The sequence below is a fragment of the Pseudomonas sp. GW822-FHT05A08 genome, from assembly GCF_058800485.1.
In genome coordinates this window covers 3,468,606-3,526,276 of record NZ_CM179511.1, presented here as the reverse complement: position 1 = coordinate 3,526,276, position 57,671 = coordinate 3,468,606, and the positions used below count along the sequence as shown (strand labels likewise).

The following is a 57,671-nucleotide window of genomic DNA, read 5'->3' as shown; positions in this document are numbered from 1 at the left end:
CCGACCATGAAGGCGGTCCAGTTGGTCTTGCCCTCCAGCACCGCTGTGGCGATGGCCCACAGGTTGCTCAGCGGCCCGTTGGCCTCGACCGAAAAACCGAAGAACTTCGGCAACTGGCTGATCAAGACCGTCAGCGCGATGCCGTTCATGTAGCCGTAGCGGATCGGCTTGGAAAGCAGCTCGGTGACAAACCCCAGGCGCGCGATGCCGGCCAGGATGCACACCGCCCCGGCCACGATCGCCATCATCCCCGCCAGGGCGACCGCGCGCTGCGGGTCGCCGCCGGACAGTGGCAGGACCACGGCGAGGATCACCGCGGCCAGCGAGGAATCCGGCCCCAGTACCAGGATCCGGCTGGGGCCGAACAGCGCATAGGCGAGCAACGGCACGATGGTCGCGTAGAGGCCATAGATGCCGGGCAGCCCCGACGCCACCGCGTAGGCGATGCCGACAGGCACCAGCACCGTGGTCAGCACCAGCCCGGCCACGAAGTCGTGACGCAACCAGGCCACGCGGTACCCGCGCAGCATGCGCAGCCCCGGCAGCCAGCGGCTCCAGCGATGCTGTTCGTCGCCAGCGTCCCGGCGGGCAATCCGGCCAGGTTCCGGGACGGGCGGAGAAGACCCCGAATGGTTCATCGGACGCTGGCCTTGGCGGGTAGATGGGCTGATGCCTGGTGCTCAGAACTTCTGCGGAACCCGTCGCAACGGATGGTCCGATTCCCGATAGCCGCCCGGCTTCTGGCGTTTGGGCAACACCACTTTCTCCCGTGGTACTTCCTTGTAGGGAATGCGGCTGAGCAGGTCGCTGATGATATTGAGACGCGCGCGGCGCTTGTCGTTGGAGTCGGCCACCAGCCAGGGCCCATGTTCGGTGTCGGTGGCCTTGAACATCGCGTCGCGGGCACGGGAATAGTCATACCAGCGGCTGTATGACTTGACGTCCATCGGCGTCAGCTTCCAGATTTTGCGCCCGTCCTTGATCCGTGCTTCGAGGCGGCGGGTCTGTTCTTCCGGGCTGACTTCCAGCCAGTACTTGAGCAGGATCACGCCCGAATCGACGATCGCCCGCTCCACCAGCGGCACCGCCTTGAGGAAGGCGACCGCCTGCTCTTCGCTACAGAACCCCATCACCCGCTCGACGCCCGCGCGGTTGTACCAGCTGCGGTCGAAGATCACCACTTCGCCCGCCGCCGGCAGGTGCGGCAGGTAGCGCTGCAGGTACATCTGGCTTTTCTCGCGATCGGTCGGCGCCGGCAGCGCCACCACCCGGAACACCCGCGGGCTCAGGCGCTCGGTCAGGGCCTTGATGGTCCCGCCCTTGCCAGCGCCGTCGCGTCCCTCGAAGACGATGCAGATCTTGATGCCTTTTTCGCGCACCCACTCCTGCAGCTTGACCAGCTCCACATGCAAGCGGCGCAACTGGTCCTCGTAGTCTTTTTTGCTCAGTTTTGCGGGTTCAGCGGGAGCACCCTTGGTGGCGCCCTTTTTGTTTTTTGCCATGACCGGAACCTCGTGCTCGCTTTCATCGATCGCGTGAGTCTAGTCGAGGATCCGGCCTCCACAGGGCGGCCCAGCTCTCGCCGCCGCTCAGCCAGACGCCTTGCTCGCCGCCAGATAGGGCGCCAGACGGCGCGCCATTTCTTCGCCGAGGGCCTGCAGGCCGCTCATGGGACGGACCATCACCTCGAACTCGACGATCTTGCCGGCTTCGTCGAAGCGGATCAGGTCGATGCCCTTGATCTGCCGCTCGCCGACCCGTGCGCTGAACTCCAGCACCACGCTCAGGCCATCGGCGGTGACCAGTTGACGGTGATAGGCGAAGTCGCTGAACACCTTGAACACGGTATTGAGGATGGTCGAGACCACCGGCGCACCCGGATAAGGTGTATGGGCCATGGGCGAACGGAATACCACTTTCGAATCCAGCAGTTCAGGCAAGGCGCCCAGGTCACCCTGGGCCAGCATGGCGTGCCAGCGTTGCAGGGAGGCGGCAGCCTGGGGATGCAGTTTCAGATCGGACATGGTGTTCTCCTGTCACTTGCAGGGGGGTCGGGGAGCTGTCGTTCGACGGCGATTGACCGAGCCACCATAAGCGCCGGGCGCCGGGCGCAACAATGATCGCAAGTGACACTTGACTGATCGCAACGAGCAATCCGCGTGCTGGCTTTCTTCAGGGCTGGCAGAGCCGCTCGAACAATTTGGCGTGCCGCGGGAAGCGTTCGCTGAGCTGGCGCTTGCAGCCCAGCTGCATGTCCGCGTAGTCGAACCCGGGGCACACCGCTTCGCTGATCAGGCCGTAGCCCGCCGCGCCGGGCAGCAGCCGCGAAGCCTTCCATACACCGCCGGGAACGTGAAGCTGCAAGCACTGACCGGCCCGCACGTCGCTGCCCATCACCCGGGTTTCCAGGCGGCCATCCGGGAACACCAGGCAGTATTCGAGGGCATCCCCGAGGTGGAAGTAATGCAGGATGTCGGACTGGTTCAGATGAAAATGACCGATGGGCGAATCCCCGGTCAGCAGGTAATAGATGGAGGTCATCAAGTACCGCTGCCCGCCCGCACTGGCGAGCATCGGCCGCTGGTCCGTCTGGAAGGTCCGGCGGTAGTAACCGCCTTCCGTGTGCGGTTCCAGGTCGAGGGCGGTCAGCAGTTGTCGGGCGCTGCAAGCAGGCGTGGACGGGAGCGGGTCAGTCATGTCGGGGTCACAGGTCAGGGAGTTGCTCCCAGCGTAGCAGCGCCTCGCCCTGGCGCTGGCCCGACCTGCCGCATGGATGGCAGGTCGGGCCCTGGTCACTTACGCTCGCCGCGAGCCAGCTACCTTGCCGAGCGGCGCAGGCTTGCGCGACAGGTCCTTGCTCCGGCGCAGGTAGCGCACGACCCAGACCAGCAGCATGCCAAGGCTCAACAGCAGCGGAACCGCGGCGATATTGAGCATCTTCAAGGTCCTTCCAAGCTCATCGATATCGGCGTTCAGCTGGTATTGCACCTCGCGCAGTTCCTTGCGAATGCGGGTTTTCTCCTGCATGAACTGGCGCACCGTCGCCTGCTGTTCGGCGCTGAGGGTCTCGCCCTTGTCCGGCGAGCCCTGCAACTGCTGCAGCTTGCCTTCGGTTTCCTCGAGGCTCTCCTCGAGGGCGAAGCGCTTGGCGCGGAAGCTGGCTTCGGCCTCGCGGCGCAATTGCTCCACCACCACGAACGGACGACTGTAGGGGCCGCGCGAGCGCAGGCTGTTCAGGGCGTCCGAACCGGCGAGGTTGTCCAGGGTATTGAGCACGAAGGAGGCGTTGTCGGCCCATGGCCGTGCTGCCGGACGCCCGTTGACGTCCTGCATTTCCAGCCACATCCGGTCGCTCAACAGGTCCGTATCGGCCACCACCACCAGGTTGACCTGCTGCGCCTCCTTGAGGCCGTCCTTGCGACCCTCGATGCCGTCGGCAAAGGCTGTGCGTACCGGGCCTTGCACCCGGGCGGCGATCACATAACGCTGGTTGGGCTGTTCCTGGTCGCGCAGCATCTGTTTGCGGTCGGCTGGCTTGTCGAAACGGTCCGCCTCGAAGGCCTTGGCCGAGTCGGAGCTGTACATCAGCGGGGTAAAGCGCGTGCTGGCGCCGGCCACCGGTTCGAGGATGCCGGCGGTGGTCAGGGCAATGAACTCCAGCCCGGCGGTACTCGGGTCCTGCTGGCTCAAGGCAGCTTGCGGCACACCCAGGGTGAACGGCCGCGGCAGCGGACGCCCGTCCTCCTCGGAAGTCTCCAGCAAGGCATAGAGGTTGTCCCCCAGTACCTTGCCCGGCTGCATATGAATGCCCCAGGCCTTGAACAATGGCTCGAGATTGGAGGACTTGTCCTTGCTCTGGATGCCGAAGTACTCCTCGCCGGAGTCCTGCTCGCTGTAGGGATCGACGAAGGCCACCAGCTTGCCGCCGCGCAACACGAACTGGTCGATGGCGTACAGGGTCGGCTGCGAGAGTTTTTTCGGGTGCAGCAACATCAGGATGTCGACGTCTTTCGGGATGTCCTGGGTATCGGGCTTGAGCTGTTGCAGATCGAACTCCCGACGCAGCTCCTGGATCAGCATCCACGGTTCGGTCTTGCTCTGCGTGCGGATATCGAAGCCACCGTTGGCCGGCAGGCTGCTCAACAGGCCCAGGGTCGGGCGCTTGGGGTTGGCTAGGGTCTGCAGCAAGCGGCTGATGTCGTACTCGAGGAACTCTTCCTGGTCCGGCGCGAAAAACTCGATCGCTTGGGCGTTGTTCTGCTCATCGATACCGGCCAGGCCGAAGTACACGGGCGCCCTGCCCTGCCCCAGCGGCACGGCCTGCAGGCCGAACTCGGCGGCCTTGTCCTCTTCCGCGGAAAACGGCAGCGGGTCGATGACGTGCAGGCGAATCTTACCGTCGGCCTCGCGCTCATAAACCTTGAGCAGCTCCTGGACCCGCTGGGCATAGCCGCGCATTGGCACCAGTTCCTTCGAGCCGCTGTCGGAAAAGTAGAAATACAGGTCGAGCGGTTGTTTCAGCTCCGCGAGAATCTGCCGGGTGCCGGCGCTGATGGAATAGAGCTTGTTCTGGGTCAGGTCGAGCCGGACACCGGTGAGCAGTAGCCCTGTCACCAGATTGAAGGCCAGGAACAGCAAGGCAATCAGCAACAGGCCGGAAGTGGAATACAGCATGCGTTTCATCGAATCGTCCTCACTCGGCTTTCTTCAGGTTGACCGTCACCACCGTGGCCATCAGCCAGGCGACGATCACGCTGAGGAAATACAGCGGATCGCGCAGGTCGATCAGCCCTTTGCTGATCGCGCCGAAATGCGTCAGCAGGCTCAGCGAGGCCAGCAAGTCCAACAGCCATTGCGGCGCCCACGGGTTGAGTGCATCCAGCACCAGGGAGAAACCGCAGGCAACGAACAGGAAACACACCATGAAGGCGAGGATCAGGGCGATCACCTGGCTCTTGGCCATGGCCGACATGCAGGAGCCGATCGCCAGGTAGGTGCCGGCGAGCAGCCAACTGCCCAGATAGCCGGTCAGGATCACGCCGTTGTCCGGGTTCCCCAGGTAGTTCACGGTGAGCACCATGGGCAGGGTCAACAGCAGGGTGATGCCGGCGACCACCCAGGCGGCGAGGAACTTGCCGACCACCGCTTCGAAACAGCTCACCGGCAGGGTCATCAGCAATTCGATGCTGCCGGACTTGCGCTCCTCCGACCACAGGCGCATGGCCAGGGCTGGCAACAGGAACAGATAGAGCCAGGGATGGACGTCGAAGAACGGCGCCAGGTCCGCCTGGTTGCGCTCGTAGAAATTGCCCAGGTAGAAGGTGAAGACACCCGAGAGCACCAGGAAGATCTCGATGAACACGAAAGCCAGCGGAGTGGCGAAGTAGCTGCCCAGCTCGCGCTTGAAAATCACCGGTAACTGTCTCATGCCGACTCTCCCCGGGTCAGGGTCTGGAAGACCTCGTCAAGACGACCCTGTTCCAGTTCCAGGCGCTTCATCTTCCAGCCACGCGCGGTCACCAGCGCGTTGACCTGAGGGAAAATCACCTCGCCAGGCCGCGCCAGCAGCGTCAGGCTGCCCTCGGCCGGGTTCTCCTCGACGCCCGCCACTCCCGGCAAGACCACCAGGGCCAGCAGGTCCAGCGGTTCGTCGGCCTGCAAGGTCACCGCCTGGCGATAGCGCGAACTGCGCTCCAGCTCGTACGGCGTGCTGTCGGCCAGCAAGCGGCCATTGCTGATGATCAGGGCACGGTTGCAGACGGCCGACACCTCTTCGAGGATGTGGGTCGAGATGATCACGATCTTGTCCTGGCCCAAGTCCTGGATCAGTTGGCGAACCAGTTGCTTCTGGTTAGGGTCGAGGCCGTCGGTGGGTTCGTCGAGAATCAGCACCCGCGGATCGTGGAGGATCGCCTGGCCCAGGCCGACCCGGCGGGTGAAACCTTTGGACAGGGTCTCGATGGTCTGCCGGCGGACGTCGCCGAGTTCCAGCAGGTCGATCACCCGGTCCACCCGTTCGCGCTTCTGCGCGCCGCGATAGCCGCGAACACTGGCAATGAACTCAAGAAAGCCCTGTACCGCCATGTCGCTGTAACTGGGCGCGCCTTCCGGCAGGTAGCCCATCTGCTGCTGGGCATGACGGGTCTGGGTGCGGATGTCGAACCCCAGGATGCTCGCGGTGCCGGAGGTCGGCGCCAGAAAGCCGGTGAGCATTTTCATCGTGGTGGATTTGCCTGCACCGTTTGGCCCAAGAATCCCCAGAACTTCTCCCGGGCCGATATGACAGGACAAATCGTCGACCGCGACCTGCCCGGAAAAAGACTTGGTTAGTTTGGATATTTCGATCATGGCTTCCAGGTTCAACAAGAGAAGTCTGAGGTGAACAGCTAAAAGCCATTCATATTCAGCAGGGGGTTGAGATTGAATAGTTGTAACAGGATCAACAGCTGTGTTGTGTCGGAATGGGCGCAATACAATACACGCTGATATTTTTAATGAGGGTGTAAATCCATATGAATAAGACTATTCAATAGAATTATAAGATTTATCCTACAAACCTGGAGTATTGCTCTTAACGCCAACCGACATTATTTCCTAGTATCCTAGCGCTCATATTTTTACTTGAGCTTACTGGGTGACATATGCTCTTACGCACTATCTCCATCGAAAACAAAGAGCAGCAAATGCTGACAGCAGCTTTGCTCTGCAGTTTTTCTGTTCCAGAAGCAGGTCGAAACTTTCTCGCCTATAGCCTGAACGAAAGCCTTGATGACGATAATCTGCGCGTCTATATCGCCTTGTTATTCAACGAAGGGGGCAATTACTGCCTGGGCGCCCTGGACTCGGACGAGGACGGGCAGCTGGCGATTCGCGTGTTCAGCCAGATCCTGCGCGAGGCAGCCACCGGCGAACACCGTGAAAGCGATGTGCCCTACCATCTGCTGGACCTGAACAAACAACAGTTACCCCCTGCCGCCGCCGCGGACCATCGCCTGTTGAGCACCAAGAAAGAGTGGATCGCCAAGCTGCTGAGCTTTCAGAATTCGGCTCAATTCGGCCCGGCGGCCGAGCATTTGCCCACAGCCATCGATGACCAGCAACTCGACGCTGCCCTGGCGCAGCTCGACGAACAGGCAAACGACAGCGCCGAGCAAGAACACCACGAATCCACCGCGGCTGCGGGCAGCTGCGCAACGCAAAGCCCCCAGCCAGATGCGCCCGAAGCCGAAATTCGCTACTCCGATGCCGGCCCCCTGCCAATACCGGACGAACAGCAGTCCCCGGTCGAACCCCAGGATGAAGCCTGGCCTTTCCCGGGCACCGACCCCGAGCACTTCCTGCAGGATGTCGAGGCGAGCCTGATGGAGTTTTCCAGCATCGCCAATCGGCTCAAGCAACAGAAACTGCAAAGCCAGGCGCAACAGCAGACCCTGGACTCCAGAGAGTCCCAACTGCAGGAGAAAGAGCGCGCGTTCGAACAGAAGGAAGAGCAGTTACAGCAACTGCAACGGCAACTTGATGAAGATCGGCAATCCGACAGCACGGTACGGGCGCAACAAGAAGCGCGTCAGTGCGAACTGGATAAACGCGAAGAAGCATTGCAGCAAAAAACCAGGGAGCTGGCGGAGCAATTCAAGAAGCTCAACCATGCCAAGGACAACTTCAACAACACCCTTAGAAGCCTCAACGAGGTCATTCGGCTCAACGAGGATGCGCTGTCCGAATAAGCTTTTCTTGCTCACCGGACAGACTCTAATTACTACCAGGGTCGGTAAACCTGAAGCGGCTAATTATAAATTTCCAGACTTTGCCAAAGGGGCGTTATTCAGATAGCGGTCTTTGACTTTCTCGATATAACCATCACGGCGCATGGCCTCTATGGCCTTCGCAACATGGGTCACGACCTCGGCGTCGCACACTTTGGAACAAGCGAGGTACAGCTCATGACTCACCATGGGTGGGCTCATCAACAGCGGCCGGCTGGAGACGCGTTTCCAGATATACCGGCTTTCCTGAACCCCGTTGAACCAGGCGTCCACCCTGCCCTTCAACAACAATTGCGCGGGGTTCTCGCCGATCTTGATCGCATAGATCTGCTCCGGGGCGAAGCCTTTGCTGCGCAGGATTTCTTCCTGGGCACTGCCCAACCCCACGGCGATGGCCTTGAAACGCTGCCGGGCTTCTTCGAAGCTCGTCACTTTATGCTCGAGGCTGAAAAACGCCCGATCCATCGGCATGATCGGGGCAATCCAGGTGTAGCGATCTTCCCGCTCGGGCGTGCGGCTAAGCGGCGCAATCAGGATGTTGTCATTTTCGATGGCGTATTTCTGCGCCCGCGCCCACGGCAGGGTTCTGGGTTCGCTGGCATATCCACTGTTGTTCAGTGCCCGCAGAACAATGTCGCCGACTATGCCGTGACGATCGCCCTGATTGACCATGGTCAGGGGCGGCGCGTCCGGGATCAGAAACTCGAGGGCTTCGTGCGCCTCGAGCACAGGAATCGTTCCCGGGAATAGCGGCAGTAACAACAGACTGAAAAGAGCAACGCCTTTGGCGGGTGTTATGTCAATCACACAACGAGCCTCTTGTTGGCTTCTATTCGTTATTGAATGGCCGGTGGTTATTCAGCGGTGAATGAGAGCAGTGTTATTGCCAGCGTCTTCCCTCTCCCGGATTCCGCCGACAATAGCGCCGGTTTTTTCCACATGGTTTGACTTCAGGCAAACGATCGAGCACCGCTACAAGCCCGACGGAGTATACGACGGGAACGCCATGGCCCTATCAAAGGTCGTATCGGTCGCCATGGTCGAGCGCCCGAAGGTGTCAAGGCAGGAAGATGGAGCGTCCACGGACCGGTGGTGTGCAAACGGATGCTCCTTGGTTCAGGTGGTGCTTGAAAAACAGCGGCATCTGCAAAGGCAGAAAACTCTCTTGGCCAAACGACTTTCATCCATGTTATCCGCGAAAAAGAACCCCTTGGGGATGCTGTAACAGGGGTTTTCCCGATCAACTAGTGGCGAAGTCTGAACACTGGCTGTCTAGGTGAAAGATAAACGCTCCGTTGGCCTTTTTTTCATGTTCGTTTCACATTTTTCCGCTTAACCTGAATCCATTCATAGACACAGGAAATCAGCCCGGTCATCTAATCGAAACAAAAGCTAACACACTGATATGGCTTTACTTTTACCCCGCATGGTCTTTACTGCAATCAGGCATGGACGACCACACCGACCTCACTTATGGACGTACTTCAATGACCGAACCAAAAACGCCTTTTTTGAATAGTCCCAGCTGTGGCACAGGCGCTTTTTCTTCTTTCGATTGCTGAAATCCTTTTTCCCGAGGTCTCAATGAACCAGGCTTTCCTTCCTTTCTCGCGTCCGAGTATTGGCGATGAAGAGATCGCTGCGGTCGAGCAGGTTCTACGCTCTGGCTGGATCACCACCGGACCGAAAAACCAGGAGCTCGAGCAGCAATTCGCCGCGCGGGTCGGCTGCCAGCACGCGGTGGCATTGTCATCGGCCACCGGCGGCATGCACATTACCCTGCTGGCGCTGGGCATCGGCCCGGGCGACGAGGTGATCACCCCCTCGCAGACCTGGGTTTCCACGGCCAACATGATCTGCCTGCTGGGGGCGACGCCGGTCTTCGTCGATGTCGATCCGCACACCCTGATGACCGATGCCGCCACGATTGAAGCGGCGATCACACCACGGACCAAAGCGATCATCCCGGTGCATTACGCCGGTGCCGCCTTCGACCTCGACCCGCTCTACGCCCTGGCCGACAAACACGGCATCGCAGTGATCGAGGATGCCGCCCACGCCGCCGGCACCGCCTATCGCGGTCGGCCCGTCGGCGCCCGGGGCACGGCGATCTTTTCCTTCCATGCGATCAAGAACATGACCTGCGCCGAAGGCGCGATGTTCGTCAGCGACGACGAGGCCCTGACCAACCGGGTGCGCATGCTCAAGTTCCACGGCCTGGGCGTCGACGCCTATGACCGCCTGACCCACGGGCGCAAGCCCCAGGCCGAGGTGATCGAGCCCGGCTTCAAATACAACCTGGCGGATATCAATGCCGCCATCGCCCTGGTGCAGTTGCAGCGCCTTGACGCGATCAATCGCCAGCGTGAAATCCTGGCCAAGGCCTACCTGGAGCAACTGCGCGATCTGCCGATGCAACCGCTGCACCTGCCGCAGTATCCGCAACAACATGCCTGGCACCTGTTCATCCTGCGCATCGACGCCGAGCGTTGCGGCATCGATCGCGACGGATTCATGAAGGCCCTGCAGGAGCAAAATATCGGCAGCGGCATCCACTTCGTCGCCACTCACCTGCACAGCTATTACCGCCAGCGCTTCCCGGATGTGCATTTGCCCAACACCGAATGGAACTCGACACGCCTGTGCTCGATTCCGCTGTTCCCCGACATGACCCTCGACGATGTCGAGCGGGTCGTCGGCGCCATCAAAACCTGTCTGGACTGAAACCTTGAAACCTTATCCAATCCAGTTCGTGTCGATCGTCATTCCGGTCTACAACGAAGAAGAAAGCCTGCCCGAACTGCTGCGGCGCACTGAAGCGGCCTGTCGCCAGCTCAAGCACGATTTCGAGATCGTCCTGGTGGACGATGGCAGCCGCGACGAATCGGCACAGATCCTCGAGGAAGCAGCCGGACGCGAAGGCAGCCCGGTGGTGGCGGTGATCCTCAACCGCAACTACGGCCAGCACGCGGCGATCATGGCCGGTTTCGAGCAGTGCCGTGGCGACGTGGTCATCACCCTGGACGCCGACCTGCAGAACCCGCCGGAAGAAATCCCGCGCCTGGTGGCCCAGGCCGAGCTGGGCTACGACGTGGTCGGCACGGTGCGCAACAATCGCCAGGACTCCGCCTGGCGCCGCTGGCCGTCGAAGCTGATCAACCTCGCCGTGCAACGCTCCACTGGCGTGGCCATGAACGACTACGGCTGCATGCTGCGCGCCTACCGCCGCAGCGTGGTCGACGCCATGCTCGCCTGCCGCGAACGCAGCACCTTCATCCCGATCCTGGCCAACAGCTTCGCCCGCCACACCACCGAGGTGCTGGTGAACCACGCCGAGCGTGAACACGGCGACTCCAAGTACAGCCCGATGCGCCTGATCAACCTGATGTTCGACCTGATCACCTGCATGACCACCACGCCGCTGCGCCTGTTGAGCATCATCGGTTTCAGCATGGCCGGCCTCGGCGTGCTGTTCGCCCTGCTGCTGATCTTCCTGCGCCTGGTGTTCGGTTCCGAATGGGCCGGCGACGGTATGTTCGTGCTGTTCGCCATCCTGTTCGTGTTCACCGGTGGCCAGTTCATCGGCATGGGCCTGTTGGGCGAATACCTGGGCCGCATGTACAGCGATGTACGCGCCCGCCCACGCTTCTTCATTGAAAAAGTCTTGCGCAGCCAGCCTGCCGCTCCTGCTCCCGCTGTCACCGTCGACGGTCTAACTTCCACTCTCTCCGATCAGGTCTCGCCATGAGTCATAAAGCTGTTGTCTTCGCCTACCACGATATCGGCTGCGCGGGCATCGAAGCCCTGCTCAACGCGGGTTATGAAATCGGCGCGGTCTTCACCCATGCCGACGATCCGAAGGAAAACACCTTCTACGGCTCCGTGGCCCAACTGTGCTCGCTAAAAGGCATCCCGGTGCATGCCCCGGAAGACGCCAACCACCCGCTGTGGGTCGAGCGCATCGCCAAACTCAACCCCGACTACATCTTCTCCTTCTACTATCGCAACCTGCTGAGCGAAGCGCTGCTGGCCACCGCCAGCAAGGGCGCCTTCAACCTGCACGGTTCGCTGCTGCCGAGCTACCGGGGCCGCGCGCCGGCCAACTGGGTGCTGGTCAACGGCGAAAGCGAAACCGGCGTGACCCTGCACCGCATGGTCAAGCGCCCAGATGCCGGGGCGATCGTTGCCCAGCAGCGGGTGGCCATCGAGCGCAGCGATACCGCGCTGAGCCTGCACGGCAAGCTGCGCGATGCCGCCGCCAGCCTGCTGCGCGACACCCTGCCCGCCCTGGCGCAAGGCAAGGTCAGCGAAACCGCCCAGGACGAATCCCGGGCCAGCTACTTCGGTCGCCGTACCGCGGCTGATGGCAAGCTGCTGTGGAGCCAGCCGGCCGAGCAACTGTTCAACCTGGTGCGTGCCGTGACCAAGCCTTACCCGGGCGCGTTCTGCGCCGTGGGCGAGCACAAGCTGATCGTCTGGAGCGCCGAGGTCATCAAGGGCAACGAAGGCCAGGCCCCGGGCCGGGTGATCAGCGTCGACCCGCTGCGCATCGCCTGCGGCCAGGACTCGCTACTGATCAACGCCGGCCAGCGCAACGACAACGGCCTGTACCTCAGCGGCCCGCAACTGGCCAACGAGCTGGGCCTGGTGGATGGCTCGCTGCTGCGCGGCGCCGAATCCGGTCGTGCCCCGCGGCGCACCCGGGTGCTGATCCTCGGCGTCAACGGTTTCATCGGCAATCACCTGTCCGAGCGCCTGCTGCGTGACGACAAGTACGAGGTCTACGGCCTGGATATCGGCTGCGACGCCATCGAGCGCCTGCGCAACCATCCGCATTTCCACTTCGTCGAAGGCGACATCAGCATTCACTCCGAGTGGATCGAGTACCACATCAAGAAGTGCGACGTGGTCCTGCCGCTGGTGGCCATCGCCACCCCGATCGAATACACCCGCAACCCGCTGCGTGTGTTCGAGCTGGACTTCGAAGAGAACCTCAAGCTGGTCCGCTACTGCGTCAAATACAACAAGCGCGTGATCTTCCCGTCGACCTCCGAGGTCTACGGCATGTGCCAGGACCGGAACTTCGACGAAGACAGCTCCAACCTGATTGTCGGCCCGATCAACAAGCAACGCTGGATCTACTCGGTGTCCAAGCAACTGCTGGACCGGGTGATCTGGGCCTACGGCAGCAAAGGCCTGAACTTCACCCTGTTCCGTCCGTTCAACTGGATGGGGCCGCGCCTGGATCGCCTGGATTCGGCGCGCATCGGCAGCTCCCGGGCCATCACCCAGCTGATCCTCAACCTGGTGGAAGGCACGCCGATCCGCCTGTTCGACGGTGGCGAGCAGAAGCGCTGCTTCACCGACATCGCCGACGGCATCGAGGCCCTGGCGCGTATCGTCGACAACGAAAACGATGTGTGCAACGGCCAGATCATCAACATCGGCAACCCGGACAACGAAGCCAGCATCCGCCAGTTGGGCGAAGAGCTGTTGCGTCAGTTCGAGGCCCATCCGCTGCGTGGCAACTTCCCGCCGTTCGCCGGTTTCCGCGAGGTCGAGAGCAAGTCCTTCTACGGTGCCGGTTACCAGGACGTGGAACACCGCAAGCCGAGCATCGCCAACGCCAAGCGCCTGCTGAACTGGGAGCCGACCGTCGAGATGAAGGAAACCATCGGCAACACGCTGGACTTCTTCCTGCGCGAAGCCATGCTCGAAATCGCGGAGCACTCTAAAGAAGAAGCATGTTGATGCAGGCAGGTCTGCGAATCGATGTCGACACCTATCGCGGTACCCGTGAGGGGGTGCCGCGGTTGCTGGAACTGCTCGACGAGGCCGGGATCAAGGCCACCTTCTTCTTCAGCGTCGGCCCGGACAACATGGGGCGCCACCTGTGGCGCCTGATCCGCCCGCAGTTTTTGTGGAAGATGCTGCGCTCCAACGCCGCCGGTCTTTATGGCTGGGACATCCTGCTGGCCGGCACCGCCTGGCCGGGCAAGCCCATTGGCCGCGACCTCGGGCACCTGATGCGCCAGGCCCGGGACGCCGGCCATGAGGTCGGCCTGCACGCCTGGGATCACCACGGCTGGCAGGCCAATGCCGGGCGCTGGAACCAGGCGCAGCTGATCGAGCAGATCCGCCAGGGCGTCGACACCCTCAATGACATTCTCGGCCAGCGCGTCGACTGCTCGGCCGCCGCCGGCTGGCGCGCCGACGAGCGTGTGATCGAGGCCAAGCAGGGCTTCGGCTTTCGCTACAACAGCGATTGCCGCGGCACGTCGATCTTCCAGCCCCGGCTGGCGGATGGCGGCCTGGGTGCCCCGCAGATTCCGGTCGACCTGCCGACCTTCGACGAAGTGGTCGGGCCAGCCGTCGCGGCCCACGACTTCAACACATTCATCCTGGACCGGTTCAGCCCTGACAGGCTCAACGTCTACACCATTCACGCCGAGGTCGAAGGGATTCTGATGGCCAACGATTTTCGTCAACTGCTGGCGCAAGCCCGCCAGCGCGACATTCATTTCACTACCCTGGGCAACCTGTTGCCCGCCTCCTTGCAGAGCCTGCCCCAGGGGCAGGTCATTCGTGGCGCCCTCGAGGGCCGCGAAGGCTGGCTGGGGGTGCAAGGCGCATGACCAGACGCTGGGCCCTGCCTCTTTTACTGCTTGCCTTCGGCCTGTTCTACCTGCTGCCGATGGCCACCCACGGTTTGTGGATTCCCGATGAAACCCGCTATGCGCAGATCAGCCAGGAAATGCTCCTGACCGGCCATTGGGCATCGCCGCATTTCATGGGCATCCGTTATTTCGAGAAGCCGGCCGCCGGCTACTGGATGATCGCCCTCAGCCAGGCGCTGTTCGGCCAGAACCTGTTCGGCGTGCGGGTCGCTTCGGCCCTGAGCATGGGCCTGAGCGTACTGCTGGCCTATTTGATGGCCAGGCGGCTGTGGAACGACCCGCGCAAGAGCCTGGTCTGCGCCCTGCTGTACATGAGTTTCTGCGTGGTGGTCGGCGCCGGTGGTTATGCCAACCTCGACCCGCAGTTCACCTTCTGGGTCAACCTGAGCCTGGTGGCCCTGTGGTTCGCCCTGGACAACCAGACACTGCGCGGCCGTCTGCTGGCCTGGGCCGGCCTGGGCTTCGCCTGCGGCATGGGCTTCATGACCAAGGGTTTCCTCGCCTGGCTGCTGCCGGTGCTGATCGCCCTGCCCTACATGTTCTGGCAGAAACACCTGCGCGAACTGTTCATCTACGGCGGCGTCGCGGTGCTGGTGGCGATTGTCGTGAGCCTGCCGTGGGCCCTGGCGGTACATGCCCAGGAAGCGGATTACTGGCGGTTCTTCTTCTGGCATGAACACATCCGCCGCTTTGCCGGTGACGATGCCCAGCACGCCTCGCCATGGTGGTACTACCTGCCGTTGCTGGTGGCGTTCAGCATGCCCTGGGTCCTGGTGCTGCCGGGCGCCTTGAAGCAGGCCTGGCAGACCCGGCGCCAGGCGAGCATCGGTTTCCTGCTGCTGTGGCTGATCCTGCCGCTGGCGTTCTTCAGCCTGAGCAAGGGCAAGCTGCCGGCCTATATCCTGCCGTGCCTGCTGCCCCTGGCGCTGTTGATGGGCAATAGCCTGAGCGACCGGCTGCACGCCGGGCAAACCCGGATCATCCGCCTCAACGCTGTGCTCAACCTGGTGCTGGGCCTGTTGCTGCTGTTGGCGCTGGTGTACTTCCAACTGAAGAAGCCGCTGTACAGCAACGAGCCCGGGCATCTGGTGCTGGTGTTCCTGGCCCTGCTTGGCTGGAACATGAGCAACCTGCTGCCAGCCTTCCGCCCGTTGCAACTGTGGGCCGCGCCGGCGCTCGGCAGCTGGCTGTTCATCGCCCTGCTGCCCGCCGGCCTGCCGAACTCGGTGGTCTACAACAAGATGCCGGATCAATTCATCATCGATCACGCCGAGGAACTCGCGAAGAGCCACACCCTGGTGAGCAACGACCTGGGCGCCGCCTCGGCCCTGGCCTGGCGCCTCAAGCGCCAGGATATCGCCTTGTACAACACGACAGGCGAAGTGAAATATGGCCTGGCCTATCCTGATACCCAGCATCGCTATATCGACCTGCGCAAGGTCGGCGAATGGATGCCCGAGGCCCGCAAGCAAGGCCAGGTGGGCGTGGTGATGCGGGTCAATGGCGACGAGCACTACGAAATCGATCTGTTGCCGCAGGATTTCAAACGTTATGACCAGGGCAATCTCGTGATCCTGATCTTCCCTCAGAGCCAGCCATGAGCCTGTTGCTGCTGCTCGCCGCCTGCCTGCTGACCTGCCTGGGCCAGATCGCGCAGAAGTTCGCCGTGGAAAGCTGGCGTGGCCAGCCCTCCGGCGCGCTCGCCAAACTGCGCTCGCCCTGGCTGTGGCTGGCCCTGGCCAGCCTCGGCCTGGGCTTGCTGGTGTGGTTGCTGGTGCTGCAGCGGGTCGAGGTTGGCATCGCCTACCCGATGCTGAGCCTGAACTTCGTGCTGATCACCCTGATCGCCCGCTTCGTCTTCCATGAAGCCATCGACCGCCGCCACTGGCTGGGCGTCGCGCTGGTACTGGCAGGCGTGCTGCTGTTGAGTCGCCACGCATGAGCCGGGCTCTGGGCTTCACCTTCGCCATGGGCAGCGTGCTGCTGGTCAGCGCCGCGCAACTGGGCATGCGCTGGAGCATGACCCGCCTGCCGGTACCCGCGGACTGGCTGGCGGCGCTGTCCGGCGGCCAGGTCGACCTGCTGGCGCTGGGCGTGGTGCTGGCGGCGATCCTCGCCTATGTCCTGTCGATGCTCTGCTGGCTGCTGGCCCTGCGCGACCTGCCGCTGGGCCGGGCCTATTCCCTGCTCAGCGTCAGCTACGCCCTGGTCTACCTGCTGGCCGCCAGCCTGCCACTGTTCAACGAACCGTTCAGTCTCTCGAAAACCCTGGGGGTGGCGCTGGTCATCCTCGGCGTCATTACCATCAACTCACGACCTGCTCCCGCGACAAGTCCCAGGAATACCCCATGAAAATCAGCGTATTTGGAAGTGGTTACGTCGGCCTCGTACAGGCCGCCGTGCTGGCCGAAGTCGGCCACGATGTCATCTGCATGGACATTGACGAACACAAGGTCCAGCAGCTGCAACAGGGGCACGTCAGTATCTTCGAGCCCGGGCTGTCGAGCCTGGTGCGCGACAATCTGGAAAGCCGGCGCCTGAGTTTCACCAGCGACGAAAAGCTCGCGGTGCAACATGGCCAGGTGCTGTTTATCGCGGTCGGCACGCCGTCCAGCGAGGACGGCTCGGCCGACCTGCGCTACGTGCTGTCGGTGGGCGACGCCGTGGCCCGGCACCGCGAGCAGCCGGTGATCCTGGTGGAGAAATCCACGGTGCCGGTAGGCACTGGCGACACCTTGAAAGCCCATATCGAAAAGGCCCTGGACGGGCGCGCCCTGCAGTTCGATATCGTCTCCAACCCGGAATTCCTCAAGGAAGGCTCGGCGGTGTCCGACTGCCGCCGACCGGACCGGATCATCGTCGGCTGCGAGCGCGAAGAAGTCCGCGACGTGATGCGCGACCTGTACGCACCGTTCAACCGCAACCATGACCGCATCATGTTCATGGACCTGCGCAGCGCCGAGCTGACCAAGTACGCCGCCAACTGCATGCTGGCGACCAAGATCAGCTTCATCAACCAGATCGCCGAGCTGGCCGAACACCTGGGGGCCGACATCGAGTCGGTGCGCCTGGGGATCGGCGCCGACTCGCGCATCGGCTATCACTTCATCTACCCGGGCTGCGGTTATGGCGGCTCGTGCTTCCCCAAGGACATGCGCGCGCTGATCCACAGCGCCGAGCAGGCCCATTGCTCCAGCGACCTTTTGCAAGCGGTGGAAGCCATTAACGAACGCCAGAAACACAAGCTGTTCGAGCGCATCAACGCCTTCTACAAGGGCGACCTGAAAGGCAAGACCTTCGCCCTCTGGGGCCTGGCCTTCAAGCCCAACACCGACGACATGCGCGATGCCCCCAGCCGGGTGCTGCTCGAATCCCTGTGGGCCGCCGGCGCCAATGTGCGCGCCTTCGACCCGGAAGCCATGCAGGAAACCCAGCGCCTGTACCCCGACGAACCGAAGCTGATGCTGATGGGCACCCCGGAATCGGTGCTCAACGACGCCGACGCGCTGATCATCTGCACCGAGTGGCAGCAGTTCAAGGCGCCGGACTTCCAACTGCTGCAACAGCGCCTCAAGGCCCCGGTGATCTTCGACGGGCGCAACCTGTACGACGCCGAGCGCCTGGCCCGCAACGGCTTCACCTACTTCCCGATCGGCCGCGGCGAGTCGCGCCAGCTGCCGATTCCTCATCGACAATGGGCCGACGCCAGGGCCAAGGCCTGAATGCCCAGGGCCGGCAGCACGCCTTCCAGCACCCTGCATTGGCAAGCCTGGGGGCTGGGGCTGCTGGCCCTGCTGCTGTTTTGTGCCAACACCGGCCAAGTGGCGGTGATCGGCTTCGATTCGCGCTTCGTGCTGTTCGCCAAGGAAATGCTGCGCCATGGGCCGGGCTTTTTTCCCACCACCTATGGCCAACCCTATGCTGACTACTCCAGCGCCTCGACCCTGCTGATCGACCTGTTCGCCCTGGCCTCGGGCCGGGTCACGACCCTCGCGGCCTGGCTGCCCACGGCCATCGCCGGGGCGCTGATCGTCAACCTCATGTACCGTCTGCTGGCGCCCAGTTCGAAAACCTGGGCCTTGACCAGCATCGCCCTGCTGTTGCTCAGCAGCACCTTCATCAGCGAAACCCGCGCCATCTCCCTCGACCTGATGCTCACCGCCATCGCCCTGGCGGTGTTTTACCTGGGGTATGCCCACGATCACTTCGCCGCGCCGCGCCGCCTGTGGCTGATCCTCGCGTTGCTGGTCGCGGGGTTCGCCATTCGCGGGCCGATCGGCCTGGTGATTCCCTGCGGCATGCTGTGCAGCTATTACCTGCTCGAAGGCCAGTGGCGACGCATGCTGGTCTTCGGTGGCAGCGCCCTGCTGTTGTTGCTGGCATGCGTGGCGCTGTTGCTGTGGCTGGCCCGGCTGAGTGGCGGCCCAACCTTTATGCAGGAGGTGATCCGCATGCAGTTCACCGGGCGCATGGATGGCAGCGAAGGCAGCAGCGGCCCGTTCTATTACTTCAGCAGCTCCCTGGGCAACTATGCCCTGGCCTACCCGCTGGCAATCCTGACCTGGCTGGCGGTGTGGCTTGGCCCCCGCGAGCAGCAGGATCGCGCGCGCAGGCTGCTGGTGCTGTGCAGCGCCGCGGCCCTGCTAGTGTTGATCGGCCTGTCGATTCCCCAGGCGAAAAAAGCCCGCTACCTGCTGCCGATGTTGCCCATGCTGGCGATCGTCGCGGCCTATCCCTTCCACGACGTCCAGGGCCGCAGCCTGGCCTGGTTGCGCCGGGGTATCCAGGGCCTGTGGCTGCTGATACCCGGATTACTGATAGCCGCGTTGCTGGTGGCGCAGCGGCGCTTTGCCGAACCCTTGGCCGGCTTGAGTCCTCTGCTGGTGTTGCTCGGCGGTTTGCAGCTGGCGGCGCTGGGCCTGTTGCGCATGCCGCGCTGGCGGATTGGCGGCCAGGCCCTGGGCGCCGTGCTGGCCGTCTGGAGTGCCTATATCCTTGGGTTCGAGCCGCTGGCCCGGCAGCTCTACGACACCCACACCTTCACCCTGGCCGCCTGGAAGCTGATCGAGCAAGACCCGGCCCCTGTGGTACTGCACCATATGGGCAAGGACGCCAAGGCGATCAAGTTCATGGTCCACCTCGACCAGGACCTGCAGCCGCTGTTCACCGAGCGCCCCGAAGCTCTTGCAGCCATACCAGGCCCAGCCTGGGTGATCATGGATCGAAGCGACCTGGCGACGCTCAAGGCCACGCCGTTGGCGCGACTGACCCCGGTGCTCGGCGGGCGTTTCGACAAGAACGACTACGTCATGCTGCACCTGCCCGCCACCACGCCCCCCTGAACGGTTGATCGGTCGCGCCCTGGCTCCTTACACTCGCGCCCCATGACTCTGCAAATCCGCCTGGCCACAGAGGCCGATGCCCCCCTGCTCCCTGCCATCGAACGCAGCGCCGCCGCGCTGTTTCGCCGCGACCCCGAACTGGCCTGGCTGGCCGACGCCGAGGTGTCCGACGCCGCGCAGCACCGCGCACATATCCGCCAGCAGCGGGTGTGGGTGGCGGTGCTCGACCAAGAGGTGTGCGCCTTCCTCGACGCCGAAGCCTGCGCCGACGCGCTGCATATCTGGGAGATCTCGGTCGCCAGCGCCGCCCAAGGGCGCGGCATTGGCCGCCGCCTGCTGCAGACGGTGGGCGAACAGGCGCGCCAGCAGGGGTTTACCGCCCTGACCCTGAGCACCTTTCGCCAGTTGCCGTGGAATGAACCCTTCTACCAGCGCTGCGGTTTCGTCACTCTGGACGCCGAGCAATTGGGGCCGCGCCTGCGGCAGGTGCTGGCCGAGGAAGCTCTCCATGGCCTGCCGGCGGCCCGGCGCTGCGCCATGCGCCTGATACTGCCTGCCCACCCCATGCAACTGTAGGAGCGAAGCTTGCTCGCGATGACGGCCTGACAGGCCACATCGCCGCCGTTGAATGTGCCGGCCTTATCGCGAGCAAGCTTCGCTCCTACGGAAGATGGGTGCGGTATTTGAGATGGGGTGCGGGCCTGTCTTGAAGTGCTCGCGCAACTGTCAGAGGATGGCAAGCCTGGGGCTCCAGGATCGCTAGGGATTGTCGCCCACTCAGACAACAAGGACTCGTGCACCACCGTGGCCACTTACTCGCTGGTTATCCGCCGCCTGATGATCTGCTCGCTGACCATTGTCGTCAGTCGCGCCATCACCAGTCCCCTGCTCACCCTGTTCCTCAGCGAAAAACTCGGCCTCGACCAGCAGGACGTCGGCCTGCTGCTGGGGGTCGCGGTGTTCATCGCCACGCTGCTCGCGCTGTATGGCGGCTACATCCTCGATCGTCTGGACAAGCGCCGGCTGCTGATCCTGAGCATGCTCTCCAGCGGCATCGGCTTTGTACTGCTGACCTTCGCCCACAACCTCTACCTGACCACCGCGATCCTGGTGATCACCGAAACCGCCTCGGCGCTGTTCCTGATCGGCTCCAAGGCGATCATCAGTGAAAACCTGCCGGTGAGTCAGCGGGCCAGAGTGTTCTCCCTGCGCTACACCCTGACCAATATCGGCTACGCCACCGGCCCCATGCTCGGCGTGGTGATCGCCGGGCACCTGCCGCTGGCGCCGTTCCTGATCGCCGGCGCCATCGCCTTTCTCAGCACCCTGCTGATGCGCGGCATTCCAGCCACACCGGGCCTGCCCTCGCTGAGCAAGCCGCAGAGTTTCCTCGACACCCTGGTGACCCTGAAAAACGACCGCACGCTGATCATGTTCACCTGCGGCTGCCTGCTCAGCACTATCGTCCACGGGCGTTTCACCCTGTACCTGTCGCAGTACCTGCTGGTCACCGAAGACGCGAAAAGCGCCCTCGACACCATGGCCGCCCTGCTGGCCTGCAACGCCATCAGCGTGATCCTGCTGCAGTACCAGATCGGCCGTTTCCTCAAGCGCGAACAGCTGCGCTACTGGATCGCCGTCGGCACCAGCCTGTTCATCCTCGGCCTGATCGGCTTCAGCCTGGCCGACAGCCTGCTGGGCTGGTGCCTGGCGATGTTCGTCTTCACCCTTGGCGAGATGATCATCTACCCGGCGGAATTCCTGTTCATCGACACCCTGGCGCCCGAGGCCCTGCGCGGCAGCTATTACGGCGCACAGAACCTCGCGGCCCTGGGCGGCGCCTTGAGCCCGGTGATCTGCGGCTACCTGCTGGTGCATACCCCGGCGCCGACCATGTTCTATGCCCTGAGCAGCTTGACCGCCTTGGGCGGCCTGCTGTGTTTCATGAGCGGACGGCGGGTGGCCCAGGCCGCCACAGTACAAAAATAATGCACTTAAACAGCATTATTATGAATTTGTAGGCGCTTGGTTTGATCGGCACACTGTGCCGGTTCCTCCCCCCAACTGTTGGAACGTTTCAGGGCTTTCTGGTGCTCCAGACAAGCCCTTCTTTTTGCCCGCAAAACCGGAATTGGATCGCTTCGTCATGCTCGCTCGCTGGAAACCCGCCGCCATCAATACCCGCCCCTCGGAATGGAGCCGCGCCGCGATCGGCATGGCCTTGGGCACGCTGTTCAGTGTCTGGTTGTGCGGCCGGGTGTTCGGCATGGAGGTGGCGCTGCACCTGATCGGTCCGCTGGGGGCCTCGGCGGTGCTGCTGTTCGCGGTGTCGTCGGGGGCGCTGGCGCAACCCTGGTCGATCCTCGGCGGCTACCTGTGCGCCGCGGTCCTGGCGTTGCTGGTGGCCCATGTGCTCGGGCGCACCCTGGGCAGCGCCTGCCTGGCCGCCGGCATGTCCCTGGTGCTGATGTGCTGGCTGCGCTGCCTGCATCCGCCGGCCGGCGCCGTGGCCCTGACGATGGTGCTGGCCGACCCGGCCACCATCGCCCTCGACTGGCAGGCCCTGGGCCCGGTGATGCTGGCGGCCCTGTGCCTGTTGCTCAGCGCCCTGGCCTACAACAACCTGACCCGCATCCGCTACCCCAAGGGCCAGAGCGAACCCGCGACCCAACTGCCCGCCGATCAGCCGCCGAGCGATACCCAGGCCATCACCGCCGCCGACCTCAAGCTGGCGCTGGATGAAATGCAGGAGTTCTTCGACGTCACCCCGCAAGATCTGGAACAACTGATCCACGCCAGTGAGGCCCATGCGCGCCGGCGCAGTATTGGCGAGGTGTTGGCGCCGCGGGTGTGATCGGGTTATCCGGACAGATCGCGGAGTCAGGCTTTACGGCAACTGCGTTGCCGATCGCAGCCTCGCGGGCTCGGCAGCGGCTACACAGGCTCCGCAATCCCTGTAGCCGCTGCCGCAGGCTGCGCTCGACCGCGAAGCGGTCGTAAATCCAGGCGCCGCGTTTTACGACTCAGATCATCGGGTCCCAACGCTGCGACCAGTCGGTGTCGCTGGCGATGACTTCGCGCAGCACCTCGAAGGCCTGCTGCAGCTGCGCCGAATCCCGTTCGCGGGCGTACAGCAGGTAGGTCGGGAAGTTGAACTCCGGAGCCTTTTCCACCCGTTCCAGCACACCGCTGTCCAGGTAGCTTTGCACCACCCGGGTGCGGAAGTAGCCGCTGCCGCCGCCTTCGAGAATGAACTGCAAGGCCAGCGGCCCGAGGTTGAAACCCACCGCGGCCTTGGCCTGGTCCGGCAGCGCCGCGTCGTGCTGGCGACGGAAATCCTCGCCCCAATCGATGTACACATAAGGCTCGGGTTTGCCGGCCAGGCGCACCAGGATCAGCTTTTCCTCCAGCAACTGCTCGACCTGCAACCCCGGCCCGTACACCGGCTGGAACACCAGCGCGGCATCCAGCACGCCGAGTTCCAGCTGGCGTTGCAGGCTCGCGCCCTCGGCGATCTGGCTGCGCACCGCGTGGCTGGGAATCGCCTGGCGCAAGCGCCTTACCCAGTTGAGCATCAGCGGGTTGCAAAGGCTGACTTCACCGCCGATGTGCAGCACGTTGCGATAACCGGCCAGCAGCGGCAGGTCGCGCTGGGCGGCTTCCCAGGTCTGCACCAGCTGGTTGGCGTAGACGATGAACGCCTCGCCGTCGGCCGTCAGCCGGGCCCCGGCGCGGTTGCGCACGAACAGCTTGCAGTTGAGCTGGCCTTCGAGGTTCTGCACCCGGGCGCTGATCGCGGTCTGGGTCAGGTGCAGGCGTTCGGCCGCGGCGATCAGGCTGCCGCTGCGGACGATTTGCAAAAAGGTGCGGGCCAGGTCGATGTCCATGTTGCCTCTGGGTCACGAAAGTCGAGCGCCATTGTAGCGAGCCTCGGCCATCGAACCAGGTTTTCAACTCTTGCCCGGGACTGACCATGACAAGCTGACAGCTGGATAACAGCCACGACATGTTGCAGTAAGCTTAGTTGCTTCCAACTCCGGCAACACCGCGACTTTACTGACGCCGTACAAATAATGTCTTATTTGTCAGGTTACTTCGTGAAATATCTTCCCCGACCCGACAAACAATATTTTCACAAAAACCCCACTTAACCTCGACACAACTCCTCGAAGAATTAACGGGCTCGCCATTCTGGGAATTGTCGATGTCGCAATCATTAAAAACCTCCTTCAGTCATTATCTGCAGCAACTTTCCCGATATGCCCTGGTCGGCGTTCTCGCCACCTTGAGTCACTACGCGTTGTTCCTGGCCCTGCTCGCGTGCATGCCGGCGCTGCTGGCGAGCCTGCTGGGGGCCGGCCTGGGCACCTGGGTCAGCTACCAGGGCAACCGGCGCTGGACCTTCTCCCGGGCGGACCGCGAGGCCAGGGCGGATCAGGCCCTGCGGTTCTGCCTGACGGCCGCTGGCTACAACCTCGGCAATGCCTTGCTGATGCTGTTTTTGCTGCGCTTCGAACCTGACTCGCCACTGCTGATGCAAGTGCTCAGCACCCTCTGCCTGACCCTGGTCAGTTACTGGATAAACCGAACCTGGACTTTTAAAAATGAAGTTGCCTAGTTGCGTTCAACCAGACACGCACGACATGCTCAGCGTTATTATCTGCTGTTATAACGAAGCTCATGTCCTGCCCGAGTTTCATCGCCGCCTGATGTTGGTGATGCAGACACTTCCGGTAACTTACGAAGTATTGTATGTGAATGACGGGAGCCAGGATGGCAGTTGCGACTTATTGGAAGCGTTCTGCCACATGCCCGCTGTACGTTGCCTCAACTTGAGTCGCAACTTCGGCAAGGAGTCGGCGATGTCCGCCGGGCTCGATCATGCCACCGGCGATGCACTGCTGTTTATCGATGCCGACTTGCAGGACCCGCCGGAACTGATTCCGCTGATGGTCCGCCAATGGCTGGCCGGCAACGACATCGTCAACATGCAGCGCAGCGACCGGCGCAGCGACACCGCGGGCAAGCGCCTGAGCGCCCGGCTCTACTACAAGCTGATGAACCTGCTGGTGGACAAGTACCCGGTGCCACCGGACGTCAGCGACTTTCGCCTGATCGGCGCCGCGCCCCTGCACGCGCTGCGCGCCATGCCCGAGCGCGCCACCCTGATGAAAGGCCTGGTCAACTGGCTGGGCTTCAAGAGCGTGGAAATCCCCTACGAACGGGCGCGCCGCGGCGCCGGTGAGTCCAAATGGAGCCCCATGGCACTGGTGGACCTGGCCATGGAAGGCGTGCTGGCGTTCTCCCGCAAACCCCTGCGCTGGTTCAGCGTGCTCAGCCTGGCGGCCCTGCTGCTGACCAGCGGCTACCTGCTGCGCCAGTGGCTGATCGAGGCCTTCGACGTGCATCACCTGATCCTCGGCGCATTGGCCCTGGCCCTGGTGGGAATCGCCATGGTCGGCGAGTACATCGGCGCCACGCTGGTCGAGGTCAAGCGCCGCCCCCTGTATTTCCTGCGCAGCACCTTTGGCGGTTTTCCCCGGCGGCTGGAAGCACCGCCCAGCCTGCAGTCCAACGAACAAGACGAGATCCGATGAACAACCTTTCAACCCGCCACCTGTGGTGGCTGCTGCTCGGCATCCTGGGCCTGCGCCTGATGACCCTCGGCCTTTACCCCCTGATGGACACCTCGGAAGCGCGCTACGCCGAAATGGCGCGCAAGATGCTCGAACTCGACGACTGGGTAACCCCAATGTTCGACTACGGCGTGCCTTTCTGGGGCAAACCGCCGCTGGCCTTCTGGACCCAGGCCCTGGGCATGCAGTTACTGGGCATCAACGAGTTCGCCGCGCGCTTGCCCGCCTGGCTGCTGCATGTCGGCAGTTGCCTGATCGTCATCCGCTTCGCCCGCGAGGAATACGACGAACGCACAGGGCTGGTGGCGGCCATCCTGTTTTCCAGCTCCAGCCTGGGCCTGGTCTCGGCGGGTGTGGTGCTGACCGATCCGGCCCTGGGCTTCGCCGTGCTGCTGGCCGGTTATGGCTTCTGGCGCGGCACCGTGCATGGCGACCGGGCCTGGGCCCTGGCCGGCTACTTCGGCCTCGGCCTGGGGCTGCTGGCCAAGGGACCGCTGGCGCTGGTGCTGATGGGCGTCCAGGCGGGGCTCTGGACCTTGCTGAACAAACAATGGCGCGCCCTCCGGGCCCTGCCCTGGTTCAGCGGCCTGACGCTGATGCTGCTGGTGGCGCTGCCCTGGTATGTATGGACCGAACTGCGCAGCCCCGGGTTTCTCGATTACTTCCTGGTGGGCGAACACTGGAAACGCTATGTGATCAGCGAATGGGCCGGCGACCTGTATGGCAGCGCCCATGCCCGCCCGACCGGCAGCATCTGGCTGGACCTGCTGCTGGCGCTGTTCCCCTGGAGCCTGTTCCTGCCCCTGCTGTACGGGGTCTATCGGCAGCAGGCGGGTATGCGTCCCAGCCTGAGCTTCATCAGCCTGTGGGCGCTCACCACCCCGCTGTTCTTCACCTTCTCCGGCAACATCCTCTGGACCTATGTGCTGCCCGCCCTGCCCGCCTGGTGCCTGCTGCTGGCGCTGGCCCTGCGCGCGCGCTTGAACGCCCCCGGCAAACTGGTGGCCGGCCTGGCGCTGGCCCTGCCCCTGGGGATGACGGTCGCGGTGGTCGAGGGCGGAACCTTCCAGCGCCCACAGAACCAGCAAGCCCTGGCCCGGGCCTGGAGCGACCTGCAAGCGACCGAGGCCGCGCCGCTGTACTACTGGGGGCGGCGCTCCTATTCAGGGGAGTTCTACAGCGCGGGGCAGGCGCGGCGGGTCAAGGACCTCGCGGAGTTGCCCGCCAGCGGCGCCTTCTACCTGGCGCGCCGGGCCAAGGACTTGGACCGGGACCGCGCGCAGCTGCAACCCCTGGGCTGCGAGGAGCGGCTGCGGGCCAGCCAGAGCGTGCTGTTCAAGTGTTCCGGGCGTTGAAGGCAGGCCATGGGCGGCGCTGTCGCGAGCCCCGCGCGCCCATGCAAAAATGCACAGCCAACCTGCAGTTATCCCGGTTGTACATGGCAAATTTGCACTGTTACGATCCCTCATCGTTCGCGCGCGAACACACCTATAAAGAACAATAAAAGCAGGGAGTTAGTGATGACTGCTCAGGTTCCATCCCAGGCCACGCGAGACGCCGGCGCCACGTCGGTCGAGGCCTCGCCACAGGACGTGCTGGCCGAAGTCCGCAACCATATCGGTCACCTGACCCTCAACCGCCCCGCCGGCCTCAATGCCATCACCCTCGGCATGGTGCGCACCCTGCAGCGCCAGCTCGATGCCTGGGCCCAGGACCCGCAGGTGCACGCGGTGGTCCTGCGCGGCGCCGGCGAAAAGGCCTTCTGCGCCGGCGGCGATATCCGCACCCTGTACGACAGCTACCAGAACGGCCAGACCCTGCACGAGGAATTCTTCGTCGAGGAATACGCGCTGGACCTGGCGATCCACCGTTACCGCAAGCCGGTGCTGGCGCTGATGGACGGTTTTGTCCTCGGCGGCGGCATGGGCCTGGTCCAGGGCGCCGACCTGCGGCTGGTCACCGAGCGCAGCCGCCTGGCGATGCCGGAAGTCGGCATCGGTTATTTCCCGGATGTCGGCGGCAGTTATTTCCTGTCGCGCATCCCCGGCGAGCTGGGCATCTACCTGGGGGTCAGCGGCGTGCAGATCCGCGCCGCCGACGCCCTGTACTGCGGGCTGGCGGACTGGTACCTGGAGAGCGACCAACTGAACCTGCTGGACCAGCGCCTCGACAACCTGCAATGGCACGACACCCCGCTCAAGGACCTGCAGGGCCTGCTGGCCAAGCTCGGTGTGCAGCAACTGCCGGACGCGCCACTGGCGGCGCTGCGCCCGGCCATCGATCACTTCTTTGCCCAGGCCGATGTACCGAGCATCGTGCAGCAACTGCGCGAAGTGACCCTGGGCGATACTCATCAATGGGCCACCAGCACCGCCGACCTGCTGTCGACCCGCTCGCCCCTGGCCATGGCCGTGACCTTGGAAATGCTCCGGCGCGGCCGCCAGTTGAGCCTGGAACAGTGTTTCGCCCTGGAGCTGCACCTGGACCGCCAGTGGTTCGAGCGCGGCGACCTGATCGAGGGCGTGCGCGCCCTGCTGATCGACAAAGACAAGAACCCACGCTGGAACCCACCGACCCTGCAGGCGCTGGACGCCGCGCATGTGGCGAGTTTCTTCAGCGCTTTCGACCCCAGCCGGAGCTGAGCCATGCACGACATTGAATTGAGCGAAGAGCAGGTGATGATCCGCGACATGGCCCGGGACTTCGCCCGCGGTGAAATCGCCCCCCATGCCCAGGCCTGGGAAAAGGCCGGCTGGATCGACGACACCCTGGTGGCGAAGATGGGCGAACTGGGCCTGCTGGGCATGGTGGTGCCCGAGGAATGGGGCGGCACCTACGTCGACTACGTGGCCTACGCCCTGGCGGTGGAAGAAATCTCCGCCGGCGACGGCGCCACCGGTGCGCTGATGAGTATCCACAACTCGGTGGGCTGCGGGCCGATCCTCAACTACGGCAGCGCGGAACAGAAACAGACCTGGCTGGCGGACCTGGCCAGCGGCCAGGCAATCGGCTGCTTCTGCCTGACCGAACCCCAGGCCGGCTCCGAAGCCCACAACCTGCGCACCCGCGCCGAACTCAAGGACGGCCAGTGGGTGATCAACGGCGCCAAGCAGTTCGTCAGCAACGGCCGGCGCGCCAAGCTGGCCATCGTCTTCGCGGTGACCGATCCGGAGCTGGGCAAGAAAGGCCTGTCGGCGTTCCTGGTGCCCACCGACACCCCGGGATTCGTGGTTGACCGCAGCGAACACAAGATGGGCATCCGCGCCTCGGACACCTGCGCGGTGACCTTCAACCAGTGCACCGTCCCCGAAGCCAACCTGCTGGGCGAGCGCGGCAAGGGCCTGGCCATCGCCTTGTCCAACCTCGAAGGCGGCCGCATCGGCATCGCCGCCCAGGCCCTGGGTATCGCCCGTGCCGCGTTCGAAGCGGCGCTGGCCTACGCCCGTGAACGGGTGCAGTTCGACAAGCCGATCATCGAGCACCAGAGCATCGCCAACCTGCTGGCCGACATGCACACCCGCCTCAACGCCGCGCGTCTGCTGATCCTGCATGCCGCGCGCCTGCGCAGCGCCGGTCAGCCATGCCTGTCGGAAGCCTCCCAGGCCAAGCTGTTCGCCTCGGAAATGGCCGAGAAGGTCTGCTCCTCGGCGATCCAGATCCACGGTGGCTACGGCTACCTCGAGGACTACCCGGTGGAGCGCTACTACCGGGACGCGCGGATCACCCAGATCTACGAAGGCTCCAGCGAGATCCAGCGCATGCTGATCGCCCGGGAGTTGAAGCACTATCTGTTGTGACCCCAAAAGCTTCGCGGGCACGCCTCGCTCCTACAGGCGCGCGTGTTGATCGCTATGACGCAAACAACACAACCCCGTAGGAGCGAGGCTTGCCCGCGAAAGCATTTCAACCCCCGCCAACCGATGTAGCCGCTGGCGCAGCCTGCGATCGACCGGGACGGTCGCAAGGCGGGCAACGCGGTTCGGTAGATGAACCGCGTCAAGGCCGACAGCGAGTCCTTCGGCCTCGATCGCAGGCTGCGCCAGCGGCTACAGGCACACGCGCTACCCGCGATAGCTTCCGTCACCACACAAAAAAATCGCAGCCAAGGCTGCGATTTTTCATGGCGAGCGACAACCCGGACTATTTGTCCTTGAACTGCGCCTCGCGCTTGGCGATGAACGCCGCCATGCCTTCCTTCTGGTCCTCGGTGGCGAAGGCCGCATGGAACACCCGGCGCTCGAAACGCACGCCTTCCGAGAGGCTGACTTCGAAGGCGCGGTTCACGCTTTCCTTGATCATCATGCTCACCGGCAGCGATTTTCCGGCGATCAGCGCCGCGACTTTCAACGCCTCGTCCAACAGCTCATCGGCCGGCACGATGCGCGCGACGATGCCGCAACGCTCGGCTTCCACCGCATCGATGAAACGCCCGGTCAGGCACATTTCCATGGCCTTGGCCTTGCCCACGGCGCGGGTCAGGCGCTGGGTGCCGCCCATGCCCGGCAGCACGCCGAGGTTGATTTCCGGCTGGCCGAATTTGGCGTTGTCGCCGGCCAGGATAAAGTCGCACATCAACGCCAGTTCACAGCCACCGCCCAGGGCAAAACCGTTGACCGCGGCGATGATCGGCTTGCGCCGGTTGGCCACCCGGTCGCTGTCGCTGAACAGGTCGTCCATGTAGATCTGCGGGTAGGTCAGCTCGGCCATTTCCTTGATGTCGGCGCCGGCGGCGAAGGCCTTCTTCGAGCCGGTGAGGACGATGCAGCCGATCTGAGGATTGGCTTCCAGGCTGTCCAGGGCCTGGTTCACTTCGCTGACGATCTGCGCGTTGAGGGCGTTCAGCGCCTGCGGGCGATTGAGGGTGATCAGGCCGACGCGGTCCTTGATCTCCAACAGAATGGTTTCGTAACTCATGGATCAGCTCCTGCTAAAAGTCAGAGGTTGCGCGAAATGACCATGCGCTGAATGTCGCTGGTGCCTTCGTAGATCTGGCAGACCCGCACATCGCGGTAGATGCGCTCCAGCGGAAAGTCGTTCAAGTAGCCATAGCCGCCCAGGGTTTGCAAGGCGGCGGAACAGACCTTCTCGGCCATTTCCGAGGCGAACAGCTTGGCCATCGACGCCTCCACCAGCGCCGGCTTGCCGCTGTCGCGCAAGGCCGCGGCGTAGTGCACCATCTGCCGCGCCACGGCGATCTGGGTGGCCATGTCCGCCAGGCGGAAAGCCACCGCCTGATGCTCGATGATCGGCTTGCCGAAGCTCTGCCGCTCGCGGGCGTAGTCACGGGCGGCCTCGAAAGCCGCGCGGGCCATGCCCACCGATTGCGAGGCGATGCCCACGCGACCGCCTTCGAGGTTGGCCAGGGCGATCTTGTAGCCCTCGCCCTCCTCGCCCAGGCGGTTGGCCAGCGGCACCTTCACGTCCTCGAAGAGAATCTGGCAGGTGTCGGAGGCGTGCTGGCCGAGCTTGTCTTCCACCCGCGCGACGCTGTAGCCCGGCGAGTCGGTGGGCACGATAAAGGCGCTGATGCCGCGCTTGCCTGCCGCCGGGTCGGTCACCGCGAACACGATCACCACCCCGGCGTTCTGCCCGGAGGTGATGAACTGCTTGCAGCCGTTGAGCACGTAATGCTCGCCCTCCCGCCGCGCGCGGGTTTTCAGGCTGCTGGCGTCGGAGCCGGCCTGGGGTTCGGTCAGGGCGAAGGCGCCAAGCATGGCGCCGCTGGCCAGGGGCTTGAGGAAACGCTCCTTCTGCTCGTCGTTGCCGAACTTGAGGATCGGCACGCAGCCCACCGAGTTGTGCACGCTCATGATGGTCGAGCAGGCGCCGTCGCCGGCGGCGATCTCTTCCAGGGCCATGGCATAGGCCAGGTAACCGGTGTCGCAACCGCCCCACTGCTCCGGCACCAGCATGCCGAAGAAGCCCAGCCCGGCCATCTCGCCGATGGCCTCGCGGGGGAAGCGATGCTCGCGGTCCCATTCGGCAGCGAACGGCTTCAGGCGTTCCTGGGCGAACTGCCGGGCCGCGTCGCTGATCTGCTGTTGTTCGTCATTAGGCAGCATGCTGATTCCTTAATACAGGCATTCGACGGCCATGGCCGTGGCTTCGCCGCCGCCGATGCAGATGGCCGCGACGCCGCGCTTCAGGCCTTGCTGGCGCAGGGCCGAGAGCAGGGTCACCAGGATCCGCGCGCCGGACGCGCCGATCGGGTGGCCCAGGGCACAAGCGCCGCCGTGGACGTTGACCTTGTCGTGGGGAATTTCCAGCTTCTGCATGGTGACCAGGCTGACCACGGCAAAGGCTTCGTTGATTTCGAACAGCTCGACCTGATCCAACGACCAGCCGGTTTTCTTCATCAGCTTCTTGATCGCCCCGACCGGGGCCACCGGGAACAGCCCCGGGGTGTCGGCGAACGCCGCGTGAGCGTGGATCACCGCCAGCGGCTTGAGGCCACGTTTTTCCGCCTCGGAACGGCGCATCAGCACCAGGGCCGCGGCGCCGTCGGAGATCGAGCTGGAGTTGGCCGCGGTGACGGTGCCGCCGTCGCGGAACGCCGGTTTCAGCGTGGCGATCTTGTCCAGCCTGGCCTTGGGCGGCTGTTCGTCGTCGCTGATGGTCTGCTGTTCCTTGCCGACGGTGACCTGCAGCGGCACGATTTCCGCCTTGAAGCTGCCGTCCTTGATCGCCTGCTGGGCGCGGGTCAGCGAGGCCACGGCGAAGGCGTCCTGGTCTTCGCGGCTGAAGCCGTTATCCTGGGCGCAGTCTTCGGCGAAGGTGCCCATCAGCCGGCCCTTGTCGTAGGCGTCTTCGAGGCCGTCGAGGAACATATGGTCGAGCACCCGCCCGTGGCCCATGCGGTAGCCGCTGCGGGCACGGTCCAGCAGGTAAGGCGCGTTGGACATGCTTTCCATGCCGCCGGCGATCACCACCTCGGCGCTGCCGGCCAACAGCATGTCGTGGGCGGCGATGGTCGCGGCCATGCCGGAGCCGCACATCTTGTTCAGGGTGGTGCAGCGGGTGGCCTTGTCCAGCCCGGCGCCCAGCGCCGCCTGACGGGCCGGCGCCTGGCCGAGACCGGCCGGCAGCACACAGCCGAACAGCACTTCATCGACGCTGTCGCTGGCCACCCCGGCACGCTCGACGGCGGCACGGATAGCGGCGGCGCCGAGCTGCGGCGCGGTCAGGCTTTTCAGTTCGCCCTGGAAGCCGCCCATGGGGGTGCGGACGGCGCTGACGATAACGATCGGATCCTGGTTCATGATCAATCCTCTTTACTTGGCTGCCATGCGCAAGGCGCCGTCGAGACGGATCACCTCGCCATTGAGCATGCTGTTGCTAATGATATGCCCGACCAGCGCGGCGTACTCGTCCGGCTTGCCCAGGCGTGGCGGGAACGGCACGCCGGCGGCCAGGGACGCGCGGACTTCGTCGCTCATGCCGGCCATCATCGGGGTTTCGAAAATGCCCGGGGCGATGGTCATCACCCGGATGCCGAAGCGCGCCAGCTCGCGGGCGGCCGGCAGGGTCAGGCTGGCGATGGCGCCCTTGGAGGCGGCATAGGCGGCCTGGCCGATCTGTCCGTCGAAGGCCGCCGCCGAGGCGGTGTTGATGATCACCCCGCGCTCGCCGTCGGCGTTCGGTTCGCCTTCGGCAATGGCCGCCGCGGCCAGGCGCATCAGGTTGAAGCTGCCGATCAGGTTGACGTTGATCACCTGGCTGAAGCTGGCCAGGGCATGGGGGCCGTGCTTGCCGAGGATCTTCTCGCCGCGCACGACGCCGGCGCAGTTGACCAGCCCGTGCAAGCCGCCGAACGCCTTGAGCGTGGCCTGCACCGCCGCTTCGGCGGCCGCTTCGTCGGTGATATCGGCGACCGTGCTCTGGCAACCGAGCTGGCGCGCCTGGGCCGCGACAGCCTCGGCGTTGAGATCCACCAGCATCACCTGGGCGCCGGCCTTGACCAGCATCTGCGCGGTGGCCGCGCCGAGACCGGAAGCGCCGCCGCTGACGAGAAAAACCTTGTTTTCGATGTGCATCATGAGTTCCTGGGTAATTCAGGCCGAAGCCTTGTGCGCCGCGGCCTCTTGAGCCTTGGCGATTTCCTGGTTGCGCAGGATGAAGCGCTGCAACTTGCCGCTTGGGGTTTTCGGCAATTCGCTGACAAATTCGATTTCACGGGGGTACGCGTGCGCGGCCAGGCGCTTGCGCACATGCTGGCGCAGTTCTTCGGCCAGCTCCGGCGCGGCGCGGTACTGCGGGCTGAGCACGACGAAGGCCTTGACCAGCTCGGTGCGCTCCGGATCGGGCTTGCCGATCACCGCCGCCTCGACCACCGCCGGGTGCTCGATCAGCGCGCTCTCGACATCGAACGGACCGACCCGGTAACCGGAGGTGGTGATCACGTCGTCGCTGCGCCCGACGAAGCTGATGCTGCCGTCCGGGTTCAACTCCACGGTGTCGCCGCTGAGGTAGTAGTTGCCGACGAAGGCCTTGGTCACCACGCCGTGGTAGCCGTTGAACCAGCACATCGGCGACTGGCTGCGGTCGATGGCGAGGATCCCCGGCTGGCCGACCGACAGTTCCTGGTGCTGCTCGTCGAGCACCACGATGCGGTGGCCGGGCGAGGCGAAACCGGCCGCGCCGACATGCACCGGGTGCTCCAGGCCATGGTGGTTGCACAGGACCATGCCCAGCTCGGTCTGGCCGTAATGGTCGTGGATCACCACGCCAAGGTTGTCGGCGAACCAGCGGATCACCTCCGGGTTCAACGGCTCGCCGGCGCTGCTGACGATGCGCAGCTTGCCCTTGATCGAGCGGGCGAACTCGTCGCCGCCGGCGATCAGCAGGCGATACGCGGTCGGTGAACCGGTGAGGTTGCTGATCCCGTACTTGTTGATCACCCGGCAAGTGCTTTCCAGGGTGAAGGGCCCATCGTAGAAGGTGATCGGGTGGCCCAGGCCCAGCGGGCCGGTGACGCCGAAATAGATGCCGTAGGCCCAGCCCGGGTCGGCGACGTTCCAGAATGCGTCTTCGGGGCGCAGGTCGACGGCGTCGCGGGTGTAGCTCTGGAACGCGACGATGGCCTTGAGCGGTACGTACAGGGCTTTGGAGGGGCCGGTGGTGCCGGAGGTGAACATCAGCAGGAACGGGTCTTCGCCGGTCAGCAGCACGGGTTCGCACTGCGCCGGGTAATGGGCCAGTTCGGCCCAGAAACTGAAGTCGCCGCGGACGATGCCCTGGCCCTTGGCGCCCGCGACCGTGACGATGGTCGGGCAGTCGGCCACCTCATTGAGCTTTGGCCGGTTGACCGCGTCGGTCACCACCACTTTGGCCCCGGAGCTGTTCAGGCGGTGTTCGATGGCCTTGGGGCCGAAGGCGGTGAACAGCGGCTGGTAGACCGCGCCGATGCGCCAGGTGGCGAGTACCGCGATCAACAGTTCGACGTTGCGCGGCAGCAGGCCGGCGACCTTGTCGCCCTGGCCCACGCCCTGGGCCAGCAGGAAGTTGGCGAAACGCGCGGCCTGGTCCTGCAACTCGCTGAAGGTGTAGGTCGCGCTGCTGCCGTCGCGGCCCTCCCAGAACAGCGCGATGCGCCCCGGCAAGGCGTGCCGGTCACAGCATTCGACGCAGGCATTGAGGGCCGACAAGGAGCCCTGCAGGGCCGCGTCGACGGTGTGCTGATAATTGAAGTGTGCCGTGGCAGACAGGTAATCGCGCATTGCCAGAATCCCTCGCTGTTCTTATTAGGATGGGAACCAATGGGAACCACAAAGACATCGGGCAAATACTGGCGCCACGGCCCGGGCGGGACAATGGTCAAAGCTTTCAAGTTGCGTGACTGGTTTGGCCAAGAACCCCATGGCGATCAAGCCCCTGTAGCCGCTGCCGAGCCTGCGAGGCTGCGACCGACCGCGCAGCGGTCGCAAGCCGGGCGGCGCGTTCGGCCTGACGCACGGCAAGCTCAGGTTTTGCGGCAACTGCGTTGCCGATCGCAGCCTCGCGCTGCTCGACAGCGGCTACCCAGGTTCCCCGTAGCCGCTGCCGCAGGCTGCGATCGAGGCCGCAGGACTCGCTATCAGCCTTGACGCGGTGCATCAGAGACACCGCGCTGCACGCCTTTGCGACCGTTCCGGTTGATCGCAGGCTGCGCCAGCGGCTGCAGGGAGGCGCTCAGGTCGGCTCGTTGAGGATCAGGCTACGGTAATGCCCGGGGTTGGAGCCGGACCATTTGCGAAAGGCCTTGTAGAACGAGCTGGCGTCGGCGAAGCCCAGGCGGCTGGCGATTTCCGTGAAGCTGATCTGCGGCTCGGCCAGCCAGGCGATCGCCAGTTCCTTGCGCACCCCGTCCTTGAGGCCCTGGTAGGTCTGCCCTTCTTCCGCCAAACGGCGGCGCAGGGTCGAGGCCGACATGCACAGGCTGTGGGCCAGGCTCTCGGTTTCGGGCCACTGGGCCGCGGGCAGCTGGCGCAGGTCGTGCTTGATGCGGCTGGCCAGGCTCTCTGGGTCGCGGTATTTGACCAGGATGTTGGCCGGCGCCTGGGCCAGGAAGCGCTTGAGCTCTTCGTCACTGCGCTTGATCGGCAAATCCAGGCAGTCGGCGGCAATGATCATCCGCGTGCGCGGCCGGTCGAACCGCAGGTTCTGCGAGAACATCACCTGGTAGTCGTCGCAGAAATCCGGTTCCGCGCAGCGCAGCTCGATGGCCAGGATCGGGATGCGTCGCCCGGCCAGCCAGCAAGCCACGCCGTGGACGATCATCCAGTAGGTGAAATAGGTGAAGGCGCGGCGCGGCGCCTGCTCATCCTCCAGCAGGACGATCTCCGCCAGGCTCTGCTGGCGCACCAGTTGGGCCGGCAGCCGTTCGAGCATCAGCGACAGGAACGCCAGCCCGGATTCCAGGCCCGCGGCCAGATTCTGCCGGGCCATGGCGGTGCGACAGAGAAACTCCAGGCTGCCGGATTTGAGCTTGCGCGGGTCCATGCCGAAAAACTCGTCGTCCGTGCGCCGGGCCAGCAGGCGCCACAGCCGGGCATAGGCCAGCGCGGGCACGCGGGCGGCGCTGACGTCCAGCCGGGCCGGATCGATACCCGCCTTGAGCAGCACTTCATCGCTGGCGGCACCCGGGGCGCAGCTTTGCAGCAGCGCTTCGCGCACCAGTTGCATGGAGATGGTGTCTTTTTCCGACATCGCGCTGAACGGCTTCCTGCATAAAGAAATGGCCGGTCATCTTAGGCAGTGACCACTAAAAAGCCAGCGGGCTTTTATCTTAAGTGCAGCATACGTCCGATACCCAGTGGTGACTTTTACTGGGTTCCACCGAGAAATGTCCTAAATTTCGCGGGATAGCCGCAAGTAGCCCCCTCGCAGCCGTTCTTAGCAATAAATCTCAAATAGGATTCACTCTCACCAAAAAAGAGAGCGTTTCTTATGCAAACGAAAGCCCCATCTGCCTTGCCACAACATCGCCTGCTGGCCTCTACCCTGGGCCTTGCCCTGGCCTCCTGCGCCGGCGCGGCCGAAGCCGGCGAACGGCAGAAATCCCTGCAACTGGACAACATCAAGGTCGAGGCCGAGCAACCCGGTTCCCGCACCGAACGCTCGGCCTCCGCCAAGTACGTGGCGCCGCTGCTGGACACCCCGCAGACCATCACCGTGGTGCCACCCAAGCTGATCCAGGAACAGCAGGCGCTGAGCCTGCGCCAGGTGCTGTCGAACGTGTCCGGCATCACCTTCAATGCCGGCGAAGGCGGTGGCGGCTCGGGGGACAGCATCAACATCCGCGGCTTCTCGGCCAACAGCAACATGCAGATCGACGGCCTGCGCGACAGCGCGCAGACCAACCGTTCCGACACCTTCAACGTCGAGCAGGTGGAGGTCATCAAGGGCCCCAACTCGGTGTTCGGCGGCGCCGGCACCACCGGCGGCAGCATCAACGTGGTCAGCAAACAGCCCAAGAACCAGGCCTTCACCCGCCTCGGCGGCAGCCTCGGCAGCGACAATTACTACCGCCTGACGCTGGACAGCAACCAGCCGCTGGAAGGTGTCGGCCAGGACAGCGCGGTGCGGATCAACCTGATGGGCCATCAGAACGATGTGCCCGGCCGCGAGAAAATCGACCGCGAGCGCTGGGGCATCGCGCCCTCGTTGCGCCTGGGCTTCAGCGACGCCACTCGGCTGACCCTCAGCGCCTTCCACCAGAGCGACGACAACCTGCCGGACTATGGCGTGCCGGCGCTGGACGGCAAGAAGCTGGCCGGGGTCAAGCGCGATGCCTATTTCGGCTGGAAGAACCTCGACAAGGAAGAGATCGAACAGAACGCCTTCACCGCCGACTTCGAGCATGACTTCAACGACCACCTGCGCCTGCAGAACCTCACGCGCTACAGCCGCACCGCGCGCGACACCGTCGTCTCGGCGTCCCATGTCAACACCAGTGGCCTGCCGGCGGGCCGCTACCGCCCGGCCGGGCCCCAGGCCTACGGGCGCGACGCCACCACCGAGATGTGGATCAACCAGAGCAACCTGATCGGCGACTTCGAATTCGCCGGCATGCGCCACGACCTGGTGGCGGGCCTGGAACTGTCGCGGGAAACCCTCGACCTGAAGACCTACAACCATGGCCTGAGCACGGCCCTGTATCCGCGCAACGGCTACGCCCTTGGCAGCCCGCCCGGGCGCTGGAACGGCCCGGTCAACAAGGCTACCAGCGGCTATACCGAAACCACCCTCAAGGGCCAGGCGTACTACCTGTTCGATAACATCGCCCTGAGCGAGCGCTGGGACCTCAACCTCGGCCTGCGCTACGACAAGATCAAGGGCGATGTCGACAAATACTCGGCCAGCCATGTGAAGAGCGACAGCCTGGCCTCGGACACGAACAAGGCCAGCGCGCGCACCGGGCTGGTGTTCAAGCCGACCGAGAACGGGCGCATCTATGCCGCCTGGGGCAATTCCTTCAACCCTTCCGCCGAGAACCTGGCCTCCACCGGCGGCGGCTTGAGCAAGGGCAACCAGGACCTGGCGCCGGAGAAGAACGAGACCTGGGAACTGGGCACCAAGTGGGAGCTGCTGGACAAGCGCCTGGAGCTGGACGCCGCACTGTTTCGCGTAGAGAAGAGCAACGCCCGGGAAACCATGGCCGACGGTTCGACCCAACTGGCCGGCAAGCAGCGGGTGCAAGGTGTGGAAGTCGGCGTCACCGGGCATGTCAGCGAGCAGTGGGATGTGTTCGCCAACTACACCTTCCTCGACAGTGAGATCCTCAACGCGGCGAACACCGCCTCGGGCATCGCGCGCAAGGGCCAGGCCCTGGGCAACACGCCGCCGCGCTCGCTCAACCTGTGGACCACCTATGAACTGCCGGCCGGCTGGACCCTGGGTTACGGCACTCGTTATGTCAGCGAGCGCAACGTCAGCTCCAGCACCCGCGCCAAGCTGGATGCCTACTGGGTGCACAACGCCATGCTCGGCTACAAGGTCAACCACAACCTCGACCTGCAGCTGAACGTCAACAACCTGTTCGACAAGGACTATGTGGAGCGGGTGCGCCAGCAGAGCGGCTCGACGACACGCTCCTCGGCCATCGAATACGGCGACGCGCGCGCGGCGATCATGTCGGCCACCTATAGCTTCTGACCCCTCCCCTCAGTGCGAAGCCCCGGTCGACCGGGGCTTCGCCACTGTCATCGGCACCTTCTCGCCGTTCTCCGGTCCAGGCCGCCACGGTAAAAAAACCAATACGCAATCTCCCCTGCTTTACCCGGCCCGAACGGGCGAATCCTTGGCCCATGGCGGCTTGCGCCGAGCGGAGGATTTCATCGCAGTGCAAAAAAGTATCGATTCGAGTGTCAGGGATGATTTGTCAGCGCGGTCGTTGAGGGCTGTAATCAGCCCACATTCTTCCCAGCATCCGGAAGACACAACAACAATAACCGTCCTTCTGCCGCCCACCGGGCCCGGAAGAGGAGTGCACGATGAAACCCTGCATCAAAGCCCTGCTCGTCACCACTTGCATGACCTTAAGCGGCGTCAGCCTCGGCGCCCAGACCGTGACCATCGCCACCGTCAACAACAGCGACATGATCCGCATGCAGAAACTCTCGAAAGCCTTCGAGAGCGAGCACCCGGACATCAAGCTGAACTGGGTGGTGCTCGAAGAGAACGTGCTGCGCCAGCGCCTGACCACCGACATCGCCACCCAGGGCGGGCAATTCGACGTGCTGACCATCGGCATGTACGAAGCCGCACTCTGGGGCGCCAAGGGCTGGCTGCAACCGATGCAGGACCTGCCCGCCGCCTATGACCTGCTGGACATCTTCCCCTCGGTCCGCGAAGGCCTGTCGGCCAAGGGCACGCTGTACGCCCTGCCGTTCTACGCCGAAAGCTCGATGACCTACTACCGCACCGACCTGTTCAAGGACGCCGGCCTGGTCATGCCCGAACACCCGACCTGGGAACAGATCGGCGAGTTCGCCGGAAAACTCAACAAACCCGAGCAGGAACAGTACGGCATCTGCCTGCGCGGCAAGGCCGGCTGGGGCGAGAACATGGCCCTGATCACCACCCTGGCCAACGGTTTCGGCGCGCGCTGGTTCAATGAGCAGTGGCAGCCGGAATTCACCGGGCCGGAATGGAAAAACGCCCTGGCCTTCTACGTCGACACCATGAAAAAGGCCGGCCCGCCCGGCGCCTCCAGCAACGGTTTCAACGAGAACCTGGCGCTGTTCAACAGCGGCAAGTGCGCGATCTGGGTCGACGCCAGCGTCGCCGGCTCCTTCGTCACCGACAAGGCGCAGAGCAAGGTCAGCGAACACGTCGGCTTTACCTACGCGCCGCAGCAGGTGACTGACAAGGGCAGCGCCTGGATGTACTCCTGGGCGCTGGCGATCCCCACCAGTTCCAAGGCCAAGGACGCCGCGCAAACCTTCGCCACCTGGGCCACGTCCAAGGAATACGGGGCCCTGGTCGCCGAGAAAGACGGCATCGCCAACGTACCGCCGGGTACCCGTGCCTCCACCTACAGCGAGGCCTATATGCAAGCCGCGCCGTTCGCCAGGGTGACCCTGGAATCGCTGAAAGTCGCCGACCCGACCAGGCCGACCCTCAAGCCGGTGCCCTACATCGGTATCCAGCTGGTGACCATCCCCGAGTTCCAGGCCATCGGCACCCAGGTCGGCAAGCTGTTCTCCGCCGCGCTGATCGGCCAGACCACGGTCGACCAGGCCCTGGCCGCCGCGCAGCAGACCACCGAGCGCGAAATGAAACGCGCCGGCTACCCCAAGTAATCCCCGTCCTCTGTAGGAGCGAGGCTTGCCCGCGATAGCCGCACCGCGGTCTGTCCGATAAGCGCGTCATCGTTCGTCGCGGGCAAGCCTCGCTCCTGCACAGAAAACACACCTGAACGGTTGTGATCGCCATGAATACCTCGACTGCCAACGCTCATCTGCAAATACCCCGGGCCGCGCGCAAGCGCCGCCTGCTCAACCCCGGCTGGTTCCTGGTCAGCCCCTCGGTGGCGCTGTTGCTGCTGTGGATGATCGTGCCGCTGGGCATGACCCTGTACTTCTCGCTGATCCGCTACAACCTGCTGTACCCCGGCGAGAACCAGTTCGTCGGCCTGGAGAACTTCAGCTACTTCCTCACCGACTCGGGCTTCCTGCCCGGGGCCGCCAACACCCTGTTGCTGGTCGGCAGCGTACTGCTGATCAGCGTGGTGTTCGGGGTACTGATCAGCGCCCTGCTGGAGGCCAGCGAGTTCCTCGGCCGCGGCATTGTCCGGGTGCTGCTGATCTCGCCGTTCTTCATCATGCCCACGGTGGGCGCGCTGATCTGGAAGAACCTGATCTTCCACCCGGTGTCGGGGATTCTCGCCGCCGTGTGGAAGCTGTTCGGCGCCCAGCCGGTGGACTGGCTGGCCCACTACCCGCTGCTGTCGATCATCATCATTGTCTCGTGGCAGTGGCTGCCGTTCGCGATCCTGATCCTGATGACCGCCATGCAGTCGCTGGACCAGGAACAGAAGGAAGCCGCGCGCCTGGATGGCGCCGGGGCCATCGCGATCTTCTGGCACCTGACCCTGCCGCACCTGGCGCGGCCGATCGCGGTGGTGGTGATGATCGAGACCATCTTCCTGCTCTCGGTGTTCGCCGAAATCTTCACCACCACCAACGGTGGCCCGGGCTACGCCTCGACCAACCTCGCCTACCTGATCTACAACCAGGCGCTGGTGCAGTTCGACGTGGGCATGGCCTCGGCCGGCGGCCTGATCGCCGTGGTCATCGCCAATATCGCCGCGATCATCCTGGTACGGATGCTCGGCAAAAACCTGACTGACAAGCCCTGAGGTGCGCGCCATGACCCTGCAACAATCCCGCCGCCTGCAAAGCCTGCTGCTCGGCACCCTGGCCTGGGCCATCGCGATCCTGATCTTCTTCCCGATCTTCTGGATGCTGCTGACCAGCTTCAAGAGCGAAATCGACGCCTTTGCCACGCCGCCGCAGTTCATCTTCACGCCGACGCTGGAGAACTACCTGCACATCAACGAGCGCAGCAACTACTTCGCCTTCGCCTGGAACTCGGTGGTGATCTCCTTCAGCGCCACCGCCCTGTGCCTGCTGATCGCGGTACCGGCGGCCTACTCCATGGCCTTCTACGAAACCCGCAACACCAAGCGCACCCTGCTGTGGATGCTGTCGACCAAGATGCTGCCGCCGGTGGGCGTGCTGATGCCGATCTACCTGCTGGCCAAGAGCTTTGGCCTGCTGGACACGCGCATCGCGCTGATCGCGATCTACACCCTGATCAACCTGCCGATCGTGGTCTGGATGATTTACACCTACTTCAAGGACATCCCCCGGGACATCCTCGAGGCCGCGCGGCTGGACGGCGCGACCCTGGGCCAGGAAATGCTCCGGGTGCTGCTGCCGATCGCCAAGGGCGGGCTGGCCTCCACCGTGTTGCTGTCGCTGATCCTGTGCTGGAACGAGGCGTTCTGGTCGCTGAACCTGACCTCGTCCAACGCCGCGCCGCTGACCGCGCTGATCGCCTCCTATTCCAGCCCCGAAGGGCTGTTCTGGGCCAAGCTCTCGGCGGTCTCGACCCTGGCCTGCGCGCCGATCCTGATCTTCGGCTGGATCAGCCAGAAACAACTGGTGCGCGGCCTGTCCTTCGGCGCCGTGAAATAACCAGACGACTCACTACCTGTAGCCGCTGCCGAAGGCTGCGATCGAGCCGCAGGCTCGCCAGCGATCGCACAGACGCCGAGGCCCCTTCGGTGCCTGTCGCAGCCTGCGGCAGCGGCTACACCGACATTCAGAAACATGGAGGCCCGTCATGGCCAACCTGAAAATCAACAATCTGCAAAAAGGCTTCGAAGGTTTTTCCATCATCAAAGGCATCGACCTGGAGGTGCGCGACAAGGAGTTCGTGGTCTTCGTCGGCCCCTCGGGCTGCGGCAAGTCCACCCTGCTGCGGCTGATCGCCGGGCTGGAGGAAGTCAGCGGCGGCACCATCGAACTCGATGGCCGCGACATCACCGAGGTCAGCCCGGCCAAGCGCGACCTGGCCATGGTGTTCCAGACCTACGCCCTGTACCCGCACATGAGCGTGCGCAAGAACATGTCCTTCGCCCTGGACCTGGCCGGCGTGCCGAGAGCCGAGGTGCAACAGAAGGTCGACGAAGCGGCGCGCATCCTCGAGCTGGGGCCGATGCTCGAGCGCAAGCCCAAGCAGCTGTCCGGCGGCCAGCGCCAACGCGTGGCCATCGGCCGGGCCATCGTGCGCAACCCGAAGATCTTCCTGTTCGACGAGCCGCTGTCCAACCTCGACGCGGCGCTGCGGGTGCAGATGCGCCTGGAGCTGGCGCGCCTGCATAAAGAGCTGCAGGCGACCATGATCTACGTGACCCACGACCAGGTCGAAGCCATGACCCTGGCCGACAAGGTGGTGGTGCTCAACGGCGGGCGCGTGGAACAGGTGGGCTCGCCGCTGGAGCTGTACCACAGCCCGGCCAACCTGTTTGTCGCCGGCTTCCTCGGCACGCCGAAGATGGGCTTTCTCAAGGGCCGGCTGAGCCGGGTCGATGGCCAAGGCTGCGAGGTGCTGCTGGAGGCCGGCACCCGCATCCAGCTGCCGCAGAGCGGCGCCCACTTGAGCCTCGGCAGCCCGGTGACCCTGGGTATTCGTCCCGAGCACCTGGAGCTGGCCCGGCCCGGCGACTGCACCCTGCAGGTCACCGCCGACGTCAGCGAACGCCTGGGCAGCGACACCTTCTGCCACGTCGTCACCGCTTCCGGCGAGGCCCTGACGATGCGCATCCGCGGCGACCTGGCCAGCGCCTATGGCCAGCAGTTGAGCCTGAACCTGGACGCCGAGCACTGCCACCTCTTCGATGCCGACGGCGTGGCCGTGGCCAGGCCGCTGCGCGCCGCCGCCTGAACGAGAACCGAACGATGAAACTGAACCGACACAACCTCCACCACCTGGCCCCTGAAGTCCGCCTGCCCGCCTACGACCTGGCCGAGACCCGGCAAGGCATGGTGCATATCGGCGTGGGTGGTTTCCACCGGGCGCACCAGGCCTATTACACCGATGCCCTGATGAACACCGGCGAAGGCCTGGACTGGAGCATCTGCGGAATCGGCCTGCGCGCCGAGGACCGCCGGGCCCGCGACGACCTGGCCGGCCAGGATTACCTGTTCACCCTGTTCGAGCTGGGCGACAGCGATGCCGCCGAAGTGCGGGTGATCGGCGCCATTAGCGACATGCTGCTGGCCGAAGACGGCGCCCAGGCGCTGATCGACAAACTGGCCGACCCGCAGATCCGCATCGTCTCGCTGACCATCACCGAGGGTGGCTACTGCATCGACGACAGCAGCGGCGAGTTCATGGCCCACCTGCCGCAGATCCGGCACGACCTGGCCCACCCGCAGCAGCCGCAGACCGTGTTCGGTTTTCTCTGCGCGGCCCTGGCCCAGCGCCGGGCGGCCGGGGTCCCGGCCTTTACCCTGATGTCCTGCGATAACCTGCCGCACAACGGCGCGGTGACCCGCAAGGCGCTGCTGGCCTTCGCCGGGCAGCGCGACGCCGACCTGCGCGACTGGATCGCCACCCACGTCAGCTTCCCCAATGCCATGGTCGACCGCATCACGCCGATGACCAGCACCGCCCACCGCCTGCAGTTGCACGACCTGCACGGCATCGACGACGCCTGGCCGGTGGTCTGCGAGCCCTTTGCGCAATGGGTGCTGGAAGACAAGTTCGTCAGCGGCCGGCCGGCCTGGGAAAAGGTCGGCGTGCAATTCACCGACGACGTCACACCCTATGAGGAGATGAAGATCAAGCTGCTCAACGGCAGCCACCTGGCCCTGACCTACCTGGGGTTCCTCAAGGGCTATCGCTTTGTCCACGAGACCATGGCCGACCCACTGTTCGTGGCGTACATGCGCGCCTACATGGACCTGGACGTGACCCCGCAACTGGCGCCGGTGCCGGGCATCGACCTGAGTGCCTACAAAGACACCCTGGTGGCGCGTTTCTCCAACCGGGCGATTGCCGACCAATTGGAGCGGGTCTGCTCCGACGGCTCGTCGAAGCTGCCCAAGTTCAGCGTGCCGACCCTCAACCGCCTGATCGCCGACGGCCGCGATACCGAGCGCGCCGCCCTGGTGGTCGCCGCCTGGGCCCGGTACCTCAAGGGCGTGGACGAAAACGGCGACACCTACCGCATTCCCGACCCGCGCGCCGCGTTCTGCCAGGCGCTGGTGGCGGACGACGCACTGATCAGCCAGCGATTGCTGGCGGTCGAGGAGATCTTCGGCAGCGCCATCCCCAACTCGCCGGCCTTTGTCGAAGCCTTCGAACGCTGCTACAGCAGCCTGCGCGACAACGGCGTGACCCGCACCCTGGAGCGGGTGTTGGCCCGGGACCGCTGATGCTTGCCTGTCGCGGGTGCGTTTCCCCAGGCAGATCGCGGACTCAGGTTTTGCGATTGCTACGTCGGAATGCCGCCCAAACCGGTCGCAGCCTCGCGAGCTCGGCAGCGGCTACACCGCCGTCGCACCTGTAGCCGCTGCCGAAGGCTGCGATCGGCGGCGTAGCCGACGCAAATCCTGCCAACGCGTTTCTCCAGGCAAATCGCGGACGCAGGTTTTGCGGTTGCGCTGCAACCGGTCGCAGCCTCGCAGGCTCGGCAGCGGCTACAGTGGGTTTGATTAATTTTGTGCAGGTTCATCCATGACGACGCAACAGCTTTTCCTCGGCATCGACTGCGGCACCCAGGGCACCAAGGCCATCGTCCTCGACGCCGCCAGCGGTGCAGTACTGGGCCTGGGCGCGGCGCCCCACAGCCTGATCAGCGGCGCCAACGGCCGCCGCGAACAGGACGTCGAGCAATGGCGCGAGGCGTTCACCCTGGCCACCCGCCGTGCGTTATTGGCGGCGGGGGTCAGCGGCCTGGACATTCTCGGCATCGGCGTCTCCGGCCAGCAGCACGGCCTGGTCCTGCTCGACGAGCAGGGCCAGGTGCTGCGCCCGGCCAAGCTCTGGTGCGACACCGAATCCACCCCGCAGAACCAGCGCCTGCTGGATTACCTGGGCGGCGAACAGGGCTCCCTGGAACGCCTCGGCGTGGCGATTGCCCCCGGCTACACCGTGTCGAAACTGCTGTGGACCCGGGAACAGCATCCGCAGATTTTCCAGCGCATCGCCCATGTGCTGCTGCCCCACGACTACCTGAATTACTGGCTGACCGGCCGCTGCTGCAGCGAATACGGCGATGCCTCGGGCACCGGCTATTTCAACGTGCGCAGCCGCCAGTGGGACCTGGAGCTGCTCCGGCACATCGACCCCGACGGCCGCCTGGAAGCCGCCTTGCCGGAACTGCTCGAAGCCGACCAGCCAGTGGGCACGCTGCTGCCGGAGCTCGCCCGGCACCTGGGCCTCAACCCGCGGGCGCTGGTGTCCAGCGGTGGCGGCGACAACATGCTCGGGGCCATCGGCACCGGCAATATCCAGCCCGGGGCGATCACCATGAGCCTGGGTTCCTCCGGCACCCTGTACGCCTATGCCGAGCAACCCCGGGTCAGCGCGGACGCCGCGGTGGCGACCTTCTGCTCCTCCAGCGGCGGCTGGCTGCCGCTGATCTGCACCATGAACCTGACCAATGCCACCGGCGCGGTGCGCGAACTGTTCGACCTGGATATCGACGCCTTCAACCAGCTGGTGGCGCAGGCGCCGATCGGTGCCGAGGGCGTGTGCATGCTGCCGTTCCTCAACGGCGAGCGGGTCCCCGCCCTGCCCCATGCCAGCGGCAGCCTGCTGGGTCTGACCGCCGACAACCTGACCCGGGCCAACCTGTGCCGCGCGGTGGTCGAGGGCACCACCTTCGGCCTGCGCTACGGCCTGGACCTGCTACGCCAAAACGGCCTGCAAAGCCAGGGCATCCGCCTGATCGGCGGCGGTTCGAAAAGCCCGCTGTGGCGGCAGATGGTCGCCGATATCATGCACACCCCGGTGGTCTGCACGGAGCAGAGCGAGGCCGCGGCCCTGGGCGCGGCGATCCAGGCGGCCTGGTGCTATTCCCGCAGCAGCGGCCAGCCGCAGAGCCTGGCGCAATTGTGCCAGCGCTGCGTGAGGCTCGATGCAAGCAGCGAAACCTTGCCGATAGCGGCCAATGTCGCGGCCTACCAGCAAGCCTATGAACGTTACCAACAGCATGTGGCAACCCTTTTGAAGAGCGAATGACTATGTATCTGGTCTGTGGTGAAGCACTGTTCGATTTTTTCAGCGAAGACGATGCCAGCGGTCGGGCATCGCGGGTCAACTTCCAGGCCATCGCCGGCGGTTCGCCCTTTAACGTCGCGGTCGGTCTGCGCCGCCTGGGCGTGGACGCGGCGCTGTTCGCCGGGCTGTCCACCGACTACCTCGGCCGGCGCCTGTTGCAGGTGCTGCGCGACGAAGGCGTGGCCGAGGACTACCTGCTGCACGTCGAGGCGCCGACCACCCTGGCGATGGTCGCGGTGGGCGCCGACGGCTCGCCGCAATACAGCTTCCGTGGCGAAGGCTGTGCCGACCGCCAGTTGCAGCTCAGCGACCTGCCGCCGCTCGACAGCCGGGTGCGCGGCCTGCACATCGGTTCGTTTTCCCTGGTGGTGCAGCCGATCGGCGACACCCTGCTGGCACTGGTGCGTCGCGAGCGCGGCCAGCGCCTGATCAGCCTCGACCCCAACGTGCGCCTCAACCCGGCCCCGGACATCCAGCTGTGGCGCCAACGCATCGACACCCTGGTCCGGCTGGCCGACCTGATCAAGGTCAGCGACGAGGACTTGCACCTGCTTTACCCCGACCAGGACCCGCAGCACGTGATCGAAGGCTGGCTGCAGCATCACTGCCAGCTGGTGTTCCTGACCCGCGGCGCAGAGGGCGCGACGGTGTTCAGCCGGGTGCATGGCCGCTGGTCGGCGCCGGCCATGCCGATTAAGATGGCCGACACCGTGGGCGCCGGCGACACCTTCCAGGCCGCCTTGATTGCCTGGCTGACCGAACGGCAGCTGGATTCGTTGGAGGGTGTGGCGGGCTTGAGCCGGGACCAGATCGATCAGATGCTCAGGTTCGCCATCCGCGCCGCGGCGCTGACCTGTGGCAAGACCGGACCGGACCTGCCCTATCGCCATCAACTGAACTGATCGCAGGAACGCCACGCGGCGCTCCCACCGACCCGAATAGAGCCTTGCCTTTGACCCGCTTTGCCTGTGCCGCCGTAGTCTTCCCCCTCATCCTGACCGGCTGCGCGACCTCGCCGCCGGCCAACCCCAACGACATCTGCGAGATCTTTCGCGAGAAAAGCGACTGGTACAAAGCCGCCAAGGCCACCGAAGAGAAATGGGGGGTGCCGATCCAGGTGCCGCTGTCGATCATCTACCAGGAATCGAGCTTCAAGCAGGATGCCTTGCCGCCACGCAAATACCTGCTTTGGGTGATTCCCTGGGGCCGGGTGAGCACGGCGGCCGGCTACCCGCAGGCCAAGGACGAAGTCTGGGGCGACTACCAGCGCAAGGGCGACAACTACTGGGCCAGCCGCACCAACTTCGCCGACGCCACCGACTTTATCGGCTGGTACATGGACCAGACCACACGAGTCAACGGCGTGACCAAGCAGGACGCCTACCGCCAGTACCTGAACTATCACGAAGGCTGGGGCGGCTACCGCCGGCAGACCTATACGGCCAAGCCCTGGCTGCAAACCGTGGCGATGAAGGTGCAAAGCCGTTCCAGCCTGTACGGCCAGCAATACGCCAGCTGCCGGGAAGAGTTGAACCGCGGCTTCTGGAGCCGCTTCTGGCATTGGCTGTAACGGCCCGAACGGCGCTTGCGCACATCTCCCCGGCCTGCGTACGCCCTGTAGCCGCTGCCGAACTCCGCGAGGCTGCGACCGACTGCAAGGCAGCCGCAAAAGCCAGCAACGCGATCTATCTGAAGTGGCCGCGTGCAGATCGCGACTACTGCGTAGTCGATCGCAGCCTCGCAGGCTCGGCAGCGGCTACACAGACACCGCAAACCCTGTAGCCGCTGGCGCAGCCTGCGATCGGGCGCGCAGCGGCCGCAAAGCCTGCCAATGCGTTTATCCAGACAGATCGCGGATTCAGAATTAGCGGTCGCTACGTCGAAATGCCACCCAAACCAATCGCAGCCTCGCAGGCTCGGCAGCGGCTACACAGACACCGCAAACCCTGTAGCCGCTGGCGCAGCCTGCGATCGGCTGCGAAGCAGTCGCAAACCAGCCAATGCGTTCATCCAGACAGATCGCGAATTCAGCTTCCGGCAGCGCCGTCAGAGAATCGAGAAGTTGTAGCTGACGATCAGCCGCGTCTCGTCCACGTCCCGCGCGTACTTTTCGTAGTTGCTGCGGTAGGTGGCGTTACGCAGGCGCAGGCTGACGTCCTTGAAGGTGCCGCTCTGCACCACGTACTTGAGTTCGCTGTCGCGTTCCCACTCGCGGCCTTCCTGGTCGCTGCCCGGGACCTTGATATGGTCGCCGCTGACATAGCGGGTCAGGAAGCTCAGGCCGTTGATGCCGATGGCCTTGAAGTCATAGTCGTAGCGCAACTGCCAGGAACGCTCCTGGGCGGCGGCGAAGTCGTTGACCTGCACATAGTTGACCAGGTACGGGTTGCTGCCATCGAGGTACGGCATCGAATTGTCGCCGTTCATGCGCTGCCAGCCGGCGCTGAAGGTGTGGCCGTCGATGGCGTAGCCGAGCATGCCGCTCAGGGCGCGGTTATCGATGGAACCGGCGCGCTCGGCGCCGCTGTCGGCGCTCTTGAGCAGGCGCAGGTCAGCCTTGAGCACGCCCTGGCCCAGCGGCTGGTTGGCCAGCAGGCCGATGAAGTGCTGGCGGTAGATGTCTTCCAGCTCGGCGTAGTGATACTGACCGGTCAGGCGGTCGTTGAACCTGTAGTCGATGCCGTACATGTCGAAATGGTCGGCGGTGATGTTGCAGGCATACCGCTTGTTCTTGCAGTGCACACGGATGTCCTGGGCGTCCGTGGAGTCCCGGGCGGTGTACTTGTCCAGCCGCGCGGCCGTGAACGTCAGGTCCTTGATCTCTTTGGACGTGAGCATGGCGCCGTTGAACATGGTCGGCAGCAGGCGCCCGTCGTTGTACTTGAGCAGCGGCAGGTCCGGCAGCAGCGCGCCGTACTTGAGCACGCTCTGCGACACGCGCACCTTGGCGGTCAGGCCGAGCTTGGCGTACTGGTCCTTGGAACCCCGCGGGTCCTGGCCGCTGGACGGCAGCAGGCCGCTGTTGCTGCGGTCGGGGCTGGAGTCGAGCTTGAAACCGAGCATGCCCAGCGCGTCGATACCAAAGCCGACGGTGCCTTCGGTGTAGCCCGATTGCAGGTTGAGAATGAACCCTTGCGCCGACTCTTCGCGCTTGGAGGCACCCTGATCGTTGCCGGTATGGCCGTCGCGGAAGTCACGGTTGAAGTAGATGGTGCGCGACTCGAGCTTGGCGCTGCTGTCTTCGAAGAAACCCGCGGCCTCGGCCCGGGCGGTAAAACCCGCGCACAGGCACAGGGCGCCGAGGCCCACCGTTGGATAACGCAGCGGTCGGAATGAGTGCAGCAAAGGGAAAGGCATGAAAAGCTCCAGCAGTGCATCGGTAAAGCAGATGAAAGAAAGGCAATAGCAATCCATCTGGCGAATCATTTATGGCCAGGTGAATTGATCAAATCAATGTTGATCGCAAATGATGGCAGATGGCTTTGACGGGCTACACCCGACTTTAGTCTGAAGCGGCTACAGTCTTTGGCTCTGAACACCCTCCTTCAACGCGCTGCCCTCGCCTGGAATAAAGCGATCATTTCCAACACTCTTGCCTTTCTCCAGGCTCTTGGCCAAGGCGCTATTCATTGGGCGCTTCGAGAGATTTTGGATCCAAGGAAGCCTGCGCCCAGGATAAAAATGAGTTTTTTCGTTAAAAACCTCTACCGCTCGTCGGATTAATTTGCCCTGCCGGGTTTGTTACCCAGGAATTGCCCCAAGGCTTTCATGAACCTTTCATTCATATTATCTAATTGATTTTAAACAGTATTATTTCTTAAATAGGGTTATACAAAACGCCTTCGTCATTTATATAACACGGCAAAACGCCAATTAACCGTCTCCATGCTGTGGTAGTGTCAAAAAAAGAACGCGTAAAGGACTTGCACCTATTCAGTTCTTTAAAAAGTGAGCCATGAAACTCACGCATTACCCATCACGGATGAGGTTCCTCCCTTGGATGTCAGCGTTTTTGGTACCGGCCATGTCGGCCTGGTACAAGCAGTCGCCCTCGCCATCGCGCGGGACATCGCTCGCCTGTGTCCCCCGGGCAGTCGCTTGCCCTGGCGCGTACCGGGGGCGCTCTGCGCATGAATATCCTGATCACCGGGGCCGCCGGCTTCATCGGCGCCCATACCGCACTGCGTTTGCTCAAGGATGGGCATCAGGTCACCGGGCTGGATAATTTCAACGACTACTACGACCCGCAACTCAAGCACGACCGGGTGCGCTGGGTGGAGCAGCAGGTGGGACAGTTCCCGCTGTACCGCCTCGACCTCGGCGATACCGAAGCCCTCGACCGGCTGTTCGCCCAGGTTCGCCCGCAGGTGGTGATCAATCTGGCGGCCCAGACCGGGGGACGTTATTCCCTGGAAAACCCCAAGGCTTACCTGCACAACAACCTCGGCGGCTTTCTCAACCTGCTGGAAATGTGCCGGCGCTATCCGCCCGAACACCTGATTTACGCGTCGTCCAGTTCGGTGTACGGCGCCAACCATCAACTGCCGCACAAGGCCAGCGACACCGTGGACCATCCTCTGTCGCTGTACGCCGCGAGCAAAAGGGCCAATGAGCTGATGGCCCATAGCTACAGCCATCTGTTCGACATGCCGGCCACCGGCCTGCGCTTCTTTACCGTATATGGCCCCTGGGGACGCCCGGACATGTCACCGGTGCTGTTCGCCCGGGCCATCTGCGAAGGCCGTCCGCTGAAGCTGTTCAACTACGGTATGCACCAGCGCGACTTCACCTATATCGACGACCTGGTCGAATCCCTGGTTCGCCTGCTGGGCAAGCCACCGGTGCGCAACCCCTTGTGGAACCGCGAACACCCCGACCCCGCCACCAGCATGGCGCCTTGGCGTCTGTTCAATATCGGCGGGCAACGTTCGGTGGAGCTCAAGGACTACGTCGCCACCCTGGAGCAACTGCTCGGGCGCAAGGCACAGGTCGAGTACCTGCCGTTGCAGCCCGGCACCGTGCTGAACAGCTGCGCCGATGCCAGCGCCCTGGAGAACGTCACCGGCTTCGGCCCTCAGGTCCCCCTGGCCGAGGGCCTGGGACGCTTTGTCGATTGGTTCCAGAGCTACTACCGGCCGCCGTTGCCCCCGCGTTCCTGACGCGACAACGACCTGCCCCGGCGACAGCCTGTGTCGCCCTTGCGGGCCAACTGGCCGACGGCAATTGCGGCGCTGGCTCGCTGCTCGAAAGCCCGTCGCCGGCCCGCGTCGCCACGGGAATCCCTGAGCGGCCATCGGCGTATCCCCTACAGCCAACTCCGCTGATGCCCGTAGGGCGTTAGCCGGATGGGTTGTCAGGCATAAGTAATGGTTATCGCGGACATTTCTGAATGTTCCGGCGGGCGGAAAGCCGCGGCGGCCTCGGCTTGAATCGACCGGCTTATTCCTGCACCATCCGCCCCCTGCTTATTCAATGGATGGATTTCACGGCATGCTGGATGCTAACGCTACCCATATTTCCCTGACGATCGAAGGCGCCTCGGTCGACCTTCAGGTCCTCAGTTTCGTTGGCCGCGAAGCCCTCAATCAGCCCTTCTGCTTCGATATCGAACTGGTCAGCGCACGTCCCGACCTCAAGCTCGAAGAACTCCTGCATAAACCAGCCTGCCTGACCTTCGGCAGTACGGGTAAAGGCCTGATCCACGGCCTGGTGTATCGCATCGCCCAGGGCGATTCCGGGCGCAAGCTGACCCGCTACAGCATCAGCCTGACTCCGCAGCTCAACTACCTGCGCCACAACTTCAACCAGAAGATCTACCAGCACCTCAGCGTGCCGAAGATCATCGCCCAGGTCCTCGAGGCCCGCGGCATCCTGGCCGACGCCTACAGTTTCCAGCTGGGCGCCACCTACCCGGAGCGGGTCTACTGCACCCAGTACGACGAATCCGACCTGCACTTCATCCAGCGCCTGTGTGAAGAAGAAGGCATTCACTTCCACTTCCAGCACAGTGCCGGCGGCCACAAACTGGTGTTCGGCGACGACCAGACGGTGTTCCGCAAACTGGCGGCGGTGAACTACCAGCAGGACTCGGGCATGGCCGCCGAACAGCCGGTGATCAAGCGCTTCAACCTGCGCCTGGAAACCCGCACCAGCCGCGTCAGCCGCCGCGACTACGACTTCGAGAAACCGCGCCTGCTGCCCGAGGGCGCGGCCAAGTCCGGGGTCATGCCGGACCTGGAAGACTACGACTACCCCGGCCTGTTCACCCAGCAGGCCCGCGGCAAGCAACTGGCGACCCGCGCCCTGGAACGCCACCGCAGCGACTACCAGTTGGCCGAAGGCAAAGGCGACGAGCCGAGCCTGGTCAGCGGCCACTTCCTGACCCTGGCCGCCCACCCGCGCAGCGAATGGAACGACCTGTGGCTGCTGCTGGAAGTGATCCACGAGGGCAAGCAGCCGCAAGTGCTGGGCGAGAACATCACCAGCGACGTCACCAGCAACAAGGACGATTTCCATCAGGGCTACCGCAACCGCTTCCTCGCCACGCCTTGGGACGCACACTACCGCCCTCCGCTGGAACACCCGAAACCCAAGTCCCTGGGCAGCCAGACCGCCGTGGTCACCGGGCCCAAGGGCGAAGAAATCCATTGCGACCAATACGGCCGGATCAAGGTGCAGTTCCACTGGGACCGCGACGGCCAGGCCGACGACAACACCTCCTGCTGGGTCCGCGTCGCCAGCGGCTGGGCCGGCAAGGCCTACGGCGGCATCGCCATCCCGCGGATCGGCATGGAAGTACTGGTGACCTTCCTCGAAGGCGACCCCGACCAGCCCCTGGTCACCGGCTGCCTGTACCACAAGGAAAACCTGGTCCCCTACGACCTGCCGGCGAACAAGACCCGCAGCACCTTCAAGACCCTCAGCTCGCCGGGCGGCGGTGGCTACAACGAACTGCGCATCGAAGACAAGAAAGGCGCCGAGCAGATCTACCTGCACGCCCAGCGCGACTGGGACGAAAACGTCGAGCACGACCAGCGGATCCGCGTCGGCAACCAACGCCACGACACGGTCGAAGCCAACACCCTCACCGAACTCAAGGCCGAAGAACACCGCATCACCCACCTCGACCGCAAGAGCGAAATCCGCGCCAACGACCACCTGACCGTGGCCGTCACCCAGCACGCCAACATCGGCACCGCGCAATTCGTCGAAGCTGGCCAGGAGATTCACTACAAGGCCGGTGGGAAGGTCGTGGTCGAGGCAGGCGCGGAACTGACGGCCAAGGCCGGCGGCAGCTTCGTCAAGCTCGACGGTGGCGGCGTGACCATCAGCGGGGCCGACGTGAAGATCAACTCCGGCGGCGCGCCGGGCGTGGGTACGCCGGCGGCGCCGCTGTTGCCGGGACTGCTGAAGCTCGCTGACGCCGACAAGGCCGGCGGCCTGCTGCTGGGTCGTTTGAACTCGCCCATACCGCGCCTGACGCCGCCCAAGGGTATCTGCGTCGAGTGCCTGCTCAAGGCCATCCGCCAACGCCAGGCGATTCTGTCCGGAGCACAGCCATGAGCGATTTGCAGCAAGGCCAGCAGGACTGGGTCGACGCCGCGGCCAAGGGCTTGAGCCTCACGGCGATCGTCGAGCAGGCCCTGCTCAGCGCGCCGCAGCGCAATGCCCTGGGTGAACTGGAAGGCGCCCGCTGGCCCCTGATGTACCAGGCCGAGCTGGTCCAGCTGCGCAATGACGGGCCGCTACTGCTGGACATGACCGGTCAACCGTTCGAGCGGCTGGTGGCGATCCACGAACTGTTCGGCTCGAACCTGGCCGGCTGGTTGAGCAGCACCCTGCCAGCCAATCGGTTGGCCACCCACCTTGGCGACGCCCTGGTCTGCCAGGACGCCAACGATTCGGTGCTGCTGATCCGCAGCTACAGCGCCGAGGTACTGCCCCTGCTCCACCAGCAAGTCGGCCAGCCATGGCACCAGTGGCTGTTCGGCCCCCTCGACACCTGGTGGGTCAAGGCCGAAAAAGACTGGCAGCGTCTTGCCGGTCCGGCGCACAGCGAAGTGCCCGAGTACCACCCGATCCGCCTGGATGAGCCGATGATGCACAGCCTGCAGCATGACGCCCACGCCGAGCAGCTGCTGGTGCAGACCGAAAACGTCGCCCCCGAGGCCTTTGCCAGCGACTGCCACGGCGAACGCCTGCAACAGGTGCAAGACCTGCTGCAGATCGCCAGAGACCAGGGCCTGGACCAGCAGGAAGATCAGTCGACCTTCGTGTTGCACAGCCTGATCACCCGCAGCCCACTGCACCAGCGCCCCGAATGGGCAGAAATCCTGCGTCAGATCACCGATGACCGGGACACCCTGGAAAACGCCCTGGCCGCACAAGAAGGCGCCTGAGGCGATGCCGTTGCCGTCACTCGCAAAGCGCTGGAAGCGCCTGCCCGGCCGCCAGAAAACCCTGATCCAGTGGTTGGCTCTGGGCGCGCTGGTCGCCGGTTATTTCATCTGGCAGTACAGCCGCATGCCGGGCGCGGCGCTTTATGGACATAACCATACGGATCGACCCATCTTCAGTTATTTCGTCAATGACAATTGGGGTGGAAATGGGGGCATGACCTGCTGCTGGCGCATCGAAGGCAAGACACTGAAGGTGGATTGGATCAAGAGCATGACCCGAACACAGTATGAGCAGGGGGCTCGGGAAGAAACCCTATCAGTCGAGATCTCTAACCCTCCCCGACAACGCAGTGACCGCTATTTGCATGTGCACTTCTTCCCCGGCGACCAGGTTCGCCTGGCCTGGAGCGCCAATCTCGACACCCCCTATGAAAATCTCAAGGAAGCACCCGCAGTGCCTGATGCCAAGGACCAGGAAGCCCAACCCCAATGAGTCACGGGTTTTCGCCGCCCACTATTGAAAAACTTGCAAGCAGCGCGAGCTGGACAACAGAAATGCCCCCCAGGCGAAAGAACATGACCGTGCGCAGAAACAGGTTCGCACTAACAAGGAGTTTGTTGTGACATCGATTCAATCACTTAGAAATCGCTGGAAGTCTTTGTCCGGTTTGCAGAAAACCCTCATCAATCTGTTGGTCTGGGGGGGACTAATTGCTGCCTATTTCATATGGCAGTACAGCCAAATGCCGGGTGCAATGCTCTACGTTCACAACCAAACGGATCGCCCTATCTTCAGCTACTTCGTTAATGACAACTGGGGGGGCAATGCCACGGCAAACGGAGGGGGCGGAGCAACCTGCTGTTGGCGCATTGAAGGCAAAACACTGAAAGTAGATTGGATAAAAGGTCGTACAGGTGAGCAAGTTCGCCAAGGAGTTCAAAAAGAAACCTTATCAGTCGAGATCGCTAACCCACCTCGTCAACGCACTGATCGATATCTACACGTGCATTTCTTCCCCGGAGACCAAGTTCGCCTAGCCTGGAGTGCCAACCTGGACACTCCTTATGAAAACCTCAAGGAGGCGCCACCAGTCTCTAACTCCAAGGATCAGGAAACCAAATCCCAATGAGTACCCGTAATGCTGATTTGGCTGCGGCTGCCGGCGCCCGTTGTGCGGGACCAACCAAAAACTCGCATATCACTACTTGTGAACGAACTTTGCGGATCGGATTCTTTTTCGACGGCTTTGGACGTCACCTACTGAAAGACTTGCAGTCAGGTCGGGTTAGTAACGTCGGCAAGATGTATATGGCGCACCCCACTACTGGAAAGGATGAAGCCTCTTACAATTATCGAAGGCTATACCTTTCAGGAATGGGCACGGAGTACATCGCAGACCTGACCACCACCGCCAATGCCGGCGTGGATACCGCAGGCAGCAAGGCAGCCGATGTGCCCAAGGATGTGGCAAAGGACGAAGGGAAAAAGATCCTCAAGGATGTACTGAAAGGTCGTAACTGGTGGGATCGCTGGAAACGCGACCTGAAGGACCTGGTCAGCGCCCCCCTTAAGGGCCTTAAAATACTGAAGAGCGTAGTGGTCGACGCGGCGTCTGAAGTCATTCCGCCCCTGCGCGACAACCCCATCATGGCTGAGATAGCCAAGACTGGAGCCAATATTCGCATCGATGGCGCCATCGACTACCTGAACGACGAAGTGAGCAAGGTCAAGGCCTTGAGCGGCCCGCCCCTTAAGCGTATCGAACTGTCCGTGTACGGCTTCGACTACGGCGCCACCCTGGCCCGGGGCTTTCTGTATCGCCTGCTGGACCGCTGCCTGATCGATGGCGAGAAAGTGGAGTACCAGGGCGCCCAGGTGGTCGTGTTGTTCGCCGGCCTGTTCGACGCGGTGGACCGCAGCCGTAGCGATATACCGCTGATCGACGACTATATACCCGTGCCCACCAGTAACGTGCTGGGGGACGCCAATGTCCTGCCCAAGCAGGTCAGGCAGGCGCTGCATCTGGTCGCCGCCCACGAGCGGCGCTTTTACCGGCGGGCCAGCCTGCTCGGC

General features: G+C 63.9%; 49 protein-coding genes (2 of these 49 cut by a window edge). 33 read left to right on the top strand and 16 right to left on the bottom strand.

The features are described from left to right. The 7 genes from AC3RCP_RS15855 to AC3RCP_RS15825 form a co-directional block, all read right to left on the bottom strand. Positions 1-638: the start of a SulP family inorganic anion transporter gene (locus AC3RCP_RS15855; protein WP_492570369.1), read on the bottom strand. The gene continues 1,147 nt to the left of window position 1, outside the view; the window shows 638 of its 1,785 coding nt (coding positions 1-638); it begins with the start codon at positions 636-638; its stop codon lies beyond the left edge, outside the window. Positions 639-680: 42 nt separating this feature from the next. Next, positions 681-1,502, bottom strand: coding sequence for a polyphosphate kinase 2 (ppk2, locus tag AC3RCP_RS15850; protein WP_492570368.1), 822 nt, complete (start codon positions 1,500-1,502; stop codon positions 681-683). Positions 1,503-1,589: 87 nt separating this feature from the next. After that, positions 1,590-2,024: a nuclear transport factor 2 family protein gene (locus AC3RCP_RS15845; protein WP_009043842.1), complete on the bottom strand. Its 435-nt coding sequence runs from the start codon at positions 2,022-2,024 to the stop codon at positions 1,590-1,592. Positions 2,025-2,172: 148 nt separating this feature from the next. Then, positions 2,173-2,697, bottom strand: a complete 525-nt coding sequence (locus AC3RCP_RS15840; protein WP_101337951.1) for a cupin domain-containing protein — start codon at positions 2,695-2,697, stop codon at positions 2,173-2,175. 99 nt (positions 2,698-2,796) lie between these two features. Further along, positions 2,797-4,683, bottom strand: coding sequence for a GldG family protein (locus tag AC3RCP_RS15835; protein WP_492570367.1), 1,887 nt, complete (start codon positions 4,681-4,683; stop codon positions 2,797-2,799). A gap of 10 nt (positions 4,684-4,693) precedes the next feature. Next, positions 4,694-5,428: an ABC transporter permease subunit gene (locus tag AC3RCP_RS15830; RefSeq protein WP_009043839.1), complete on the bottom strand. Its 735-nt coding sequence runs from the start codon at positions 5,426-5,428 to the stop codon at positions 4,694-4,696. Continuing rightward, positions 5,425-6,348 (bottom strand): ABC transporter ATP-binding protein, encoded by a 924-nt coding sequence (locus AC3RCP_RS15825; RefSeq protein WP_007925682.1) that lies wholly within the window; start codon positions 6,346-6,348, stop codon positions 5,425-5,427. Before AC3RCP_RS15825 ends, AC3RCP_RS15830 begins: the two co-directional genes overlap by 4 nt. A gap of 335 nt (positions 6,349-6,683) precedes the next feature. Here AC3RCP_RS15825 and AC3RCP_RS15820 point away from each other — a divergent pair, with 335 nt between their 5' ends. Beyond that, positions 6,684-7,727 (top strand): hypothetical protein, encoded by a 1,044-nt coding sequence (locus AC3RCP_RS15820; RefSeq protein ID WP_256593364.1) that lies wholly within the window; start codon positions 6,684-6,686, stop codon positions 7,725-7,727. 63 nt (positions 7,728-7,790) lie between these two features. On the opposite strand, the gene AC3RCP_RS15815 is transcribed toward AC3RCP_RS15820, so the two are convergent. Beyond that, a complete protein-coding gene (locus AC3RCP_RS15815) occupies positions 7,791-8,573 on the bottom strand; it encodes a substrate-binding periplasmic protein (protein ID WP_101337948.1) in 783 nt (260 codons plus the stop codon). 777 nt (positions 8,574-9,350) lie between these two features. Between AC3RCP_RS15815 and arnB the strand changes: the two genes are divergently transcribed. From arnB to AC3RCP_RS15755, 12 genes are all read left to right on the top strand, one after another. Continuing rightward, a complete protein-coding gene (gene arnB, locus AC3RCP_RS15810; RefSeq protein ID WP_492570366.1) occupies positions 9,351-10,490 on the top strand; it encodes a UDP-4-amino-4-deoxy-L-arabinose aminotransferase in 1,140 nt (379 codons plus the stop codon). Positions 10,491-10,494: 4 nt separating this feature from the next. Next, on the top strand, positions 10,495-11,514 hold the full coding sequence (gene arnC, locus AC3RCP_RS15805) for an undecaprenyl-phosphate 4-deoxy-4-formamido-L-arabinose transferase (RefSeq protein WP_102680312.1): 1,020 nt from the start codon (positions 10,495-10,497) through the stop codon (positions 11,512-11,514). Further along, on the top strand, positions 11,511-13,517 hold the full coding sequence (arnA, locus tag AC3RCP_RS15800) for a bifunctional UDP-4-amino-4-deoxy-L-arabinose formyltransferase/UDP-glucuronic acid oxidase ArnA (protein ID WP_492570365.1): 2,007 nt from the start codon (positions 11,511-11,513) through the stop codon (positions 13,515-13,517). The genes arnC and arnA overlap by 4 nt, the downstream gene beginning before the upstream one ends. Then, complete coding sequence (gene arnD, locus AC3RCP_RS15795; protein WP_367601454.1) at positions 13,517-14,401, top strand: 4-deoxy-4-formamido-L-arabinose-phosphoundecaprenol deformylase; 885 nt, start codon at positions 13,517-13,519, stop codon at positions 14,399-14,401. Before arnA ends, arnD begins: the two co-directional genes overlap by 1 nt. Continuing rightward, positions 14,398-16,044, top strand: coding sequence for a lipid IV(A) 4-amino-4-deoxy-L-arabinosyltransferase (arnT, locus tag AC3RCP_RS15790; protein WP_492570364.1), 1,647 nt, complete (start codon positions 14,398-14,400; stop codon positions 16,042-16,044). Before arnD ends, arnT begins: the two co-directional genes overlap by 4 nt. After that, positions 16,041-16,385, top strand: a complete 345-nt coding sequence (arnE, locus tag AC3RCP_RS15785) for a 4-amino-4-deoxy-L-arabinose-phosphoundecaprenol flippase subunit ArnE (protein WP_009043831.1) — start codon at positions 16,041-16,043, stop codon at positions 16,383-16,385. Before arnT ends, arnE begins: the two co-directional genes overlap by 4 nt. Further along, positions 16,382-16,795 carry a 4-amino-4-deoxy-L-arabinose-phosphoundecaprenol flippase subunit ArnF gene (arnF, locus tag AC3RCP_RS15780; RefSeq protein ID WP_101337943.1) on the top strand — a complete coding sequence of 138 codons (414 nt, stop codon included), beginning with the start codon at positions 16,382-16,384 and terminating at the stop codon, positions 16,793-16,795. Before arnE ends, arnF begins: the two co-directional genes overlap by 4 nt. After that, on the top strand, positions 16,792-18,165 hold the full coding sequence (locus tag AC3RCP_RS15775) for a UDP-glucose dehydrogenase family protein (protein ID WP_009043829.1): 1,374 nt from the start codon (positions 16,792-16,794) through the stop codon (positions 18,163-18,165). Before arnF ends, AC3RCP_RS15775 begins: the two co-directional genes overlap by 4 nt. Beyond that, a complete protein-coding gene (locus AC3RCP_RS15770) occupies positions 18,166-19,785 on the top strand; it encodes an ArnT family glycosyltransferase (RefSeq protein WP_492570363.1) in 1,620 nt (539 codons plus the stop codon). Positions 19,786-19,827: 42 nt separating this feature from the next. Next, positions 19,828-20,361, top strand: coding sequence for a GNAT family N-acetyltransferase (locus AC3RCP_RS15765; RefSeq protein ID WP_492570362.1), 534 nt, complete (start codon positions 19,828-19,830; stop codon positions 20,359-20,361). Between the two features lie 228 nt (positions 20,362-20,589). After that, positions 20,590-21,774: an MFS transporter gene (locus AC3RCP_RS15760; RefSeq protein WP_087090997.1), complete on the top strand. Its 1,185-nt coding sequence runs from the start codon at positions 20,590-20,592 to the stop codon at positions 21,772-21,774. Between the two features lie 157 nt (positions 21,775-21,931). Continuing rightward, the gene (locus AC3RCP_RS15755; protein ID WP_492570361.1) at positions 21,932-22,639 is read left to right on the top strand and encodes an HPP family protein; all 708 of its coding nucleotides are present in this window, start codon (positions 21,932-21,934) and stop codon (positions 22,637-22,639) included. A gap of 169 nt (positions 22,640-22,808) precedes the next feature. Here the strand turns inward: AC3RCP_RS15755 and AC3RCP_RS15750 are convergent, their stop codons facing one another. Then, a complete protein-coding gene (locus tag AC3RCP_RS15750; RefSeq protein WP_007925718.1) occupies positions 22,809-23,672 on the bottom strand; it encodes a LysR family transcriptional regulator in 864 nt (287 codons plus the stop codon). Positions 23,673-23,989: 317 nt separating this feature from the next. Here AC3RCP_RS15750 and AC3RCP_RS15745 point away from each other — a divergent pair, with 317 nt between their 5' ends. From AC3RCP_RS15745 to AC3RCP_RS15725, 5 genes are all read left to right on the top strand, one after another. Next, the gene (locus AC3RCP_RS15745; protein ID WP_492570360.1) at positions 23,990-24,403 is read left to right on the top strand and encodes a GtrA family protein; all 414 of its coding nucleotides are present in this window, start codon (positions 23,990-23,992) and stop codon (positions 24,401-24,403) included. Continuing rightward, positions 24,390-25,382: a glycosyltransferase family 2 protein gene (locus AC3RCP_RS15740; protein WP_492570359.1), complete on the top strand. Its 993-nt coding sequence runs from the start codon at positions 24,390-24,392 to the stop codon at positions 25,380-25,382. The genes AC3RCP_RS15745 and AC3RCP_RS15740 overlap by 14 nt, the downstream gene beginning before the upstream one ends. Continuing rightward, positions 25,379-26,776 carry an ArnT family glycosyltransferase gene (locus tag AC3RCP_RS15735; RefSeq protein WP_492570358.1) on the top strand — a complete coding sequence of 466 codons (1,398 nt, stop codon included), beginning with the start codon at positions 25,379-25,381 and terminating at the stop codon, positions 26,774-26,776. Before AC3RCP_RS15740 ends, AC3RCP_RS15735 begins: the two co-directional genes overlap by 4 nt. A gap of 165 nt (positions 26,777-26,941) precedes the next feature. Then, positions 26,942-28,063 (top strand): enoyl-CoA hydratase/isomerase family protein, encoded by a 1,122-nt coding sequence (locus tag AC3RCP_RS15730; RefSeq protein ID WP_492570357.1) that lies wholly within the window; start codon positions 26,942-26,944, stop codon positions 28,061-28,063. Between the two features lie 3 nt (positions 28,064-28,066). Continuing rightward, positions 28,067-29,218, top strand: coding sequence for an acyl-CoA dehydrogenase family protein (locus tag AC3RCP_RS15725; RefSeq protein ID WP_101337936.1), 1,152 nt, complete (start codon positions 28,067-28,069; stop codon positions 29,216-29,218). 343 nt (positions 29,219-29,561) lie between these two features. On the opposite strand, the gene AC3RCP_RS15720 is transcribed toward AC3RCP_RS15725, so the two are convergent. The 6 genes from AC3RCP_RS15720 to AC3RCP_RS15695 all read right to left on the bottom strand — a co-directional run bounded on the left by AC3RCP_RS15720 (position 29,562) and on the right by AC3RCP_RS15695 (position 36,605). Beyond that, complete coding sequence (locus AC3RCP_RS15720; protein WP_101337935.1) at positions 29,562-30,335, bottom strand: enoyl-CoA hydratase; 774 nt, start codon at positions 30,333-30,335, stop codon at positions 29,562-29,564. Positions 30,336-30,355: 20 nt separating this feature from the next. Beyond that, positions 30,356-31,483 carry an acyl-CoA dehydrogenase gene (locus AC3RCP_RS15715; protein WP_007925734.1) on the bottom strand — a complete coding sequence of 376 codons (1,128 nt, stop codon included), beginning with the start codon at positions 31,481-31,483 and terminating at the stop codon, positions 30,356-30,358. Between the two features lie 9 nt (positions 31,484-31,492). After that, the gene (locus AC3RCP_RS15710) at positions 31,493-32,683 is read right to left on the bottom strand and encodes an acetyl-CoA C-acyltransferase (protein WP_492570479.1); all 1,191 of its coding nucleotides are present in this window, start codon (positions 32,681-32,683) and stop codon (positions 31,493-31,495) included. A gap of 9 nt (positions 32,684-32,692) precedes the next feature. Next, positions 32,693-33,454, bottom strand: coding sequence for an SDR family NAD(P)-dependent oxidoreductase (locus AC3RCP_RS15705; protein ID WP_101337933.1), 762 nt, complete (start codon positions 33,452-33,454; stop codon positions 32,693-32,695). Positions 33,455-33,472: 18 nt separating this feature from the next. Continuing rightward, positions 33,473-35,137: an AMP-binding protein gene (locus AC3RCP_RS15700; protein ID WP_492570356.1), complete on the bottom strand. Its 1,665-nt coding sequence runs from the start codon at positions 35,135-35,137 to the stop codon at positions 33,473-33,475. A 451-nt stretch (positions 35,138-35,588) separates the two neighbouring features. After that, positions 35,589-36,605: an AraC family transcriptional regulator gene (locus AC3RCP_RS15695; RefSeq protein ID WP_101337930.1), complete on the bottom strand. Its 1,017-nt coding sequence runs from the start codon at positions 36,603-36,605 to the stop codon at positions 35,589-35,591. 240 nt (positions 36,606-36,845) lie between these two features. Between AC3RCP_RS15695 and AC3RCP_RS15690 the strand changes: the two genes are divergently transcribed. From AC3RCP_RS15690 to AC3RCP_RS15650, 9 genes are all read left to right on the top strand, one after another. Then, a complete protein-coding gene (locus AC3RCP_RS15690; protein ID WP_101337929.1) occupies positions 36,846-39,053 on the top strand; it encodes a TonB-dependent receptor in 2,208 nt (735 codons plus the stop codon). A 338-nt stretch (positions 39,054-39,391) separates the two neighbouring features. After that, positions 39,392-40,702, top strand: a complete 1,311-nt coding sequence (locus tag AC3RCP_RS15685) for an ABC transporter substrate-binding protein (RefSeq protein ID WP_101337928.1) — start codon at positions 39,392-39,394, stop codon at positions 40,700-40,702. Positions 40,703-40,833: 131 nt separating this feature from the next. Continuing rightward, positions 40,834-41,760 carry a carbohydrate ABC transporter permease gene (locus tag AC3RCP_RS15680; protein ID WP_101337927.1) on the top strand — a complete coding sequence of 309 codons (927 nt, stop codon included), beginning with the start codon at positions 40,834-40,836 and terminating at the stop codon, positions 41,758-41,760. Positions 41,761-41,770: 10 nt separating this feature from the next. After that, positions 41,771-42,601: a carbohydrate ABC transporter permease gene (locus AC3RCP_RS15675; protein WP_009043804.1), complete on the top strand. Its 831-nt coding sequence runs from the start codon at positions 41,771-41,773 to the stop codon at positions 42,599-42,601. Between the two features lie 148 nt (positions 42,602-42,749). Then, positions 42,750-43,853, top strand: coding sequence for an ABC transporter ATP-binding protein (locus AC3RCP_RS15670; RefSeq protein ID WP_492570355.1), 1,104 nt, complete (start codon positions 42,750-42,752; stop codon positions 43,851-43,853). Positions 43,854-43,867: 14 nt separating this feature from the next. Beyond that, positions 43,868-45,349: a mannitol dehydrogenase family protein gene (locus tag AC3RCP_RS15665; protein WP_492570354.1), complete on the top strand. Its 1,482-nt coding sequence runs from the start codon at positions 43,868-43,870 to the stop codon at positions 45,347-45,349. A 301-nt stretch (positions 45,350-45,650) separates the two neighbouring features. Then, positions 45,651-47,159 (top strand): xylulokinase, encoded by a 1,509-nt coding sequence (xylB, locus tag AC3RCP_RS15660; RefSeq protein WP_492570353.1) that lies wholly within the window; start codon positions 45,651-45,653, stop codon positions 47,157-47,159. 2 nt (positions 47,160-47,161) lie between these two features. Next, positions 47,162-48,100, top strand: a complete 939-nt coding sequence (locus AC3RCP_RS15655; protein ID WP_101337923.1) for a carbohydrate kinase family protein — start codon at positions 47,162-47,164, stop codon at positions 48,098-48,100. A 50-nt stretch (positions 48,101-48,150) separates the two neighbouring features. Beyond that, positions 48,151-48,768, top strand: a complete 618-nt coding sequence (locus AC3RCP_RS15650) for a transglycosylase SLT domain-containing protein (protein ID WP_087091019.1) — start codon at positions 48,151-48,153, stop codon at positions 48,766-48,768. A gap of 476 nt (positions 48,769-49,244) precedes the next feature. Here AC3RCP_RS15650 and AC3RCP_RS15645 read toward each other — a convergent pair whose 3' ends face one another. Continuing rightward, complete coding sequence (locus tag AC3RCP_RS15645; protein WP_101339430.1) at positions 49,245-50,555, bottom strand: OprD family porin; 1,311 nt, start codon at positions 50,553-50,555, stop codon at positions 49,245-49,247. A gap of 773 nt (positions 50,556-51,328) precedes the next feature. Between AC3RCP_RS15645 and AC3RCP_RS15640 the strand changes: the two genes are divergently transcribed. The 6 genes from AC3RCP_RS15640 to AC3RCP_RS15615 all read left to right on the top strand — a co-directional run. After that, positions 51,329-52,357: an NAD-dependent epimerase/dehydratase family protein gene (locus tag AC3RCP_RS15640; RefSeq protein ID WP_492570352.1), complete on the top strand. Its 1,029-nt coding sequence runs from the start codon at positions 51,329-51,331 to the stop codon at positions 52,355-52,357. 331 nt (positions 52,358-52,688) lie between these two features. Continuing rightward, positions 52,689-54,761, top strand: coding sequence for a type VI secretion system Vgr family protein (locus AC3RCP_RS15635; RefSeq protein WP_492570351.1), 2,073 nt, complete (start codon positions 52,689-52,691; stop codon positions 54,759-54,761). Next, positions 54,758-55,597 (top strand): DUF4123 domain-containing protein, encoded by an 840-nt coding sequence (locus AC3RCP_RS15630; RefSeq protein ID WP_492570350.1) that lies wholly within the window; start codon positions 54,758-54,760, stop codon positions 55,595-55,597. The genes AC3RCP_RS15635 and AC3RCP_RS15630 overlap by 4 nt, the downstream gene beginning before the upstream one ends. A gap of 4 nt (positions 55,598-55,601) precedes the next feature. After that, the gene (locus AC3RCP_RS15625) at positions 55,602-56,090 is read left to right on the top strand and encodes a DUF3304 domain-containing protein (RefSeq protein ID WP_492570349.1); all 489 of its coding nucleotides are present in this window, start codon (positions 55,602-55,604) and stop codon (positions 56,088-56,090) included. 127 nt (positions 56,091-56,217) lie between these two features. After that, positions 56,218-56,727: a DUF3304 domain-containing protein gene (locus AC3RCP_RS15620; RefSeq protein ID WP_081502442.1), complete on the top strand. Its 510-nt coding sequence runs from the start codon at positions 56,218-56,220 to the stop codon at positions 56,725-56,727. Further along, a protein-coding gene (locus AC3RCP_RS15615) for a hypothetical protein (protein ID WP_492570348.1) crosses the window boundary here: on the top strand, positions 56,724-57,671 show its 5' portion. 873 nt of this gene lie beyond the right edge of the window; 948 of the gene's 1,821 nt are visible here — the first part of the coding sequence; its start codon is at positions 56,724-56,726; the stop codon falls past the right edge of the window. Before AC3RCP_RS15620 ends, AC3RCP_RS15615 begins: the two co-directional genes overlap by 4 nt.

Bases quoted from the DNA above. Each gene is read 5' to 3' on its own strand.
- AC3RCP_RS15755 (WP_492570361.1), top strand. From the start codon at position 21,932: ATGCTCGCTCGCTGGAAACCCGCCGCCATCAATACCCGCCCCTCGGAA.
- AC3RCP_RS15640 (WP_492570352.1), top strand. From the start codon at position 51,329: ATGAATATCCTGATCACCGGGGCCGCCGGCTTCATCGGCGCCCATACC.
- AC3RCP_RS15820 (WP_256593364.1), top strand. From the start codon at position 6,684: ATGCTGACAGCAGCTTTGCTCTGCAGTTTTTCTGTTCCAGAAGCAGGT.
- AC3RCP_RS15825 (WP_007925682.1), bottom strand. From the start codon at position 6,348: ATGATCGAAATATCCAAACTAACCAAGTCTTTTTCCGGGCAGGTCGCG.
- AC3RCP_RS15775 (WP_009043829.1), top strand. From the start codon at position 16,792: ATGAAAATCAGCGTATTTGGAAGTGGTTACGTCGGCCTCGTACAGGCC.
- AC3RCP_RS15665 (WP_492570354.1), top strand. From the start codon at position 43,868: ATGAAACTGAACCGACACAACCTCCACCACCTGGCCCCTGAAGTCCGC.
- AC3RCP_RS15730 (WP_492570357.1), top strand. From the start codon at position 26,942: ATGACTGCTCAGGTTCCATCCCAGGCCACGCGAGACGCCGGCGCCACG.
- AC3RCP_RS15725 (WP_101337936.1), top strand. From the start codon at position 28,067: ATGCACGACATTGAATTGAGCGAAGAGCAGGTGATGATCCGCGACATG.
- AC3RCP_RS15675 (WP_009043804.1), top strand. From the start codon at position 41,771: ATGACCCTGCAACAATCCCGCCGCCTGCAAAGCCTGCTGCTCGGCACC.
- AC3RCP_RS15690 (WP_101337929.1), top strand. From the start codon at position 36,846: ATGCAAACGAAAGCCCCATCTGCCTTGCCACAACATCGCCTGCTGGCC.
- AC3RCP_RS15630 (WP_492570350.1), top strand. From the start codon at position 54,758: ATGAGCGATTTGCAGCAAGGCCAGCAGGACTGGGTCGACGCCGCGGCC.
- AC3RCP_RS15770 (WP_492570363.1), top strand. From the start codon at position 18,166: ATGCCCAGGGCCGGCAGCACGCCTTCCAGCACCCTGCATTGGCAAGCC.
- AC3RCP_RS15765 (WP_492570362.1), top strand. From the start codon at position 19,828: ATGACTCTGCAAATCCGCCTGGCCACAGAGGCCGATGCCCCCCTGCTC.
- AC3RCP_RS15750 (WP_007925718.1), bottom strand. From the start codon at position 23,672: ATGGACATCGACCTGGCCCGCACCTTTTTGCAAATCGTCCGCAGCGGC.
- AC3RCP_RS15635 (WP_492570351.1), top strand. From the start codon at position 52,689: ATGCTGGATGCTAACGCTACCCATATTTCCCTGACGATCGAAGGCGCC.
- arnF (WP_101337943.1), top strand. From the start codon at position 16,382: ATGAGCCGGGCTCTGGGCTTCACCTTCGCCATGGGCAGCGTGCTGCTG.
- arnE (WP_009043831.1), top strand. From the start codon at position 16,041: ATGAGCCTGTTGCTGCTGCTCGCCGCCTGCCTGCTGACCTGCCTGGGC.
- AC3RCP_RS15830 (WP_009043839.1), bottom strand. From the start codon at position 5,428: ATGAGACAGTTACCGGTGATTTTCAAGCGCGAGCTGGGCAGCTACTTC.
- AC3RCP_RS15715 (WP_007925734.1), bottom strand. From the start codon at position 31,483: ATGCTGCCTAATGACGAACAACAGCAGATCAGCGACGCGGCCCGGCAG.
- xylB (WP_492570353.1), top strand. From the start codon at position 45,651: ATGACGACGCAACAGCTTTTCCTCGGCATCGACTGCGGCACCCAGGGC.
- arnB (WP_492570366.1), top strand. From the start codon at position 9,351: ATGAACCAGGCTTTCCTTCCTTTCTCGCGTCCGAGTATTGGCGATGAA.
- arnT (WP_492570364.1), top strand. From the start codon at position 14,398: ATGACCAGACGCTGGGCCCTGCCTCTTTTACTGCTTGCCTTCGGCCTG.
- AC3RCP_RS15645 (WP_101339430.1), bottom strand. From the start codon at position 50,555: ATGCCTTTCCCTTTGCTGCACTCATTCCGACCGCTGCGTTATCCAACG.
- AC3RCP_RS15705 (WP_101337933.1), bottom strand. From the start codon at position 33,454: ATGCACATCGAAAACAAGGTTTTTCTCGTCAGCGGCGGCGCTTCCGGT.
- AC3RCP_RS15740 (WP_492570359.1), top strand. From the start codon at position 24,390: ATGAAGTTGCCTAGTTGCGTTCAACCAGACACGCACGACATGCTCAGC.
- AC3RCP_RS15835 (WP_492570367.1), bottom strand. From the start codon at position 4,683: ATGAAACGCATGCTGTATTCCACTTCCGGCCTGTTGCTGATTGCCTTG.
- arnA (WP_492570365.1), top strand. From the start codon at position 11,511: ATGAGTCATAAAGCTGTTGTCTTCGCCTACCACGATATCGGCTGCGCG.
- AC3RCP_RS15735 (WP_492570358.1), top strand. From the start codon at position 25,379: ATGAACAACCTTTCAACCCGCCACCTGTGGTGGCTGCTGCTCGGCATC.
- AC3RCP_RS15720 (WP_101337935.1), bottom strand. From the start codon at position 30,335: ATGAGTTACGAAACCATTCTGTTGGAGATCAAGGACCGCGTCGGCCTG.
- ppk2 (WP_492570368.1), bottom strand. From the start codon at position 1,502: ATGGCAAAAAACAAAAAGGGCGCCACCAAGGGTGCTCCCGCTGAACCC.
- AC3RCP_RS15680 (WP_101337927.1), top strand. From the start codon at position 40,834: ATGAATACCTCGACTGCCAACGCTCATCTGCAAATACCCCGGGCCGCG.
- AC3RCP_RS15845 (WP_009043842.1), bottom strand. From the start codon at position 2,024: ATGTCCGATCTGAAACTGCATCCCCAGGCTGCCGCCTCCCTGCAACGC.
- AC3RCP_RS15670 (WP_492570355.1), top strand. From the start codon at position 42,750: ATGGCCAACCTGAAAATCAACAATCTGCAAAAAGGCTTCGAAGGTTTT.
- AC3RCP_RS15655 (WP_101337923.1), top strand. From the start codon at position 47,162: ATGTATCTGGTCTGTGGTGAAGCACTGTTCGATTTTTTCAGCGAAGAC.
- AC3RCP_RS15840 (WP_101337951.1), bottom strand. From the start codon at position 2,697: ATGACTGACCCGCTCCCGTCCACGCCTGCTTGCAGCGCCCGACAACTG.
- arnD (WP_367601454.1), top strand. From the start codon at position 13,517: ATGCAGGCAGGTCTGCGAATCGATGTCGACACCTATCGCGGTACCCGT.
- AC3RCP_RS15625 (WP_492570349.1), top strand. From the start codon at position 55,602: ATGCCGTTGCCGTCACTCGCAAAGCGCTGGAAGCGCCTGCCCGGCCGC.
- AC3RCP_RS15695 (WP_101337930.1), bottom strand. From the start codon at position 36,605: ATGTCGGAAAAAGACACCATCTCCATGCAACTGGTGCGCGAAGCGCTG.
- AC3RCP_RS15700 (WP_492570356.1), bottom strand. From the start codon at position 35,137: ATGCGCGATTACCTGTCTGCCACGGCACACTTCAATTATCAGCACACC.
- AC3RCP_RS15685 (WP_101337928.1), top strand. From the start codon at position 39,392: ATGAAACCCTGCATCAAAGCCCTGCTCGTCACCACTTGCATGACCTTA.
- AC3RCP_RS15745 (WP_492570360.1), top strand. From the start codon at position 23,990: ATGTCGCAATCATTAAAAACCTCCTTCAGTCATTATCTGCAGCAACTT.